Source organism: Streptomyces sp. MZ04, from assembly GCF_004684775.1.
Lineage (GTDB): Bacteria > Actinomycetota > Actinomycetes > Streptomycetales > Streptomycetaceae > Streptomyces.
In genome coordinates this window covers 1-46,073 of sequence record NZ_SRIC01000037.1, presented here as the reverse complement: position 1 = coordinate 46,073, position 46,073 = coordinate 1, and the positions used below count along the sequence as shown (strand labels likewise).

51 protein-coding genes and 1 pseudogene are annotated in these 46,073 nt (G+C 69.4%); 23 read left to right on the top strand and 29 right to left on the bottom strand.

Features of this window, described 5'->3' with window-relative positions:
• Positions 1-526 (bottom strand): annotated as a pseudogene (locus E2651_RS11465) (AAA family ATPase); the annotation flags it as partial.
• Positions 527-733: 207 nt separating this feature from the next.
• Here E2651_RS11465 and E2651_RS11460 point away from each other — a divergent pair.
• Positions 734-1,318: a TetR/AcrR family transcriptional regulator gene (locus E2651_RS11460; RefSeq protein WP_245238745.1), complete on the top strand. Its 585-nt coding sequence runs from the start codon at positions 734-736 to the stop codon at positions 1,316-1,318.
• 31 nt (positions 1,319-1,349) lie between these two features.
• Here the strand turns inward: E2651_RS11460 and E2651_RS11455 are convergent, their stop codons facing one another.
• From E2651_RS11455 to E2651_RS11435, 6 genes are all read right to left on the bottom strand, one after another.
• Positions 1,350-2,228 (bottom strand): hypothetical protein, encoded by an 879-nt coding sequence (locus E2651_RS11455; RefSeq protein WP_245238744.1) that lies wholly within the window; start codon positions 2,226-2,228, stop codon positions 1,350-1,352.
• A gap of 24 nt (positions 2,229-2,252) precedes the next feature.
• The gene (locus E2651_RS11450; RefSeq protein WP_135330972.1) at positions 2,253-4,379 is read right to left on the bottom strand and encodes an aminoglycoside phosphotransferase family protein; all 2,127 of its coding nucleotides are present in this window, start codon (positions 4,377-4,379) and stop codon (positions 2,253-2,255) included.
• Between the two features lie 278 nt (positions 4,380-4,657).
• The gene (locus tag E2651_RS46115) at positions 4,658-4,840 is read right to left on the bottom strand and encodes a hypothetical protein (RefSeq protein ID WP_348541625.1); all 183 of its coding nucleotides are present in this window, start codon (positions 4,838-4,840) and stop codon (positions 4,658-4,660) included.
• Positions 4,806-5,177, bottom strand: coding sequence for a GntR family transcriptional regulator (locus E2651_RS46110; RefSeq protein WP_348541626.1), 372 nt, complete (start codon positions 5,175-5,177; stop codon positions 4,806-4,808). The genes E2651_RS46115 and E2651_RS46110 overlap by 35 nt, the downstream gene beginning before the upstream one ends.
• Positions 5,178-5,325: 148 nt before the next feature.
• Positions 5,326-6,033, bottom strand: coding sequence for an HAD-IA family hydrolase (locus E2651_RS11440; protein WP_135330967.1), 708 nt, complete (start codon positions 6,031-6,033; stop codon positions 5,326-5,328).
• Between the two features lie 26 nt (positions 6,034-6,059).
• Complete coding sequence (locus E2651_RS11435) at positions 6,060-6,986, bottom strand: GntR family transcriptional regulator (protein WP_135330971.1); 927 nt, start codon at positions 6,984-6,986, stop codon at positions 6,060-6,062.
• A gap of 125 nt (positions 6,987-7,111) precedes the next feature.
• Here E2651_RS11435 and E2651_RS11430 point away from each other — a divergent pair, with 125 nt between their 5' ends.
• On the top strand, positions 7,112-7,300 hold the full coding sequence (locus E2651_RS11430) for a hypothetical protein (RefSeq protein WP_135330966.1): 189 nt from the start codon (positions 7,112-7,114) through the stop codon (positions 7,298-7,300).
• 11 nt (positions 7,301-7,311) lie between these two features.
• Here the strand turns inward: E2651_RS11430 and E2651_RS11425 are convergent, their stop codons facing one another.
• Positions 7,312-8,187, bottom strand: a complete 876-nt coding sequence (locus E2651_RS11425; RefSeq protein ID WP_209446116.1) for a GntR family transcriptional regulator — start codon at positions 8,185-8,187, stop codon at positions 7,312-7,314.
• A 240-nt stretch (positions 8,188-8,427) separates the two neighbouring features.
• On the opposite strand from E2651_RS11425, the gene E2651_RS11420 reads away from it, so the two are divergent.
• Entirely contained in the window at positions 8,428-8,613 is a 186-nt protein-coding gene (locus E2651_RS11420) for a hypothetical protein (RefSeq protein ID WP_135330964.1), read from the top strand.
• Between the two features lie 82 nt (positions 8,614-8,695).
• On the opposite strand, the gene E2651_RS11415 is transcribed toward E2651_RS11420, so the two are convergent.
• The 3 genes from E2651_RS11415 to E2651_RS11405 form a co-directional block, all read right to left on the bottom strand.
• Positions 8,696-9,946, bottom strand: coding sequence for a GNAT family N-acetyltransferase (locus E2651_RS11415; RefSeq protein WP_135330963.1), 1,251 nt, complete (start codon positions 9,944-9,946; stop codon positions 8,696-8,698).
• Positions 9,947-10,143: 197 nt separating this feature from the next.
• Positions 10,144-11,106 carry an asparaginase gene (locus E2651_RS11410; protein WP_135330962.1) on the bottom strand — a complete coding sequence of 321 codons (963 nt, stop codon included), beginning with the start codon at positions 11,104-11,106 and terminating at the stop codon, positions 10,144-10,146.
• Positions 11,107-11,167: 61 nt separating this feature from the next.
• A complete protein-coding gene (locus E2651_RS11405) occupies positions 11,168-11,809 on the bottom strand; it encodes a hypothetical protein (RefSeq protein WP_135330961.1) in 642 nt (213 codons plus the stop codon).
• Between the two features lie 188 nt (positions 11,810-11,997).
• Here E2651_RS11405 and dtd point away from each other — a divergent pair, with 188 nt between their 5' ends.
• Positions 11,998-12,423, top strand: coding sequence for a D-aminoacyl-tRNA deacylase (gene dtd / locus E2651_RS11400; protein ID WP_135330970.1), 426 nt, complete (start codon positions 11,998-12,000; stop codon positions 12,421-12,423).
• Between the two features lie 25 nt (positions 12,424-12,448).
• On the opposite strand, the gene E2651_RS11395 is transcribed toward dtd, so the two are convergent.
• Genes E2651_RS11395 through E2651_RS11385 form a run of 3 tightly spaced genes read right to left on the bottom strand, consistent with a single transcriptional unit; the run spans position 12,449 to position 14,491 of the window.
• Entirely contained in the window at positions 12,449-13,414 is a 966-nt protein-coding gene (locus E2651_RS11395) for a folate-binding protein YgfZ (protein WP_135330960.1), read from the bottom strand.
• 34 nt (positions 13,415-13,448) lie between these two features.
• Positions 13,449-13,883 (bottom strand): transcriptional repressor, encoded by a 435-nt coding sequence (locus E2651_RS11390; protein ID WP_135330959.1) that lies wholly within the window; start codon positions 13,881-13,883, stop codon positions 13,449-13,451.
• Positions 13,884-13,918: 35 nt separating this feature from the next.
• Positions 13,919-14,491 (bottom strand): FABP family protein, encoded by a 573-nt coding sequence (locus tag E2651_RS11385; protein WP_135330958.1) that lies wholly within the window; start codon positions 14,489-14,491, stop codon positions 13,919-13,921.
• Positions 14,492-14,772: 281 nt separating this feature from the next.
• On the opposite strand from E2651_RS11385, the gene E2651_RS11375 reads away from it, so the two are divergent.
• Positions 14,773-15,135 (top strand): DsrE family protein, encoded by a 363-nt coding sequence (locus E2651_RS11375; protein ID WP_135330956.1) that lies wholly within the window; start codon positions 14,773-14,775, stop codon positions 15,133-15,135.
• Here the strand turns inward: E2651_RS11375 and E2651_RS11370 are convergent.
• From E2651_RS11370 to E2651_RS11340, 7 genes are all read right to left on the bottom strand, one after another.
• Positions 15,129-15,443 (bottom strand): DUF3099 domain-containing protein, encoded by a 315-nt coding sequence (locus E2651_RS11370; RefSeq protein WP_135330955.1) that lies wholly within the window; start codon positions 15,441-15,443, stop codon positions 15,129-15,131. The genes E2651_RS11375 and E2651_RS11370 overlap by 7 nt on opposite strands.
• A 62-nt stretch (positions 15,444-15,505) precedes the next feature.
• The gene (locus tag E2651_RS11365) at positions 15,506-15,793 is read right to left on the bottom strand and encodes a DUF1416 domain-containing protein (protein WP_135330954.1); all 288 of its coding nucleotides are present in this window, start codon (positions 15,791-15,793) and stop codon (positions 15,506-15,508) included.
• Positions 15,794-15,840: 47 nt separating this feature from the next.
• Positions 15,841-16,686: a sulfurtransferase gene (locus tag E2651_RS11360; RefSeq protein WP_135330953.1), complete on the bottom strand. Its 846-nt coding sequence runs from the start codon at positions 16,684-16,686 to the stop codon at positions 15,841-15,843.
• Between the two features lie 417 nt (positions 16,687-17,103).
• The gene (locus E2651_RS11355; RefSeq protein WP_135330952.1) at positions 17,104-17,856 is read right to left on the bottom strand and encodes a DUF2993 domain-containing protein; all 753 of its coding nucleotides are present in this window, start codon (positions 17,854-17,856) and stop codon (positions 17,104-17,106) included.
• A gap of 140 nt (positions 17,857-17,996) precedes the next feature.
• Positions 17,997-19,109, bottom strand: coding sequence for a hypothetical protein (locus E2651_RS11350; RefSeq protein ID WP_135330951.1), 1,113 nt, complete (start codon positions 19,107-19,109; stop codon positions 17,997-17,999).
• Between the two features lie 8 nt (positions 19,110-19,117).
• Positions 19,118-19,372 carry a MoaD/ThiS family protein gene (locus tag E2651_RS11345; RefSeq protein ID WP_135330950.1) on the bottom strand — a complete coding sequence of 85 codons (255 nt, stop codon included), beginning with the start codon at positions 19,370-19,372 and terminating at the stop codon, positions 19,118-19,120.
• Positions 19,373-19,467: 95 nt separating this feature from the next.
• Positions 19,468-20,334 (bottom strand): alpha/beta fold hydrolase, encoded by an 867-nt coding sequence (locus E2651_RS11340; RefSeq protein ID WP_135330949.1) that lies wholly within the window; start codon positions 20,332-20,334, stop codon positions 19,468-19,470.
• Between the two features lie 263 nt (positions 20,335-20,597).
• On the opposite strand from E2651_RS11340, the gene E2651_RS11335 reads away from it, so the two are divergent.
• The 6 genes from E2651_RS11335 (at position 20,598) to E2651_RS11310 (ending at position 26,064) form a co-directional block, all read left to right on the top strand.
• Complete coding sequence (locus E2651_RS11335) at positions 20,598-21,422, top strand: response regulator transcription factor (RefSeq protein WP_135330948.1); 825 nt, start codon at positions 20,598-20,600, stop codon at positions 21,420-21,422.
• A gap of 23 nt (positions 21,423-21,445) precedes the next feature.
• Entirely contained in the window at positions 21,446-22,468 is a 1,023-nt protein-coding gene (locus tag E2651_RS11330; protein WP_135330947.1) for a LacI family DNA-binding transcriptional regulator, read from the top strand.
• A 129-nt stretch (positions 22,469-22,597) separates the two neighbouring features.
• Positions 22,598-23,584 carry a trypsin-like peptidase domain-containing protein gene (locus tag E2651_RS11325; RefSeq protein WP_167828766.1) on the top strand — a complete coding sequence of 329 codons (987 nt, stop codon included), beginning with the start codon at positions 22,598-22,600 and terminating at the stop codon, positions 23,582-23,584.
• 37 nt (positions 23,585-23,621) lie between these two features.
• Positions 23,622-23,849, top strand: a complete 228-nt coding sequence (locus E2651_RS11320) for a hypothetical protein (protein WP_135330945.1) — start codon at positions 23,622-23,624, stop codon at positions 23,847-23,849.
• A 44-nt stretch (positions 23,850-23,893) separates the two neighbouring features.
• Positions 23,894-24,616: a response regulator transcription factor gene (locus E2651_RS11315; protein WP_135330944.1), complete on the top strand. Its 723-nt coding sequence runs from the start codon at positions 23,894-23,896 to the stop codon at positions 24,614-24,616.
• Positions 24,613-26,064: a HAMP domain-containing sensor histidine kinase gene (locus E2651_RS11310; protein WP_135330943.1), complete on the top strand. Its 1,452-nt coding sequence runs from the start codon at positions 24,613-24,615 to the stop codon at positions 26,062-26,064. Before E2651_RS11315 ends, E2651_RS11310 begins: the two co-directional genes overlap by 4 nt.
• On the opposite strand, the gene E2651_RS11305 is transcribed toward E2651_RS11310, so the two are convergent.
• The 3 genes from E2651_RS11305 to E2651_RS11295 all read right to left on the bottom strand — a co-directional run bounded on the left by E2651_RS11305 (position 26,028) and on the right by E2651_RS11295 (position 29,592).
• A complete protein-coding gene (locus E2651_RS11305) occupies positions 26,028-26,234 on the bottom strand; it encodes a DUF5988 family protein (RefSeq protein WP_135330942.1) in 207 nt (68 codons plus the stop codon). The two genes, E2651_RS11310 and E2651_RS11305, sit on opposite strands and share 37 nt — an antisense overlap.
• 65 nt (positions 26,235-26,299) lie before the next feature.
• Positions 26,300-27,574, bottom strand: a complete 1,275-nt coding sequence (locus E2651_RS11300; protein ID WP_135330969.1) for a DUF2993 domain-containing protein — start codon at positions 27,572-27,574, stop codon at positions 26,300-26,302.
• Positions 27,575-27,759: 185 nt separating this feature from the next.
• Positions 27,760-29,592, bottom strand: coding sequence for a bifunctional metallophosphatase/5'-nucleotidase (locus E2651_RS11295; RefSeq protein WP_135330941.1), 1,833 nt, complete (start codon positions 29,590-29,592; stop codon positions 27,760-27,762).
• A 218-nt stretch (positions 29,593-29,810) separates the two neighbouring features.
• Between E2651_RS11295 and mshD the strand changes: the two genes are divergently transcribed.
• Positions 29,811-30,740: a mycothiol synthase gene (gene mshD, locus E2651_RS11290; protein WP_135330940.1), complete on the top strand. Its 930-nt coding sequence runs from the start codon at positions 29,811-29,813 to the stop codon at positions 30,738-30,740.
• A gap of 75 nt (positions 30,741-30,815) precedes the next feature.
• Here the strand turns inward: mshD and E2651_RS11285 are convergent, their stop codons facing one another.
• Positions 30,816-31,382 (bottom strand): hypothetical protein, encoded by a 567-nt coding sequence (locus tag E2651_RS11285; RefSeq protein ID WP_135330939.1) that lies wholly within the window; start codon positions 31,380-31,382, stop codon positions 30,816-30,818.
• Positions 31,383-31,526: 144 nt separating this feature from the next.
• Here E2651_RS11285 and E2651_RS11280 point away from each other — a divergent pair, with 144 nt between their 5' ends.
• From E2651_RS11280 to pstB, 10 genes are all read left to right on the top strand, one after another.
• Entirely contained in the window at positions 31,527-31,952 is a 426-nt protein-coding gene (locus E2651_RS11280; protein ID WP_135330938.1) for a GntR family transcriptional regulator, read from the top strand.
• Positions 31,949-32,854, top strand: a complete 906-nt coding sequence (locus E2651_RS11275) for an ABC transporter ATP-binding protein (RefSeq protein WP_135330937.1) — start codon at positions 31,949-31,951, stop codon at positions 32,852-32,854. The genes E2651_RS11280 and E2651_RS11275 overlap by 4 nt, the downstream gene beginning before the upstream one ends.
• Positions 32,851-33,813 (top strand): ABC transporter permease, encoded by a 963-nt coding sequence (locus E2651_RS11270; protein ID WP_135330936.1) that lies wholly within the window; start codon positions 32,851-32,853, stop codon positions 33,811-33,813. The genes E2651_RS11275 and E2651_RS11270 overlap by 4 nt, the downstream gene beginning before the upstream one ends.
• Positions 33,814-34,038: 225 nt before the next feature.
• Entirely contained in the window at positions 34,039-36,285 is a 2,247-nt protein-coding gene (locus E2651_RS11265; RefSeq protein ID WP_135330935.1) for an RNA degradosome polyphosphate kinase, read from the top strand.
• Positions 36,266-37,384, top strand: coding sequence for a CHAD domain-containing protein (locus E2651_RS11260; protein WP_135330934.1), 1,119 nt, complete (start codon positions 36,266-36,268; stop codon positions 37,382-37,384). Before E2651_RS11265 ends, E2651_RS11260 begins: the two co-directional genes overlap by 20 nt.
• Positions 37,381-37,809 carry an NUDIX hydrolase gene (locus tag E2651_RS11255; RefSeq protein ID WP_245238738.1) on the top strand — a complete coding sequence of 143 codons (429 nt, stop codon included), beginning with the start codon at positions 37,381-37,383 and terminating at the stop codon, positions 37,807-37,809. The genes E2651_RS11260 and E2651_RS11255 overlap by 4 nt, the downstream gene beginning before the upstream one ends.
• A gap of 209 nt (positions 37,810-38,018) precedes the next feature.
• Positions 38,019-39,149, top strand: coding sequence for a phosphate ABC transporter substrate-binding protein PstS (pstS, locus tag E2651_RS11250; RefSeq protein WP_135330932.1), 1,131 nt, complete (start codon positions 38,019-38,021; stop codon positions 39,147-39,149).
• Positions 39,150-39,266: 117 nt separating this feature from the next.
• Positions 39,267-40,289 (top strand): phosphate ABC transporter permease subunit PstC, encoded by a 1,023-nt coding sequence (gene pstC, locus E2651_RS11245; protein ID WP_135330931.1) that lies wholly within the window; start codon positions 39,267-39,269, stop codon positions 40,287-40,289.
• Positions 40,286-41,338 carry a phosphate ABC transporter permease PstA gene (gene pstA / locus E2651_RS11240; RefSeq protein ID WP_135330930.1) on the top strand — a complete coding sequence of 351 codons (1,053 nt, stop codon included), beginning with the start codon at positions 40,286-40,288 and terminating at the stop codon, positions 41,336-41,338. Before pstC ends, pstA begins: the two co-directional genes overlap by 4 nt.
• 50 nt (positions 41,339-41,388) lie before the next feature.
• Positions 41,389-42,165, top strand: a complete 777-nt coding sequence (pstB, locus tag E2651_RS11235) for a phosphate ABC transporter ATP-binding protein PstB (RefSeq protein WP_135330929.1) — start codon at positions 41,389-41,391, stop codon at positions 42,163-42,165.
• A 127-nt stretch (positions 42,166-42,292) separates the two neighbouring features.
• On the opposite strand, the gene E2651_RS11230 is transcribed toward pstB, so the two are convergent.
• Positions 42,293-43,291, bottom strand: a complete 999-nt coding sequence (locus E2651_RS11230) for an inorganic phosphate transporter (protein WP_135330928.1) — start codon at positions 43,289-43,291, stop codon at positions 42,293-42,295.
• Positions 43,292-43,298: 7 nt separating this feature from the next.
• Positions 43,299-43,919 (bottom strand): DUF47 family protein, encoded by a 621-nt coding sequence (locus E2651_RS11225; protein WP_135330927.1) that lies wholly within the window; start codon positions 43,917-43,919, stop codon positions 43,299-43,301.
• Between the two features lie 227 nt (positions 43,920-44,146).
• On the opposite strand from E2651_RS11225, the gene E2651_RS11220 reads away from it, so the two are divergent.
• Positions 44,147-44,473 (top strand): metal-sensitive transcriptional regulator, encoded by a 327-nt coding sequence (locus tag E2651_RS11220; protein WP_209446117.1) that lies wholly within the window; start codon positions 44,147-44,149, stop codon positions 44,471-44,473.
• A gap of 155 nt (positions 44,474-44,628) precedes the next feature.
• On the opposite strand, the gene E2651_RS11215 is transcribed toward E2651_RS11220, so the two are convergent.
• Complete coding sequence (locus E2651_RS11215) at positions 44,629-44,817, bottom strand: hypothetical protein (protein ID WP_135330925.1); 189 nt, start codon at positions 44,815-44,817, stop codon at positions 44,629-44,631.
• 139 nt (positions 44,818-44,956) lie between these two features.
• A complete protein-coding gene (locus E2651_RS11210) occupies positions 44,957-45,775 on the bottom strand; it encodes a hypothetical protein (protein WP_135330924.1) in 819 nt (272 codons plus the stop codon).
• Positions 45,776-46,073: the final 298 nt, after the last annotated feature.

Sequence of the window (46,073 nt, the reverse complement as noted above, 5' to 3'; positions counted from 1 at the left end):
CGGCGGGGGTGTTCGGCGTGTTCGGCGCGCTGCCGGCCAGCGGCTCGTCCTCCAGGCCGGTGAGGTCGGCGGATTCTCCCTTGCTGCCGGGGGCCCAGCCGAAGCGGCGACGGACGGCGACGCCCTGCGGGTCGCGGGCTCCCGCCTGGTAGAAGGCGCGTGAGACGGGGGCGCGCCAGTCGACGACCAGAGGTGGGGCGGAGGGGTGTTCGGTGATGCGGAGACGCCCGATGTGGTAGCTCTGCCCGCGGTGATCACCCGCCTCGTCGGCTGCGGGACCGGCGCCGGCGAAGTCCAGACGCCCGAAGAAGAGGGGCGACTCGGGGAGCTCGCGCATGGCTTTGGCGTGACTGCGGAACTCGTAGCCGAGGACTTCGGCGTCGGCGCCGGACGCGGAGACGTCCGCTCCCCTGATGACCCGCTCCTCCGCGCCGTGGACCATGCCGGTCAGGGCGGCGCGACAGGTGTCGTGGTAGCCGCGTTCTTGGTCGAGGGCTTGATGGAGGGAGGCGTCGCGTGGCGTCATGCCGACGAGAATAATCTAACCGAGTTAAATTTGTCGCGAAGTTAAATTCGTAACCGCGAATCACGCATGCGCTACGCTTCCCCCATGACGGACGAAGAGGCGACCACCGGGACCACCGGGACCACCGGGACCTCCGGAACCCCTGGGACCTCCGGGACCCCTGGGACCCCTGGGACCCCCGGCCTGCGGGAGCGAAAGAAGCAGCGGATGTACCAGGCGGTCTCCGAGGCGGCGATCGCGCTCTTCCTGGAGAAGGGCTTCGAGAAGGTCCCGGTCGCGGAGGTGGCCGCGGCGGCCGACATCTCCAAGCCGACCCTGTTCCGCTACTTCCCCACCAAGGAGGACCTCGTCCTCCACCGTTTCGCCGACCACCAGGACGAGGCGGCCAGAATCGTCACGGCCCGCCCCGACAAGCGCACCCCACTGGACGCCCTGCAACGCCACTTCCTCGACGGCCTGGAACGCCAGGACCCGGTGACGGGCCTGTGCGACCACCCGGCGGTACTCGCCTTCCACCGCCTGCTCTACGGGACACCGTCCCTGGTAGCCCGCCTCTACGAGTACCAGGACCGCTCGGAACAGACCCTGGCCGACGCCCTGGGCGGCGACGCCCCCCTCACCGCACGCCTGGCCGCCGGCCAGATCATCGCCGTACAACGAATCCTCGCCATGGAGAACTGGCGCCGGATCGACGCGGGCGAGAGCGCGGACGAGGTGTGGCCGGACGCGGTGGCGGCGGCGAACCGGGCGTTCGGGCAGTTGCGGTCGGGGCTTTCGGGGGAGCACGGCTGAGGGCTGGCCAAGTGCCCCCCTGTACGCGGGGCTACTGCCGCCAGGAAGGCGTGGCCGCCAGCTTCCACACGCCCTCGAAGTGACTGATCTGCGTCGCGACAGCTGTCTCGGCGGCGGCCGTCCCCTCCTTGCGGGAACGGACGGAGAGGTCGGTGTTGTAGCCCTTGGGGTCGTAGACCTCGCAGTCGGGATTCCGCAGCGGCATGGTGGCGACCACGTTGTAGAGGCCGTGCATCGCCAACTCCTTGTTGAAGATGCAGACCTTGTCCCGCGGATCGCCGTTGTACAGCCGGTACTCGCACTGGACGGTCACCCTGTGCCTCCGGGTCAGCTGGTCCGCCAGCCCGGACAGTATCTGGTCGTACTCACGGCACTTGGATTCGAGCCGGGCCCGGAACTCGGGGTAGTCGACCGGCCTCCCGCCCGGACCGACACGGGACGGAACCGCCATCTCACGGCCGAAGTCCGGGATCAGCATCCTGATCGACACGCGCTTAGTCGGCCCTGGGTCGTCAAGCAGGCTCTCGAGCCGGTGATACAGCTCGTTGTAGAGCGTCTCTCCCGTGTAGCCGAGGAAGCAGATCTCCACCTTCCTCGCGTGGAACGCCTGGCTCACGAAGTCGCCCAGGTCGCTGGATCTGACCAGACCTCGGTCGGGTGGCCGGGAAGAGACGGCGAGATCCTTCACCGCGTCATACAGCACGTAGCCCACCAGGCTGAGCAGCGCACCACCAAGAAACGCCTGGCCCTCCAGAGCGTCGCCGACAGGCTTGACGAACTGGGCCATCAGCCCGGTCACGAAGATGCCGAGCAGCAGGACCCTCGTGGCCGCCGACTCGAATCGCGCCCGATGCTGGCGTAACCATCCGCCCATGCCGTCGCCCGCTGCCCCACCCACTGTGCCCGCCACGCGAGCCCTCCCCCGATAAAACCTCTAGAGCGCTGCCCTCGCCTCTCTATGCTCGCCGCGCGGCAGCGCCCAGACAAGATAGGGGTTGGCCAGCGCTCTCGCGCGCAGCCCCAGGGACGCCTTCGCCGCTTGCAGAGTCATCGCGTACGAGTCCACCGCGCGCTGCACATTGGGCGCGTCCAGGCCCGTGCCCGTGATCAGCCGATCCAGGTCCAAGTACGCGGAGCGGACGATCTCGATCCACCGGTACACCCGCCAGTCGTCCTTCCAGCCGAGGGTGCATGCACTCGGAAGGCGTTTGCTCCAGCGGGCGAACATGCGCTGCCTGATCTCGGCACGCGTCGGGGTCAGGTGCATGTGGCGGACCAAGTCATACAGCGGATCGCCGATCAACGCCATCTCCCAGTCGATGAACGTCAGTCCACGGCCACGGTCCACGCCGTGGCGTACCAGGTTCCACGGATTGAGGTCACCGTGCAGCAGAGCGTTCCGACGTGGCGCCAGCCGGTGGCGGCTGAGAAGTTCCTGCAGGCGGTAGCCGTCCGGCAGCCCGAGCTCGCGAGCGAGCTTCTGTGACTCCTTGGGTAGATCCACCACAAGTCGCACCAGTTCATGGCAGAGCTGAGGGTAGAAGTCCGACTTGGGTGCGGTGGGATCCAGTTGCCTGCTGTCGATACGAGTCAACGCGGCCAGCTGATCCACCAGTTGATCGGCCTCGTTGGGCAACAGGCCGTCCACGGGGTGGTCGGGCGGCAGATCTCCGGCTCGCGGACCCTCGTAGGAATGGATGGCGAACGGGTTCCTCCAGTCGCTCGTCCCCAGGGCCAGAACCCGCGGCGCCCGCACCTCCACCCCAGACTCCTCAATGACCCGCAGCACCGCGTGCTCGCTGAGAATGCTGCGCTCACGGCGGTCGGCCGAGGCCAGCTTTCGGCGTACGACGACCGGGAAGTCGATGCCGTTCACCTTGACCATGGTGTTGAGGTGGGCCGTTCCCTTGAATGCCCGGGAACTCGGGGCGGCCCTCTCTGCAACCAGCGCCTCATGGACGGCCGTCCGGCGGAACTCGGGGTGCTCCGGAACGCGCTCGTTCGGCTCCCAGAAGATCGAGGTCACCTGACGGATCCCCTCGGCGCGCCTCCCGAACCGGGCCGCCTGCCAGCGGGAGAGGACGCGCTGGATCTTCTCGTCCTCCGGCACCGCCGGCAACTGCAGCGGGACGGCCGCGTTCTCCAGTGCTGTGCGCACTGCATGGGTCGCCTTGCCCAGGCCCTGCTGGTCGGTCACTTCCTCCAGGGACCTGGCGGCACGTATCACATCCGAATAGACGGACTGGGCGCGCTCAAAAGCCACATAGTGCCCCAGGTCCTGGTCCAGGCCGATGACCGCACTGGGTCTGAGACGTTGCATAGCGTCCCACCAGGCCCCCACCACCTCATCCCACTGGTGGTCGGGATAGCGCATACGGACCAGGTGGGTGGCGAGATCGTGCAACGGATCGCCATAGGTGGCTAGCTCCCAGTCGACACAGATCAGCGGTGGGTCACCATCGAAGGAGAAGATCACGTTGTCACGGTGCAGGTCCGTGTGGAGCAGGCTGTAGGGGCGCTGAGCCATCTCCGGTACGCGCTCCGCCAACCCGAGAAGGGCGTGCTCGGGAATGCCGAGGTCGCCGAACAGCCCACCGAACTCAGCCCAATTGGGCTGACGGATCTGGCGTTCGGCGAGATACGTGAGATTCCGCAGGAACGACTGCCCGCCCTCATCGGGGTGGGGCCAGTCGGCCGGCAGCGGGGGCAGCGCCTCCCGGCGCACCTGGGTCATCTGCGCCAGCAGGTTGGCCAGCGCGTTGATCAGCAGGGAGTCGACCGGTTTGCCGTTCTGGCAGATGCTGGAGAACGGCACCCCCTCCACATAGCTGTGCACCGCGATGTCGCCGCGTTTGGCCAGACACTCGGGTACGTGGGGCAGTGCACCCTTGACCGCCCGAAGGATCTCGCACTCGTCCTGCCAGGTCCTGATGACAACCGGCAGCGCGTCCCGCATCCGCTGACGCGCCGTCACCCACTCGCCGGGCGTGCGGTCCACCAACTGGGCCATCGGATCCGTCAGCGAGAACGAATAGTTCCGATTGTGATGCCCTCGCATCATGCTCCCGTACCGCAGAGCGTGCTCGATCAATAGGTCGTATGCGTGCGCGTCGTGAACCTCGCGTTCCTCCGCAGACACCAGGAGATGAGTACTGGGCACAGGCAACACGCCCACGGGCCGCTCCTGGATAGTCACGCGAGGAAGCCGAAAGTGATGCACACCCTAGTGGCGCATGAGGGCAGCGACGACTACAGGGCGGTAAACGATGGGCTCAACGAGGCACGCGCCACTCCTTGGGGATGTGACGTTCGAGAAGCTTCCGTTTATGGGCGCTTCGCTTACGGCGCCGCGAGAAGCTCCCAGCAGGAATCGAACCAGGCCTGCATGCTGTCGACGAAGAGAGTTCCCTGCGAATCTGGGCTGTCGTCCCGCACATAGTGCGTGAGCGCCGATCCGAGGCCGAGCACGTCCAGTGCGTCGATCTCCTCACCGTCGTCCAGCTGGACACGGCGCTCGATCACCTTGTAGGGCCCGTGCAGCGCCTCGGTCCGACGTCAGCGTGAACACATCCAGGGCCACATCCAGGCTGGCGAACGCAGCCCCGATTATCGGCCCTGGGGAGACCCGGCCTCTGCCTCCGCTCCCATGCACCCCGCCGGCGCTCGAGTGGGCCAACTGCACCTTCACGACGCGAGATCCGCTCCCCTGCTTGGAGCGGATGAGCCCCTCACTGCTGAGCTCCCTCAGCACCCGCTGAATCGTGTCCCTGGAGACATCGAATTCGCTCGCCAGCTCCCGTTGGGTGGGGAGCCTGCCGCCCAACGGGTACTTGCCGTTGGCGAGCCGAGAGTGCAGCACGTCCGACACGCGCTGGAACTCGCTGCCGCCACCATCACCGGTGCGCTCACTGACCACACGCCGACCGTAACTCTGCCGGACGCCGAGCAAACCACTTCCGGTCAAATTGGACCGAAGGTTGATCGCTTCGCTGGATCCGAGCGACGCCTCACGCCTGCCCCCGCAAAACCTTCAGCACCGGCTCCAGCGAACCGACCACATGCTCTACCCCCGCAGCCCGCAACAGCCTCTCCTTGCGCTTATTACGCGCGTAGCCCAAGAAGCCCACCCCGGCGACCCTGGCCGCCTCGTAATCCGTCGGGGCGTCGCCGATCATCAGGGCCGCCGCCGGCTCCGCGCCCATCGCGTTGAGGGCCCGGTTCAGGCAGTGCGGGTGTGGCTTGAGGAGGTGGAGGTCCTGGGTGCGGCCGTAGATGTGGGGCTGGAAGCAGCGGCTCAAACCCCGGGTGCCGAGGTACCTCGTCACCGCCTTGGGGGAGTTGTTCGTCGTGATGGCCAGGCGCGAGCCCATCGCGTGCCACGTCATGATGAGCGGGTCCGCGTACTGGGTGGGCCAGGCGGAGCTCACCGCCCTGAGTTCCTGCTGGGTGAGACGTTCCTCCAGTTCGGCCACCAGATCGCTGCCGGGATGCCTGCGGTCTACCGCGCGCAGCACGGCGTGCGGATCCGGCTGCTCCCGTTCCTCCTTGGTCAGCAGGCCGCGCAGGCCCCGCTCCTCGAGCCAGCGCACCTGATCACCCGCTATCTGCTCCGCCGAATGCCCGGCGAAGAGCCGGCAGATGGGCCCGTCGAAGTCGAAGAGCACGAAACGGGCGGGAGTGATCAGTTCTCGAAGGTTCTCGGCCTCTTCTGCCATCCACTCAGTCTGCGTCGTATCAGGAGTCACCAAGAGAGTGTCAGGTCAGTCGAGATGGTTTCCCAGAGGGCGGTAAACCATTTCTGCGACTCGTCGACGAATGCCGTGTCCCGATGGGTCGCCCCCTTTTGGAAGGAGAAGAGGGGGGACACGAGGCCTCCGACGTCGTACGCCTCCACCTCCGTGGTGCCGACGTCCAGGGTGTTGCGCCCGATCGTGTAGTAGGCGAGCAGGGCTTCCTCGCCGTTCAGGAGGTAGAGCTTCACGGGAGTGGTGAAGGGCAGCGCGCGGAACGAGACGTCTACGTCGATGCCGTGTGATGAGCGCAGGGCCCGCAGGTTGTGGCGCAGCACCTGGCCCTGGGTGTTGCGCAGTTGGAGCCAGCGCTGGTGGACCCTGCCTCCCTCGTCCTCGCCCTCGATCGGCTTCGGGAAGGCCAGGTCGATGTCGCTGCTGGGCAGCAGGATGCGTACGGAGATGGATTCGGGGCGGAGGCGGCCCTCGTGGATAAGGCGGACCGGCTCGCCCAGCGCGATCATCAGGGTCTCCGCCGTGAAGGAGACGACGTCTATCCGGACGTGTGGTTGCGAGAAGGCCTCCGAGAGGCGGGGCGCGAGCCCGACCATCGAAGGCTGGGGCTTCTCGACCGTGGACACCACAGACTGTGGCGCCGCCGCCACCCTCGGGGGACTTCCCTTGCTCACGTTCGCGAGCAGCCCGTCCCCCTGCAGCGTCCGCAACGCCTGACGCACCGTGCCCCGCTCCACGCCGAACTCCTCCGCGAGCACCGCTTGCGTGGGAAGACGGTCGCCCGGCTTGAGGGCTCCGGAGCGGATGCGGTCGCGGAGTGCGTCGGCGATGTCCTGGGGGGAGAGCTTTCCGCTGCCGCTGCTGCCGCTACTACTGCCACCACTACTGCCGTTCACTGCAACGTTCTCCTGAGTCACGACCAGACGATACAACTCCCCGCCATCTCAGGGCAGTTGTCTTGAAGTTGTTTATGACGTCGGACCAAGTGGGGACAACTTAAGTGAAGTTGGTTGCCAACTCACTCAAGATGGCAGAAGGGGGAACCATCATGACCGTCATAGCCCTCCTCGCAGCCGTGTCCGCCCTCACCTTCGAGCAGTTCGTGCAGTGGCAGTACGGGCCCATGGGCATCGTCGGACTGCTGCTCCTGACCGTCGGCATCAAGGCGAAGAGCCCCACCTGCAGTTCCATCGGCGCCGTCGTCCTCGCGCTGATGATGACCGGTCCCGCAATCTAAGGGGAGCGGACTCAGCGCCGCGCCAGCTCCAGATCCTGGCTGATCGTCCCCCACAGCGCGTCGAACCACAGATGCGACTGCTCCACGAACGTCGTGTCCCGCAGCCCGTCACCCTGCTGAAAGGGGAAGAGCATCGACTGCGCGCCCTGGGCGTCGTACATCTCCATGTGCTCGTGCTCGATCTCCTCGCTCTGCTTGACGAGGGTGTAGTACGCGAACAGCGCCTCCGAGCCGTTGAGCAGGTACAGCTTCACCGGCGGCGTGAACGGCAGGGCACGGAACGAGACGTCTACGTCGATGCCGTGCGAGGTGCGCAGCGCGAGGAGGTTGTGGCGAAGCACCTGCCCCTGCGCGTTGCGCTGGTCGAGCCAGCGGCGGTGCACCTGGCCACCCTCGTCGTCCCCACTGTCCACCGGCGCCGGGAAGGCGAGGTCGATGCTGCGGCTCGGCAGCAGCACCCTGACGGTGACCTTGGCCGGTTTCCGCTGTCCGGCGTGAATCTGACGGAGGGGTTCCCCGATCGCCATCGTGAGCGAGATGGAGGTCAGACAGAGTGCGTCGATCTCTACGTGCGGGGCCTCGAACGCGGCGGCTATGCGCGGCGCGAGGCCGACCATGGTGGGCTGCGGCTTGACCCCGCCGGGACCGGCGAGCGGCAGTCCACGGGTGTCGGCGACGGTCGCCGGGCTGCCCTTGGACACGTTCGCCAGCAGGTTCTCTCCCTGGAGGATGCGCAGCGCCTCGCGTACGACGCCTCGCTCCACACCGAACTCGTCGGCCAACTCCGCCTGGGTGGGCATGCGTTGACCCGGCCGCAGCGCACCGGACCTGATCCGTTCGCGCAACTCGTCGGCCACGTCGCGGTGCGACGTGTGCGGCCTCTTCATCCCATTGACGGGGGCATGTTCCGGGCTCACAACCAAACAGTACAACTTCGCGCCATCTTTGGGGAGTTGCTCGGAAGGTGGTTATGAGTCGAGCCATCGCGGAGATAACTCAGATGAAGTTGGTAGCCAACTTAGGCAACCTGGCAAGACCCTCCGGGGTTGGCCACCAGCCGTTGGCCGTCGGATGGCTACCAGCCGGATGGGACCGGGTCCCCGCCCGGTCCCGAAAGGGGGAACGTCATGCCGCTCATCGCCATCGTCATAGCCGCCCTCGCCATTGGATTCGAGCAGCTCATCCAGTGGAAGTACGGACCGTTGGGCATCGTCGCCTTCGTCCTGCTGACCGTGGGCATCAAAGCCAAGAACACCAAGATCAGCGGGGTCGGGGCCGTGATCCTCGTCCTGCTGCTTGCCCAGTCGGGCTGATCAGACGGGCTGACCGGGCTCCCATCCGGAGGGGAGCCGGGAGTCCGGTCAGTCGCTCCACTCGAAGAATCATTCGAAGAAATCAGAAGATGTCCGGGCACCACGGGCGCCTCGGTGTACGGAACAGTGAGTCGGCGGCAGCGGCCGCGCCCGCCCGCTCCTGAGTCACCCGCCCCGCCCCGGCCAGCCGCACCGCGGACTCGTCACCGAGCCACAGCGTCCCCAACGCGCCGACATCGAGGGACAGTTCGGCCGGGTCCGCGGTCGGCGTACAGCTCGCACCGTCCGGCCTCGCGTCGAGCCGGTAGCGGCCTGCGGCGAAGCCCGCGGGGTCGGCGATCTCGAGCACCAGGGACCCCGACGTCCCGTACGTACGCGATTCCAGCGCGCGTACGACATCCAGGATCCGCACCCACAGCCAGTCCGTCTGCCTGCTGAGGCGGGCCGCGCGCGGGTCCGGCAGGAACAGCGGAAGCAGGTCGTCGGGGGCCCGGTTGTCCGTCTTGACCGTGGTGACCCAGTCGATCGAGCAGAGGTAGCGCCACAGTGCGCGCTCGGCGGCGGGCGTGGTGGCGATCAGGCCGAGCACGGTCAGGGTGTTGCGCGGCTGGCTCGCGTCGGTCCACTCGTCGTCCGTCTTGTACGCGACGAGGCCCTCGACCTCGCCGGACGGTGCGCGGTAGAGCGCGTAGAAGGGCTCGGTCCATGGATTCTCGGGGGTGATCAGCTGCCCGGTGTTCTGCAGCCACCAGCGCTCGTCGCGGTCGACGACACCGTGCCTGCGGGCCCGCAGCCGCTCGTGCAGTGCGGGACCTTCCTTGCGTACGTCGCCGCCGTCCACGAGGTCGATACGGGCGCCGTCGTCCGGGCCGGCCCCGCGGGCGTCGAGCCCGGCCCGCGGTACGTCGATGGTCCACTCGGTGGCGACCGTGGCGGGCCCGAAGCCGTAGCGCCCGTAGATCGGGTACTCGGCGGAGATGAGCGTGGCGACGACGTCACCGCGCTCCTTCGCCGCGGCGAGGTCGGCGGACATCATGCGGTTGAGCAGGCCGCGGCGGCGGCGGGTCGGGGAGACGGTGACGTTGGAGACGGCGTCGGCGGGGACGGGGGTGCCGCCGGGCGGGGTCAGCTCCTGTGCGAAGGAGCGGAAGGTCGCGACGATGCGGTCGCCGTCGAAGGCGCCGAGGGTGCGGGCGTAGTCGACGCTCGCCCTGCGGTTGGCGACGACCTCGTCGGAGACCGTCGCCAAGGGGCGGAGAAATCCCGCGTTGCAGGCGCGGATCCACTCCGGCAGCTCGTCATCTGCGATGGGCCTGACGGTGATGTCGCTCATGGAGTCACGCTAGGCCGGGGGCCGTCTGCGTGCACCTGGATTCTCCTTCGGCCGCGGGTCCGTCGTGGCTGGTCGCTCCCCCAAGTTCTCGGCTTCGCTCGAGCAGGGGGGACCCCCTTCGCGGCGGAGCCGCACATGTCACAGCCCCGCGCCCCTTCTGGGCGCTGCCGAACCGCAGCGGACTTCGACAAGACCGCTCAGAACGCCGCGCGGATTTCGCCCACCTCGACGGCCCCGCCCAGCAGCGGCACACGCCCCACCCGGGAGAGCACGTCCGCCTCCACGCCCGCCAAGCTCAGCGCCCGCGCAAGCACCGGACCCAGCGCCCGCAGCCCGCCGTCGTCCACCTTGAAGGCGAGCGCGCGGCCGTCCGGCAGGGCGAAGGCCTGGACCGCCTCGGCGCCCATCTTGGAGAGGGCGCCCGGCAGCTCCCGCATGAGCCAGGTGTCGGGGCGGCGCGTCCCGGCGACGTACTCGGGATGGGCCCGCATCGCGTCCGCGACCCGGCGCTCGGCGCTGCCCTCGGGGGCCAGGACGAAGTGGCGGAAGGCGCGGGCGAGGCCGGTGAGGGATATCGCCATCAGCGGCGCCCCGCAGCCGTCCGTGCCGACGGAGGCGACCTTCTCGCCCGCCGCCTCCTCGACCACCGTCAGGATCAGGCGCTGGAGCGGGTGCTCCGGGTCGAGGTACGAATCGGCGTCCCAGCCGTTCAGCTCGCAGACCGCCAGCATCGCCGCGTGCTTGCCGGAGCAGTTCATCGTGACCCGGTCACGAACGGCACCCGCTGCCAAATATGTCTCGGCCTCGACCGGGTCGAGCGGCAGATCCGGCGGGCACTGCAGATCCGCCGCCGTCAGGCCGTTCTCCGCCAGCATCTTCTGCACGAGATCCCGGTGGAAGCCCTCACCGGAGTGGCTCGCGGCGGCCAGCGCGAGGCGCTCGCCGGAGAGGTCGAGCCCCGCCCGCAGAATCGCCGCGGCCTGCATCGGCTTGTTGGCCGAGCGCGGGAAGACGGGAGCCGTCACGTCCCCCATCGCCAGCTCCACGCTGCCGTCGGCCGCCAGCAACACCAGGCTTCCCCTGTGACGGCCCTCGACGAAGCCGGATCGTACGACCTCGGCGAGGACCGGAGGTATGAGAGAGGCAGCGGTGGAGGTCATGTTTCGGCCTTCCGGGGCGGAGGTGGCGTGACGGCCGCCCGCGGAAGCCGGGATCACCGGGTCACGAGAGCAGATCGTCTACTTGTGCTTCGCCTTCACGGTACCTGCGGGCGATCTCCGCACTGCAATCGTCCGCCGTACGCTGCAGCTGCTGGCGGCGGCGGGAAACCTGCTGTTCGCAGCGGACGAGGCGCCCCATGGCGGTGTGCAGCTCGTCGTCCGTACGGGCCTCCAGGTCGGAGAGCTCGACCTCGGCGAGCATCTCCGTGGCAAGGAGGCCGTACTCCGCGCTGTGCGGGGTGCCGAGCGTCACATGGCGGGCCGACGAGCGGTGCCGGGCCGGGGCGTCCCTGAGGATCTCCGAGAGCCGGTCGACGACAGGTCCTACCGGCCCGGCCTTCCCCTCCGGGTCCGGCGCCTGCGGGTCCCTGCGGCGGGCCGCCTCGGCCCGCAGGATGTCGATCCGTCCCTGCAGCAGACGTCGTACGTAACTGAGGTCCGCCTCGTTCTGCTGCGCGTCACGTCGCAGCTCGCGCAGTTCGCGCAGGAGCAGCGCGGACAGGTCGTGCTCCACCTGATCGGGCAGGACGACCGGGCTGCCCGTGCGCTGCGTGGGCGGACGCGGCACGTTCGTACGTCGTGCGGCGCTCATGCGGGTCAGCGACACAGGTCCGGGCGGCTGCCCCGTACTTGGTGTGCTCATGTGGCTCTACCGTCCCCTCGACCGGCGCGGTACACCGCGTGTGAGCATCGTGCCACCCCGGGTGGCCGCTATGTGAGCGAGTGCCCCTAATCGGCCCCAGATGGGGGGTTCAGGAGCACGCCTTGGAGCAAGGCGTCGGGGCCGTACGGGGCACGGCCGGCACGACAGGGCACGGCATGATGGTCGGTATGCGTGCTGTGGTGCAGAGGGTGGACGGGGCGAGCGTCGTCGTCGGCGGCGAGACGGTCGGCGAGATCATCGGCGAAGGGCTCTGTGTCCTCGTGGGGGTCACCCACGAGGACACCAAGGAGAAGGCGGCCCAACTGGCCCGCAAACTCTGGTCCGTTCGGATGCTTGACGACGAGAAGTCCTGCTCGGACATCGACGCGCCGCTGCTGGTCATCAGCCAGTTCACGCTGTACGGCGACGCGCGCAAGGGCCGCAGGCCCACCTGGAACGCCGCCGCGCCCGGCGATGTCGCCGAGCCCCTCGTCGACGAGGTCGTCGCCCAACTGCGGGCGCTGGGCGCGACGGTGGCGACCGGGCGCTTCGGAGCCCAGATGCGGGTCTCGCTGACGAACGACGGCCCCTTCACGGTCCTGCTGGAGATGTGAGCCAGGGTCCGACTGCCCGATTGCCCTACGGCTCGACCACGACCTCCTGCGCCGCCGCCGTCGTGCCCGCGATCAGCTCCGCGTCCACCGGTACGTTCCGCTTGATCAGGCCCAGCGCGATCGGGCCCAGCTCGTGATGGCGTACGGCCGTCGTGATGAAGCCCAGCTTGCGGCCCTCCGCGCCCTCGGAGGCGAGGCGCAGCTCCGTGCCGGCCACCGGCAGGTGGACCTCGCTGCCGTCCAGGTGCAGGAAGACCAGGCGGCGCGGCGGCTTGCCCAGGTTCTGGACGCGGGCGACCGTCTCCTGGCCGCGGTAGCAGCCCTTCTGCAGATGCACCGCCGAGCCGATCCAGCCCAGCTCGTGCGGGATCGTGCGGTGGTCGGTCTCGAAGCCGAGCCGCGGCCGGTGCGCCTCCACGCGCAGCGCCTCGTAGGCGAGGATGCCGATCGCCGGGCCGTTCTCGTCGGCGTACGACTCAAGGGACGTACGCGGCAGGAACAGGTCCCTGCCGTGCGGAATCTCACGTACGACGACACCGTCAGGGACCGGCGCGATCGAACCGGCTGGCAGGTGCACGACCGCGAACTCGTCCGTGCGGTCGGCGACTTCGACCCGGTTGTAGAACTTCATGCTCTCCAGGTACGCGACCAGCGCGTCCTGCGTGCCGGGCTCGACGTGCGCCCACACGGTCTCGCCGTCGTCGACGAGGGCGAGGTGGTGCTCGATGTGGCCGTTCGCGGAGAGGATCAGCGCTTCGGTGGCCCGGCCGACGGGCAGCTCGCTCACATGCTGGGTGAGCAGCAGATGCAGCCAGCTCAGCCGGTCGGGGCCGGAGACGGTGACGACGCCGCGGTGCGAGAGGTCCACGAGACCGGTGCCGTCGGCGAGGGCGCGCTGCTCACGGAACAGATCGCCGTAGTGGGCGGCGACGCCTTCGTCCACGCCCTCGGCGGGGACGGCGCCGGGCAGGGACAGGAGGGGGCTCTTCATGTTCACCAACACTACGACCCGGTGGGCCGCGCGTTTATTCCTTGGTCTGCCCCTTGGCCGAACAGCTCTCGCAGCGCCCGAAGATCGCGAAGTGCTTCAGATCCGTGTCGAAGCCGAAGGTGTCCCGCAGCTTCGCGGTGAACTCCGCCGTGACGGAGACATCGGCCTCGATGACGTTCGTGCAGTCCCGGCAGACCAGGTGAATGTGGTGGTGCCGGTCCGCGAGGTGGTACGTCGGCGCCCCGTGCCCCAGGTGCGCGTGACTGACCAGGCCGAGCTCCTCCAGGAGCTCCAGGGTCCGGTACACCGTGGAAATGTTGATCCCCGACGCCGTCTTCCGCACTTCGCAGAGGATGTCGTCGGGGGTCGCGTGCTCAAGGGTGTCGACGGCTTCGAGAACAAGCTGGCGCTGCGGCGTCAGCCGGTAGCCGCGCTGCCGCAGGTCGCTCTTCCAGTCGGTGCTCACCACACCTCGGAGTGTAGGCCCACTTGAAGATTGCGGGCCTACTTGAAGAAAGCGATGCCGTCGTCCGGCAGGTCACCCAGGCCGCGGGCCATCTCGGCGACCTCCTCGGGCGAGACGACCTTCTTCAGCTGCGCCGACATGTACGGCCGCAGCGGCACCTCGGGGGTCTGCTTCTCGCCGACCCACATCAGGTCGCTCTTCACATAGCCGTAGAGCCGCTTGCCGCCTGTGTACGGGCCGGAGGCGGCCGTGCGCGCGACGGCGTCCGTGACCAGGTCGATCTGCGGCTTCTGGTCGGCGAGCTCGCCGTACCAGATCTCGACGACGCCCGTGTCGCGGACCATCACGACCTCGACCTTGCGGTCCTTGCCGATGCGCCAGTAGCCCGACTCGGACTCGAGCGGCTTGACCTTGTTGCCCTCGGCATCGAGGACCCAGGTGTTCGAGCGGTACTCGATGAAGTCGCGCCCGTCATGACTGAAGGAGACTTCCTGGCCGAAATTCGCCTTCTCGGAGCCGGGGAAGTCGGTGACGCCCGCGCCGGCCCAGTTGCCGAGAAGCCAAACGAGGGGCACGAGGTCGGGGTGCAGGTCGGACGGAATCTCGATCATGGGATGCTCAGGCGTTCTGCTAGACGGCGTACGGGTGCAAAGAGTCGTACGGGCTCAGCGCTGACCCTGGTACAGCTTCTTCAAGGTGAGACCGGCAAAGGCGATCACGCCGACGCAGACCAGAACCAGCAGGGCGGAGAAGAAGGCCTCAAGCACGGGGTGCTCCTCAGTGAGCTATCGGGGCAGGTATCAGAGCCGCTCCCACTCTAGTAGGGCGCGGCCGGACTCTCCCGGCGAGGTGGCCTTACGGGTGGCTTCGGCCGTGGCCTTACGATGCGGCCATGGCGAAGAAGCTCGTGATCAAGGTGACCGCGGGGGCCGATGCCCCCGAGCGCTGCTCGCAGGCCTTCACGGTGGCGGCCGTGGCCGTGGCCAGCGGGGTGGAGGTCTCGCTCTGGCTGACCGGCGAGTCGTCGTGGTTCGCACTGCCGGGCCGGGCCGCGGAGTTCGAGCTTCCGCACGCGGCGCCGCTGCCGGACCTGATCGACTCGATCCTGGCCGCCGGTCGGATCACGCTCTGCACGCAGTGCGCGGCGCGCCGCGAGATCACGGAGAAGGACGTGCTGGACGGCGTACGGATCGCGGGCGCGCAGGTCTTCGTCCAGGAGGCCATGACGGACGGCACGCAGGCGCTCGTCTACTGACGGGGCCGGCGCTTCCCGTCGAGCTCGTCCCACCACTCGTCGGACTTGGAGTCCCCCGAGGGGTCGTCCCACCAGCGGTCATCAGGACCACGCCGGTTGGCGACCATGGCGGCGACCGGCGGGATCACCATCGCCACCACGCACATCCCGACGGCGACCGGGATGGACCAGAGCCGCACGACGCCCCAGGCCAGGACGAAGAGGGCGATGCACGTGCCCATCATGGCGAAGTAGGCGTGCCGCCTTCGCGCGTACATACGTCCAGCGTAAGCCGACGTAATGAGCCGAGGTAAGCCGAAGGGCCGCACCCCGTTCCAGTGGCGTCCAACCCCTGGGGTGCGGCCCTTCAGCCGTCAGTGATCCGCTGCCGTCAGACGGCGATCGCGACCTCCGAGAGGCCGCCCGTCTGGGCGACGACCGTGCGGTCGGCCGTGCCGCCCGGGATGAGGGCGCGCAGCGTCCACGTGCCCTCGGCCGCGTAGAAGCGGAACTGGCCGGTCGCCGAGGTGGGGACCTCGGCGGTGAACTCGCCGGTCGAGTCGAGCAGGCGCACGTAGCCGCTGACGGGCTCGCCGTCGCGGGTCACCTGGCCCTGGATGGTGGTCTCGCCGGGCTTGATCGTCGAGGCGTCGGGGCCGCCGGCCTTCGCTCCACACATATGCGTTGTCCTAACTGATCACTGCTGCTGGCTGCGGTTCGGGAGGGTTACTTGTTGGCGCCGAGCTCGATCGGCACGCCGACGAGGGAGCCGTACTCGGTCCACGAGCCGTCGTAGTTCTTGACGTTCTCGACGCCGAGGAGCTCGTGCAGCACGAACCAGGTGAGCGCCGAGCGCTCACCGATGCGGCAGTACGCGATGGTGTCCTTGGCCAGGTCGACCTGCTCGTCGGCGTAGAGCTCCTTGAGCTCGTCGTCCGACTTGAAGGTGCCGTCGTCCTTGGCGTTCTTCGACCACGGGATGTTGCGCGCGGACGGGACGTGGCCCGGACGCTGCGACTGCTCCTGCGGAAGGTGCGCCGGGGCGAGCAGCTTGCCGCTGAACTCGTCGGGCGAACGGACGTCGACCAGGTTCTGCGAGCCGATGGCCTTCACGACGTCGTCGCGGAAGGCGCGGATCGAGGTGTCCTGGGGCTTGGCCTTGTACGAGGTGGCGGCGCGCTGCGGCACCTGGTCGCCGTCGACCAGGTCGCGGGAGTCGAGCTCCCACTTCTTGCGGCCGCCGTCGAGGAGCTTCACGTCCTGGTGGCCGTAGAGCTTGAAGTACCAGAAGGCGTAGGACGCGAACCAGTTGTTGTTGCCGCCGTAGAGGACGACGGTCGTGTCGTTCGCGATGCCCTTGCCGGACAGGAGCTTCTCGAAGCCCTCCTGGTCGACGAAGTCGCGGCGGACCGGGTCCTGGAGGTCGTCGGTCCAGTCGATGCGGATCGCGTTCTTGATGTGGTTCTTGTCGTACGCGGAGGTGTCTTCGTCGACCTCGACGATGGCAACCTTCGGGTCGTCGATGTGGGCCTCGACCCAGTCAGCGTCTACCAGGACGTCGCTGCGGCTCATACTTCTTCTCCTCCGGGGCAGTTGCGGCGGGGCTGCGGTGCTGTGCGAGGGGATGCCGGGTACGGGCGGTGATGACGCGGTGGCGCGGCGTACACGGCACGGGGTGGCCCTGACGGGGGTCAACGGGCCTGGGGGATACGGGAGTCGGAGCTCCCGCTCAGAAGGTGCGACAGAGCATGGCGGCGACGCGGCACAGGTCTACTGCCCGCCGCTTCGTGAGGTCCGCCTGTCGTTGCATGCGTCCGATCGTAGGTACGCAGGGGCGGCCGTGTCACCGGCGTGTCGGATGATGAGACGCGATCATCCGCATAGTGGGATTAGTTGAACGCAAAAGCCGCCCGCGCGGGGGCGGGGTCCGGTGTCGGCCCCTACCGCATCCATCGCGCGGACGGCTCTGTCTCGTACTGCGGACCGGCCTCAGCCTGCCAGCTTCACGTTCGCGCCCTTGACCGAGATGTCCACGCCGTCCTGCGCAGCCCTCACCTGGTCGATCTTGATGCCGCCCGGCAGCCCGCCGACCCTCTCCTCGAAGTCGGTGACATCGCGGACGAGGCCCTCGGGGAGCGGGATCGTCACGCCCATGACCTCGAGGTTCTTCGGGATCTCATCGGCGTGCACCTTGATCGTGTCGTCCTCGACCCGGACCGAGCTCAGCACGTGCACCGGCTTCGGCAGCTTCACGCCGCCCTTGCTCACCTCGACCTCGACCTTGATCTTGCCGTCGCCGCCGTCGGAGAGGCCGACCACCTTGCCGGTGGCGCCGAGCGGCAGGTCGACCGGCTCGCCCTGGGACTCCTTGAGCAGCTCGTCGTAGGAGATACGCGCCGTTCCGGTGGCCTTCTCGGCGGTCGCGGAGCTGTAGTCGCCGGAGAACTCGACACCCTGCATCCGGGCGTTCAGATCGGCGATGCGGATCTTGTCGGAGCCGGAGGTGGCGTCGTAGTCCTGGATGCCGATCTCGACGTCGTCGAGCGTGCCGCCGACGACCTGGGTCAGGAAGGGGAAGCCCTTGATCGAGACGTCCGGCGTCTCGCTGAGCCCCTCGCTGGTACGCAGCTTGTCCGCGACCTCGTCCTCGGCGAATCCCACCGCGAGACGGTCGGCGCCCACGAACAGGCCGCCCAGGATCACGACGACGATCAGAAGTATTCGCACTGCGCGCTTGCTCATGTCCGGTGTTCCCCCACCTTGTCCCCCGCGCCGGCTGTCGCCGCCACGAGCCTGTTGCCGCGAGCCTAAAGGACAGGTCCCCGGCCGGAGAGCCCGGCGGGGACCTGTCGATCAGCTGTGACGATCAGTTGTACGCCGATTCAGCCGATCACACGGCCGAGTACGTAGACCGCCGGGGCGGCGGCCGCGAGCGGCAGGGCGACGCCCGCCGTCATGTGCACGAAGCGGGACGGGTAGTCGTAACTGGCCACCCGGTGGCCGATCAGCGCGCAGACACCGGCGCCGAGGCCGAGCAGGGCCCCCTTGCTGCCGCCCGCGGCGGAGCCGCTGTCAGACAGCGCGGTCATGCCGCCGACGGCGATGCCCGCCCCGGCGGCGGCGAGCAGCGCGACGACCACGGAGGCGGCCGTCGGCAGCGGAAGGGCGCGGGCCAGGACCGCCACGGCCACGGCGATGGCCCCCACGGTCACGGCGTCGTCCGCGGCCGCGAGGTGTCCGGCCGCGATGATCGCGAGCGCGGCGGAGGCGACGGTGGCCATGAGCCCGTACATCCGCTCATCGGCGGAGGCACGGCTGCGCAGCTGCAGCACGAGCACAAGCAGTACCCACACGCCCAGGGTGCCCAGGATCGCGGCGGGCGCGTTCTCCTTGCCGGTGGCGAGCAGCGCGACGTCGGCGACGACACCGCCGAGGAAGGCGAGCGCGATGCCCTGCCGGGCGGGCCACATCCCGTTCAGCCGGAACCACCCGGCGGCGGTGACGGCCTGCAGCACGATCAGCGGTACGAGAAGGGCGTACTGCCCGATGGCGGCACCCCCGGCGAGCAGCAGACCGAGCACGGCGGTGATCCCCGCGGGCTGGATCCCCGGCTCGATGATCGGCGACCGTCCCTCGGCACGGGCGCGCTGGGCGTCGGTGACGCGGGCGTTGCCGGTGGTGGTGGCGGGGCCGTAGCTGTCGGTTTCCTCGGCCACCGCCGGTTCCGCGTAGACGGGCGGAGGGGCGTCGTACGACGGAGGGGCCTCCGCCGGCAACGGCTGCCCGTAAGCCTGCGGCGGCAGATACGCCGTATCCGTCACGTCCGCCACAGGCGAAGGCTGGACCTGCGTGTCCCAGGTCTGCCCCTCCCACTGCTGGGTGTAAGCGTCCTGGGCGTACCCCTGCTGGGGATACTGCTGCTCAGGGGGATACCCCTGCCCCTGCTGCTGATACGGGTCGTACCCGTCGTACCCCTGATACGGCTGATCGCTCATAGCGCGCCTCACCCTCCTGCGAACGGCGGGAGCACCTCGACCGTGCCGCCCTCGGCCAGCCGTACCGTCTCATGCCCACGGGTCCCGACGGGGTGACCGTCGACGAGGAACGAGCATCGCTGCAGCACACGGACCAGTTCACCGGGGTGCCGCTGCCGCGCCGCCTCCAGCGCCTCGGCGAGCGTCGCCGCCGCGTACGGCTCCTCGGCGATCCCCGCGGCCGCCTTGGCCGCGGCCCAGTAACGAATGGTGCCGTTCACCATGCCGCGCACCCTCCTTTGCGGCTAGACCGCCGCCGCTCTCGCGGACGTGGCCACTCGCCGTCGTGGTTCCTCAATCGATGGTTCGGTCCACAAGGCTAGCCCGCTGGTGAAACGACCCACTTCGCGATCCGGTCCAGCAAGTCCTGCGTCGCCGCGTGCTCGGCGTGCCCCATGCCCGCCTCGAGCCACAGTTCCGCCCCGCCCTCCGCGGCGGCGGCCAGCATCCGCGGGTGGTCGACGGGGAAGTACGGGTCCCGGTCCCCGTGCACGATGAGCAGCGGCGTCGGCGCGATCCGCGGGACCGACTCGACCGGCGAGAGCGGGACCGGGTCCCACTCGTCCGGATGGATACGGGTCCGCAGGCCAAGGCGTCCCACGGCCCGCCCCGCCGGCCGCGTCACCAGCCAGTGCAGCCGCCGCATCGGCGCCGTCCCCCGGTAGTACCAACGGGCCGGAGCGCTCACCGCGACCACCGCGTCAACCCGCGCGTCCATCTCCGCGTCAACCCACGCTTCCGTGCGCCCCTCGTGCGCGGGACCGCTGAGTGCCGCGTGCCGCAGGACCACGGAGCCGCCCATCGAGAAGCCCACGGTCACCACCCGCGCATGCCCGAGCGACCGCGCCCACTCCACGGCGGCCGCCAGATCGAGCACCTCGCGGTCGCCGACCGTGGAGCGCCCGCCGGACGCCCCGTGCCCCCGGAAGGAGAAGGTGATCACGGCCGCACGCTGCGCGAAGACACCCGCCGCGCGGCGCACGTGGGGCCGCTCCAGATCGCCCGTGAAGCCGTGCGCGAGCACGATCGCGAGGTCGCCCGCGGGGTCGGGTCCGGGGTCGTACGCGGCGTCGATGTCGACTCCGTCCCGTGTACGGAGCGTTGCGCGCCGTTGAACGCGGGAGGGATCGCGAGTGATCGGCGGCACAGAAGATCCCGCCGCTTGGCCTGCCGGACCGGAAGTCATGTGGGCTATTCTCCTTGGCAGAGGATCCGGGCAGCGAAGCCCCCGGGTCCTTTCGTGCTTTCTGAGGCGCTGTATACGAACGACCCGTTCGGTCGTTACGGAGCCGGGGAAACCGCACGTGGGGCTCCCAGGGCGCGGGACCCCGCCGGCAGGAACAGTACGAAGCAGTGCCGTAAACGTCCTCGCAGGGACCGAGGAGGAACCGACGTTATGGGCGAGCGAAACGTGCACGACCGTAAGACGACCCAGGCAGGTGTGCGGCGATGAGTTCTCTGCTGCTCCTCACCAATGCCCTTCAGCCGTCGACGGAGGTGCTTCCCGCCCTCGGCCTGCTGCTGCACAACGTGCGGGTGGCCCCCGCCGAAGGCCCGGCCCTCGTCGACACCCCTGGTGCCGACGTCATCCTGATCGACGGCCGCCGTGACCTCCCGCAGGTCCGCAGCCTCTGCCAGCTCCTCCGCTCCACGGGACCGGGCTGTCCGCTCGTCCTCGTCGTCACGGAGGGCGGCCTCGCGGCTGTCACCGCCGACTGGGGGATCGACGACGTACTTCTCGACACGGCGGGGCCCGCCGAGGTCGAGGCGCGCCTGCGCCTCGCGATGGGCCGGCAGCAGATCGTCGCCGACGACTCCCCGATGGAGATCCGCAACGGCCCTCTCTCCGTGGACGAGGCGACGTACAGCGCGAAGCTGAAGGGCCGGGTCCTGGACCTGACCTTCAAGGAGTTCGAGCTGCTCAAGTACCTGGCGCAGCACCCGGGCCGCGTCTTCACGCGCGCCCAGCTCCTCCAGGAGGTCTGGGGCTACGACTACTTCGGCGGTACGCGGACGGTCGACGTACATGTACGACGGCTGCGCGCGAAGCTCGGCGTCGAACACGAGTCGCTCATCGGCACCGTCCGGAATGTCGGCTATCGCTTCGTCACGCCGGAGAAGGTCGACCGTGCGGCCGACGGGGAGAAGGCGAAGGCGGCGAGGCCCCGGGCGGAGGGCGAGCGCGAGGAGGCCGAGGGGAAAGCGGCACCCGCCGCGGCACCCGCCCCGGTGTCCCCGCCGAAGGAAGCTGCCGTACGCCCTGCCCAGCGGTAGTTCCATCCGCGTAGACTCCGCGCGTGGCCAAGGTGACTCGGGATGACGTGGCGCGACTTGCGGGTACTTCCACCGCCGTCGTCAGCTATGTCATCAACAACGGACCCCGGCCGGTCGCCCCGGCCACGCGCGAGCGTGTCCTCGCCGCCATCAAGGAGCTGGGGTACCGGCCCGACCGGGTCGCCCAGGCCATGGCGTCGCGGCGGACCGACCTCATAGGCATGATCGTGCCGGACGCGCGACAGCCGTTCTTCGCGGAGATGACCCACGCGGTGGAACAGGCGGCGTCCGAGCGCGGAAAGATGGTGCTCGTCGGGAACACGGACTACGTGGCCGAGCGCGAGACCCACTATCTGCGGGCCTTCCTCGGCATGCGGGTCTCCGGGCTGATCCTCGTCAGCCACGCCCTGACGGATTCGGCCGCCGCCGAGATCGACGCGTGGGACGCGCGGGTCGTGCTGCTCCACGAGCGGCCCGAGGGGATCGACGACGTGGCCGTGGTGACGGATGACCTGGGCGGCGGCCAGCTCGCCACCCGGCACCTGCTCGAGCATGGCCATGAGTACGTCGCCTGCGTCGGCGGCACGGCCGAGACCCCGACCGTCGGCGACCCCGTCTCCGACCACGTCGAGGGCTGGCGGCGGGCCATGCGGGAGGCCGGCCTTTCGGTGGAGGGGCGTCTTTTCGAGGCGCCGTACAACCGCTACGACGCCTACCAGATGGCCCTGGAGCTGCTGGCGCGTCCCGATCGCCCGACCGCGATCTTCTGCTCGACCGACGACCAGGCGATCGGCGTCCTGCGGGCGGCGCGGGAGCTGCGCATCGACGTCCCCGGGCAGCTGGCGGTCGCCGGCTTCGACGACGTGAAGGAGGCGGGCCTGACGGACCCGCCCCTGACGACGGTGGCGTCCGACCGCCCCGCGATGGCCCGCGCGGCGGTGGACCTGGTCCTGGACGACGGCCTCCGCGTGGCGGGCTCCCGCCGGGAGCGCCTGAAACTGTTCCCCTCGCGTCTTGTCGTGCGCCAGTCCTGCGGCTGCAACTGACGTCTGCCCCAGGCAGGGCGGCCAGGGGCTCGATGACCCCGGGGCCTTTACAACGGGCATACGCGGTTCTCTTGGGGTTCTCAGGGCGTCCTCAGGCCGCTCTCATCAAGGCCCCGCAGCCTGGATCCCATGACCGAAACCTTCCGCCACAGCGGCGAGTACCCTCAGCAACCGCAGGGCGCGTACCCACCTCCGCCCGCTTACGCACCGGAAGAGCCCCCGAAGCCGCCGCGCCGGCGGGCGAAGGGCCCCCTCGCGCTTCTCGCCGCCGTGGCCATCGCGGCAGCGGCCATCGGCGGCGGCACCGCCTACGCCTTCCAGGAGCTGACCGGCGGCGACGGCTCGTCGAGCTCCAGCGCCACCGGCACCGACGTCGTGCCCACCAGCCAGAAGGGCACCGTCTCCGGCGTCGCCGAGGCCGTCAGCCCCAGCATCGTCGAGATCAGCGCCAAGTCCAGCGCGGGCTCCGCCACCGGCTCCGGCGTGATCATCACGGACGACGGCGAGATCATCACCAACAACCACGTGATCTCCGGCGCCTCGTCGGTCAAGGTGACGACGAGTGACGGCAAGTCGTACACCGCCAAGGTCGTCGGCACCGACAGCAAGAAGGATCTGGCGCTGATCAAGGTGCAGGGTGCCTCCGGGCTGAAGGCCGCGAGCCTCGGGAATTCCGACAACGTCAAGATCGGCGACGACGTCGTGGCGATCGGCTCCCCCGAGGGCCTGACCGGCACCGTCACCAGCGGCATCATCTCCGCCCTCGACCGCGACGTCACCGTCTCGACGGACGAGGGACAGCAGCAGCCGGGCGGCGGCGACGGCGGCTGGCCGTTCGAGTACGGCGGCGAGCAGTTCAACGGCGACACCGGCTCGTCGAAGACCACGTACAAGGCCCTGCAGACCGACGCCTCGCTCAACCCCGGCAACTCCGGCGGCGCCCTCATCGACATGAACGGCAACATCATCGGCATCAACTCCGCGATGTACTCGCCCAGTTCGTCCCAGAGCGGCAGCGGCGACGCCGGCTCGGGCAGCGTCGGCCTCGGCTTCGCCATCCCCGTCAACACGGTCAAGGCCGACCTCGACACGCTGCGGGCCGGCTCCACCGACTGACCCCGCAGTCCCCCTCGTACGACACAGGAGGCCCCCCATGACCGCCACCCGCACCGGCACCGTCATCACCGTCAACCGCGCCCGGCACGCACTCGCAGTCACCATCGGCTGGGGGCGGCCCGACACCGATCCGGCGGGGCTCGGCCTCCCGCTCGCCGTCGCGCGACAGCTGCACGGCGCGACCACGAAGGAACGCGCCCCCGAAGTGGCGGCTCCCCCGCGACCCGCCGCGCGCCGCAAGCCCCGCGCCCGCGTGCGAGGCTGATGAAGGACCCGTCCGAGACCCACGCACCCGAGGAACCGACACCGATGAGCCCCGCCGAAGGCGAACAGCAGCAGCGCATCCTGATCGTCGACGACGAGCCCGCCGTGCGGGAGGCGCTGCGGCGCAGCCTCGCCTTCGAGGGGTACGGCACGGAGGTCGCCGTCGACGGCGCCGACGCGCTGGAGAAGGCCGCCGCCTACCGGCCCGACCTCGTCGTACTCGACATCCAGATGCCCCGCATGGACGGCCTCACGGCGGCGCGCAGGCTGCGGGCGACGGGCTCCACCACGCCCATCCTGATGCTGACCGCGCGCGACACCGTCGGCGACCGCGTCACCGGGCTCGACGCGGGCGCCGACGACTACCTGGTCAAGCCGTTCGAGCTCGACGAACTCTTCGCCCGCATCCGGGCGCTCCTTCGCCGCAGCTCGTACGCGGCCGCGTCCGGGCAGGCCGAGGAGGGCGACACCCTCGCCTTCGCCGATCTGCGGATGGACCTCGCGACGCGCGAGGTGACGCGGGGCGCGCGGACGGTCGAGCTGACCCGCACCGAGTTCACCCTCCTCGAGATGTTCCTCGCGCACCCCCGGCAGGTCCTCACGCGCGAGCAGATCCTCAAGGCCGTCTGGGGCTTCGACTTCGAGCCGTCCTCCAACTCCCTTGATGTGTACGTGATGTACCTGCGCCGCAAGACGGAGGCGGGCGGTGAGCCGCGGCTCGTGCATACGGTGCGGGGCGTGGGGTACGTGCTGCGGGCGGGCGAGTGAAGGGGCTCGTCCGGCGCTTCCGCTCACTGCCGTTGCGCTCACGGTTGGCGTTGCTGGTGACATCCGCGGTGGCACTGGCCGTCGCGGCCGTCGCGGTGTCGTGCTGGTTGCTGACCCGCGCCCAGCTCCGGGACCAGATGGACGACTCCCTGCGCAGCCTCAACGTGGGCGGCGCGTACCTCGGGGAGACGGTGGCCAACTGCCGCGACACCGGCACGTCCCCCGACGGCGAGACAGCGCCGGGTACTACCACCGTCTTCGTGCAGGTCGTCCAGCCGGACGGCACGCGCTGCGTGGGACTCGGCTCCACACCCGTGGTGGTCGAGGACCCGGACCTGGCAGTGGCTCAGCGTCTACGGGAGCAGACCCTCCACGACGGCAAGACCGACAGCGGCCAGCCGGTGCGCGTTCTGACGCAGACACAGGGCAACGTCACCGTCTCGCTGTCCCGTCCGCTCTCAGAGATCGACACCCCCCTGAACCGGCTCGCCCTGCTGCTCGCCTTCGTCGCCGGAATCGGCGTGATCGGCGCCGGCGCCGCAGGCCTCTGGGTGGCCCGCACCGGTCTCCGCCCCGTCGACGAACTCACCAAGGCCGTCGAACACGTCGCCCGCACCGAAGACCTGAACCTCCGTATCCCCGTCGACGGCGACGACGAGATCGCCCGGCTCTCGGAGTCGTTCAACTCCATGACCGCGTCCCTCGCCTCGTCCCGCGACCTCCAGCAGCAGCTCATCGCCGACGCGGGGCACGAGCTGCGCACCCCCCTCACCTCGCTGCGTACGAACATCGAGCTGCTCGCCCGCAGCGAGGAGACCGGGCGGGCCATTCCGCCCGACGACCGCAAGGCGCTGCTCGCGTCCGTCACGGCGCAGATGACCGAACTCGCCGCGCTGATCGGGGACTTGCAGGAGCTGTCCCGGACGGAGGCGGGCCAGGGCGGCAAGGTGCAGGTGGTCGCCCTGCACGACATCGTGGAGACGGCCCTGGAGCGGGCACGCCTGCGCGGGCCCGAGCTGACGTTCACCGCGGACCTCGCGCCCTGGTTCGTCCGGGCGGAGCCCCCCGCGCTCGAGCGGGCCATCGTGAACATCCTGGACAACGCGGTGAAGTTCGGGCCGCCGGGCTCGACCGTCGAGGTCGCTCTCAGACAGGGCGAGCTGACGGTCCGGGACCACGGCCCCGGCATCCCCCCCGAGGAACTCCCCCACGTCTTCGACCGCTTCTGGCGCTCCCCGTCGGCACGGAGCCTGCCCGGCTCGGGCCTCGGCCTGTCCATCGTGGCCCGCACGGTCCGCCAGGCCGGTGGCGAAGTGGCGCTGCGGCCGGCCACCGGCGGCGGAACGGAGGCGACGGTGCGCCTCCCCGGGGCGGCTGCTCCGCCCCCGAAATCGCTTGGTCCGGCCGGTGCTCAGCCCGGGAGCTCCGTGCGTTCCCACCATTCGTAGACGGGCAAGCTGCCTTCGGGGGTGTCCTGGTGGCGCGCTGTGACCCGGAAATGCTCGTATCCGCCGCGGAACGGGATCTTGAGCTCGATTCCGGGTGGGGTGACGTCGACGATCCGCTGAGGCAGATCGTCGGGGCCGCCCTCGAGGAACGCTTTCGGTGCATTGGTCATGCTGAGAGTTTCCCCCTGGAGAGCGGTCCGGCTCCCCCGTGACGCGCCGAAGGCCCGGCGCCCCCTCACTTGCCGATGCCGAGCCCCGCCCCGATCAGCTGCACCCTGATGCCGTCCTTCTGCACGCTCACGTCCTGGAGCCACACGTTCCCCGACCCCGGCAGCTTCGGCAGGCGGAAGGCGAGGGTGAGGCGGTCGGCGAGCACGGGGCGGGTGAGTTCGGACAGGCCCTTGAGGAGGGCGGGGTCCAGGCCGAGCTTCTTCAGGAGGTCGGGGTGGCCCATCGCGACGTCGATGAGGTTGAGGCCCATCACGTCGTTGACGAAGCGCGGGGAGCCGACCAGCTCGTTCAGCTTGGCGTCGCTCTGCAGGGCGGCGCCGAGGACCGAGTCGGGGACGCCGAGCCGCTTGACGATCGCCGGGACGGAGAGCAGCGCCTTCGCCTTGGACGTCTCCCGGGTGAGGCTGTCCGCGGCGGCCTTGCTCAGGTGCAGGCCCTCGGACTCGCGGGTGCCGGGCCGGTAGGTCGCCAGGTCGCCGATCTGCAGGCTCATCCGGCCGATGTCGGTGGAGATGCCGCGTTCGCCGTTGCGCTGGATGCGGGCGTCGGCGCGCACCTTCAGGTCGTGTCCGGCGACGGGCAGCCTGCCGCGGGCGAGCACCTGGTCACGGCCGTGGCCGGTGAACGTGACCTGGGAGGCGCCCAGTTCGCGGTTGAGGTCCTCGAAGGAGAGCAGCACCTCGCCGTGCATCTCGCGTATGAGGGCGCCCTTGATGTCGGTGGGGCCGTCGCCGCTGATCTGTACGTCGGTGGCGGTGGCGGAGACCTGGGCGAGCGAGATCCGGTCGGCGGCGACGTCGGGGACGGTGACCTTGACCTTGTCCACGCGCTGGTCGAGCACCTGGGTCAGGAAGGGGAAGCCCTCGATCTCGACCTCGGGCGCCGCGCTCAGGTGCATGGACTCCTTGAGCTTCTCCGCGGCCTCGTGCTCGGCGTAGAGCAGGGCCCAGCGGTCGCCGAGCGCGAGGAAGGCGGTGGCGACCAGCAGGGCGACGACGGCCTTCCCGGCGAGCGGGAGCCCGGCGAAGCGGTTGCGGCGGCGGCTGCCGCGGCGGTGGTTCGGGGGCTGCCAGGGGGCGTCTTCGGCGGTGTCGTCGGCCTCTTCGTGGAGGAACTCCTCCAGCGGGTTGGGCGCGAGGGCGCCGAGCTCGTCGTACGGGTTGAGCGGAGCGGTCGTCTCTACGGCCTCTTCCGTCTCCGGGTGCGGGACGGGAACCGATTCGGCGTGCCAACCATCAGACGGGTAGGCCTGGTTGTGATCGGGCGGAAGCGTGGCCATGCGGTGGGGGGAACGCATCAGCTGATTTCACCATACGTTCACACCCCACCCCAAGCCTTACTTACAGTAAGTACCGGTTTCGGCCACTTACTGAGCGTGCTTGTTAACGCGTCATTCACTTCGGGTCGTTCACTTCGGGTCGTTCACTTCGCCCGCTTCACTTCGACCGCTTCACTTCGCCCGATTCACTTCACGATGGTGATCCTGTCCGCCTTGGGCGGCGTGATCGGCTTGTCCGCCGAGGAGTTGGCGGTCAGGTAGTCGTTGAACGCCTTCAGGTCATCGCTGCCGACCAGCGGCTTCGTGCCCTTGCCGAGCTCGGCGAAGCCGTCGCCGCCGCCCGCGAGGAAGGAGTTCATCGCCACACGGTAGGTCGCGGCCGGATCTATCGCCTTGCCGCCCAGCTTGATGGAGTCGGTGACGACACGGTCGGCGCCGGTCTTGGTCATGTCGAGGGTGTACGTCAGACCGTCCGAGACCTGAAGGATCTTCGGGGACGCCTCGTTGGGCCCGCTCACCTGCTGCTTGAGCCCGGTGATGAGCTGCGCCCCGGTCAGGTCGACGAGATTGACCGTGTTGCTGAACGGCTGCACGGTGAAGCCCTCGCCGTACGTCACCACACCGTCGCCCTCGCCGCCGCTCGCCTTGAAGACGAGGTCGGAGCGGATGCCGCCCGGGTTCATCAGGGCCAGATCCGTCTCCGGGTCGAGTGACTTGCCGTGCGCGAGCTGCGCGTCCGCGATCAGGTCGCCGAGCGGCGCCTCGGGCGCGCCCGCGCCGCGCCCCGGGATGTCGGCGGAGATGAAGCCCACGGGCTTGCTGGCGACGGGCTCGGCCAGCTTGTTCCAGCGCCCGATGAGCGAGGTCATGTCCTTGGCCTTGGCCTGCTCACGGCTGACGACGTGGTTCGCCGACTTCACGGACGTACGGACGATGTCCTTCGTCTTGCGGTCGTACGTGAGCGTCGTGTCCGTGTAGAGCTTCCCGTAGGAGGAGGCGGACGTGACCATGCGGGGCTTGCCCGCCGGGTCCGGGATGGTGCAGACGTACGCGGAATGCGTGTGGCCGGTGACCAGCGCGTCGACCTTGGGCGTGATGCCCTTGGCGATGTCGGTGATCGGGCCGGAGATGCCGTCGCCCGCGCCCGGGGAGTCGCAGTCGTAGTTGTAGCTCTGCGAGGCGGGCGAGCCGCCCTCGTGGATGAGCGTGACGATCGACTTCACGCCCTGCTTGTCGAGCTCCTTGGCGTACTTGTTGACCGTCTTGATCTCGTCGTGGAACTTCAGGCCCTTGACGCCGTCGGCGGAGACGATGTCGGGCGTGCCCTCGAGGGTCACACCGATGAAGCCGATCTTGACGCCCTTGTGCTTCCACACCCAGTAGGGCTTGAGGATGGGCTTGTCCGTCTTCTCGTCGGTCACATTGGCCGCGAGATAGGGGTAGTCGGCCCCCTTGAACCTCTTGCCCTCCTCGAAGCAGCCGTCCTTGGGGTGACAGCCGCCGTTCTGCATGCGGGCCAGCTCCTTGGCCCCCTCGTCGAACTCGTGGTTCCCGACGCTGGTGACGTCGAGGTTCAGCTTGTTCATCGCCTCGATCGTCGGCTCGTCGTGGAAGAGGCCGGAGAGGAGCGGGCTCGCGCCTATGAGGTCACCGGCCGCCGCGGTGACGGTGTAGGGCTTGTCCTTGCGGGCCGTACGGAGAGACGTGGCGAGGTACTCGGCACCGCCCGCGTCGATCTTCTTCTCGGTCCCGTCGGGCTGCTTCTCCGTCACCTGGCCCGAGGAGCCGGCCGGCGGCTGCAGATTGCCGTGGAAGTCGTTGAAGGACAGCAGCTGCACATCGACCGTGCGCTTCTTGGCGGCGCCCGCTGCGTCCTGCCCGCCGGAATCCCCGCCGGACTGCCCCGCGTTCGCGGGCAGCGCGGCGGCCATCGCGCCGAGCGTGGCGAGACCGGCGGCGACGGCGAGCACGCGGGCGGTGCGGCGTCTGGGCCGAGGCGGCTGTGGTGTGGCTGACACGTGTCCCCCTGGGGTGGGTGTGAGACGGCTGGAGGCGGTGACACTCCGTGCGCAGCCTAGGGTCAACGCGCGTAGCGCGACAGGGGGTTGCCGGTTACGGGCCGGTTGCCGTCGAGGGCGTTACGGGCGCTTGGGGCAAAGTGCCCGCGGGGTCGATGCGGCATCACGTGGGTCGGGTGAGCCGCTGCGGGAGCGGCCGCCGCCGTACCCTCGACACCATGACTGACGAGCAGCAGCCTCCCGCCACCATGCGGCAGATCGACACCGTCGACGCCCTCACCCCCTCCCAGGCCGAAGCCGTGCTCGGGCTCATCGCGGACGCCGCCCGCGCGGACGGCCAGCAGGCCGTCTCCGAGCAGGGCCGGCTGCAGCTGCGGGGTGGTGCGCGGACGGGGGTGCGGCATCTGCTGCTGACCGTCGACGGCGAGTTCATCGGGTACGCGCAGCTCGAGGACACCGACCCCATCGAGGCACCCGCCGCCGAGCTGGTCGTGCACCCCGCACACCGCGGCCGCGGGCACGGCCGCGCGCTCGGCACGGCGCTGCTCGGCGAGTCGGGCCGCCGGCTGCGGATCTGGGCGCACGGCGGCCACTCCGCCGCCCGGCACCTGGCGCAGGTGCTCGGCCTGACCCTCTTCCGTGAACTGCGGCAGATGCGGCGGACGTTGGGCGATCTCGACCTGCCCGAGCCGGTGCTGCCGGAAGGGGTCTCCGTACGTACCTTCGTCCCCGGCCAGGACGACACGGCCTGGCTCGCGGTGAACGCCGACGCCTTCGCCCACCACCCCGAGCAGGGCTCGCTCACCCAGCGCGACCTGGACGACCGCAAGGCGGAGCCGTGGTTCGACCCGGCGGGGTTCTTCCTCGCCGAGCGCGAGAGCGACGGCGAGTTGGTCGGCTTCCACTGGACCAAGGTGCACGCCGACGAGAACCTCGGTGAGGTGTACGTCGTCGGGGTGCGCTCGGGCGCGCAGGGCGGCGGCCTCGGCAAGGCGCTCACGACGATCGGCCTGAACCACCTGGCGGCGGCGGGCCTGCCGACGGCGATGCTGTACGTGGACGCGGACAACAAGGCCGCGGTGAGCGTCTACGAACGGCTCGGGTTCATCACGCACGAGACGGATCTGATGTACCGGACGGAGTCCTGAGGGACGTAGGAACGCGGGAAGGGCGCGGTGTTCTCACGGGGAACACCGCGCCCTTCGCGCGTCCTGGACATCCCGCTACTTCGGCGTGATCGGCTCCATGCACATGGAGTACTGCACGCGGCCGCGCCGGGTCTGCTGGTACTCGGACTCGCCCGGAGCGCACTCGGACTCGTTCAGGCTCGTGACCTTGTACTGGGCCTCGGCACTCGAGCAGTCGACGGTCTCCATGTCGGGGCTGCTGTCCGACCCCTTGTTCCGCATGCAGTCGCCGACCTCGGTGGCGTCGTCCGCGACCGCGGGCTCGCTGGCGGAGCTGCCGGGCGTATGGCTGCTGGGGCTCGTGGTGTTGCCCCGGCTCGTGTACCACCAGACACCCGCGATGACGCCCGCGATGAGCAGCGTCGCCACCTTCATCAGGGGTGACTGCCGGTTGAAGGAGCCGCCGCCACCGCCGCCGCGCGGGCGCTGCGGCTGCGGCTGCTGGGGCGGGAACTGCTGCTGCCCGTAGGGCGGTTGGGGCTGCTGACCGTACTGGGGCTGCTGGCCCTGATACGGCGGCTGGCCCTGATACGGCGGCTGGCCCTGATACGGCGGCTGCCCGTAGGGCTGCTGCTGGTAGCCGCCCTGTGGCGGCGGAGGCATCGACAAGGTAAGTCCCCCGACTTTCCATACATGTTCACGTCATTGCTGAGCGGCAGACGTTACAAGAGCCCGCACCCCTTGACGGAACGCGCCCCCTTGCACCACCCTTTCACTACTCAACTAGTGAAAGGGTGGTGCAAGGGCATGGTCGAGTTCCGTATCGACCGGCGCAGTGGCGTCGCCACCTATCTCCAGATCGTCCAGCAGACCCGACAGGCCCTGCGCCTGGGCCTGTTGGAGCCGGGGGACAAGCTGCCCACGGCCCGTGAGGTCGTCGAGGCCACGGCCATCAACCCGAACACGGTCCTGAAGGCCTACCGCGAACTGGAACGCGAGGGCCTGGTCGAGGCCCGCCGCGGGCTCGGCACCTTCGTACGGAAGTCGCTGGGCTCCGCGCCCGCCGACTCCCCGCTGCGCGGCGAGCTCGACGCATGGGCCGCCCGCGCCCGCGCCGCCGGCATGGAGAGGGACGACGTCGCCGCGCTGTTCACCGCCGTACTCGAAGAGCACTTCACACAGTCAGAGCAGCCAGAGCAGTCCGAGCACGTATCCGAGGGGGACTCCGCATGACCGACACCGCCATCGAGGCGGCCGCGCTGGCCAAGAGTTACGGGCGGCGGGGCAGGGCCGCCCTCGGCGACTGCTCCTTCCGGCTGCCCGCCGGACGCGTCTGCGCGGTCGTCGGGCCCAACGGAGCGGGCAAGTCGACGCTGCTCGCCCTCGCCGCCGGTCTTTTCCGCCCGACCTCGGGCACCCTCACCGTCCTCGGCACCGACCCGGCCGCCGCCCGCGAGCGCGTCGCGTACGTCGCCCAGGACAAGCCGCTCTATCCGCAGCTCAGCATCGCCGACACCCTGCGGCTCGGCGCCGAGCTGAACCCCGGCCGCTGGGACGCCGGCGTCGCCGAACGTGTCGTATCAGAAGGGGAGTTGGATCCGAAGAACCGCATCCGTTCCCTCTCCGGCGGCCAGCGCACCCGCGTGGCGCTCGCCCTCGCGCTCGGCAAGCGGGCCGAACTGCTGCTCCTGGACGAGCCGATGGCCGACCTCGACCCGCTCGCCCGCCACCAGCTGATGGGGACGCTGATGGCCGAGGCCGCCGAGCACGGCACCACCGTCGTGATGTCCTCGCACATCGTCGGTGAACTCGCCGACGCCTGCGACCACTTGCTGCTCGTCTCCGGCGGCCGGGTGCGGCTCGGCGGCGGCATCGACGACCTCGTCGCCGCGCACACCCTGGTCACCGGGCGCCGCCCGCTCGCCGAACTCGCCCCGCACACCGTCGTCGAGTCCCGCGCCACCGGACGCGGCCTGACCGCGCTGATCCGCCCGGAGGGCTCCGTCGACACCGGCTGGGATGCCGAAGAACCCTCCCTGGAGGAACTGTTGCTCGCCCATCTCCGCTCCCCCGAAGCTCCCGCCCTGCTGACGCCGGGCACGACGGCCCGCGCCGAGCGCGAGGTGACGGCATGAGTTCTCCTCTCCTTCACGGTCCGCGCTGGGCGGACGTCCGGCTGCACCGCACCGCGCTGTGGACGGCGGGCGGCCTCGTCGTCCTGGCGGCGGTGGTGACGGGATACCTGCGGTGGGCGGCCTCGGCCTACCCGGCGTCGACCGCCGACTGCTACGGCCCCTGCGAGGACACCTTCCTCGGGTTCGCCAGCGCCATGGACCTGCTCTCCAGCGCCATGGAACAGGGGGCCGTGGCCCTGCTGCTCCTGCCCGTGCTGATCGGCGCCTTCGTCGCAGGCCCGGTGATCGGCCGCGAGATGGAGTCCGGGGCGTACAAGCTGGCCTGGACCCAGTCGGTCTCCCCCGCGCGCTGGCTTGCGTCGAAGCTGACAACGGCCGCCGCGCTGACCGCGGGCGGCGCGCTCGTGCTCATGGCCGTCTTCCAGCTCGGCGCCTGGAACCTCCTGGGCCGCTGGAATCTCTCCTGGACCGACCGCGGCGTGTACGAGGCGGTCGGCCCCGCGCTCGTCGCGTACTGCCTGTTCGGCGTGGCCGTCGGCGCGCTGGTGGGGCTGCTCGTGCGCCGCACGCTGCTCGCCCTGTCCGTCGCCGGTGTCGTCACCGGCGGCGTCCTGCTCGCCCTGGGCAACATCCGCTGGAACCTGTTCCCGGTGAACACGGTCTCCGGGCCGGCGTCGGGCGCGGGCTACCTGCCGAAGGGCATCCCCGCGGACTCCCTCATCATGGACATAGGCGTCCACAACGCGGCCGGTGAACACTTCATCGCCGGCCAGTGCACCCCCGGCCAAGGGGCCGACTTCCCCTGCCCGGCCGACACCCGCATCACCGGCTGGTACGCGGAATTCCATCCCCATTCCCACTTCTGGTACGTCCAGTTGATCGAAACCGGGATCGTGCTGGTTCTGGCGGCGGCGGCCGGGTATGCGGCCTTCCGGGTGCTGAAGCGGCGTACGCCCTGACGGACCGCCACCCATACGGACAGACCCCCGGCCGTGTAGACGTCCGGGGGTCGTCGGCACATGTCCCGCACGTCATGTCGCCGTAACCAGTGATTCAGACAGGCTTGCGACCCTCACTCAATGCAGCCCGCCGTGCCCGACCCTCCCCCGAAGAACGGGAAGCTCCGCCTCACCCCGGCACTCTCCGACGCGCCCATCGGGGTCCCCGCGCGGAAGAATGGGGCCATGAGCCAGCCCAGCAGGCAAGGACAGGTCCAGCACGCCCAGCCCTCCGTGGGCTCGATCGCCGCGCACCGCCCGCACACGCTGTCGGCGGCGGTGTCCGACCTCGACCCCGACATCGACGCGGATCTCGACGCGTACGACGAGGACGGCCAGGTGGGACACGACGGCCAGGAGCTTCCGCAGGGCCGTTTCCTGGACCGGGAGCGCAGCTGGCTGGCCTTCAACGAGCGGGTTCTGGAGCTGGCCGAGGATCCGAACACCCCGCTCCTCGAGCGGGCCAATTTCCTGGCGATCTTCGCCTCGAACCTGGACGAGTTCTTCATGGTCCGGGTGGCGGGACTCAAGCGCCGCATCGCGACCGGCGTCGCCACCCGTTCGGCCTCAGGCCTGCAGCCCCGCGAGGTCCTCGACCTGATCTGGAACCGCTCCCGCGAGCTCATGGCCCGGCACGCCGCCTGTTACCAGGAAGACGTGGCCCCCGGCCTGGCCGACGAGGGCATCCACCTGGTCCGCTGGAACGAGCTGACCGAGAAGGAGCAGTCCCGCCTCTTCACGCTCTTCCGGCAGCAGATCTTCCCCGTCCTGACCCCCCTCGCGGTCGACCCGGCGCACCCCTTCCCGTACATCTCGGGGCTCTCGCTGAACCTGGCCGTGGTCGTGCGCAACCCGGTCTCGGGCCACACGCACTTCGCACGCGTGAAGGTCCCGCCACTGCTCTCCCGCTTCCTCGAGGCCTCCCCGCAGCGCTACGTCCCCATCGAGGACGTCATCGCCGCTCCCGCGCACCTCGCGGAGCTGTTCCCGGGCATGGAGATCCAGGAGCATCACATGTTCCGGCTCACCCGGAACGAGGACCTGGAGGTCGAGGAGGACGACGCCGAGAACCTCCTCCAGGCCCTGGAGAAGGAGCTCATGCGGCGCCGCTTCGGGCCGCCGGTGCGCCTCGAGGTCGAGGAGTCCATCGACCGGAACGTCCTCGACCTCCTCGTGCGCGAGCTGAAGATCAGCGAGGCGGAGGTCTATCCGCTGCCGGGCCCGCTCGACCTGACCGGCCTCTTCGGCATCGCGGCCCTCGACCGGCCCGAGCTGAAGTACCCGAAGTTCATCGCGGGCACGCACCGCGACCTCGCCGAGGTCGAGTCGGCTTCGGCCCCCGACATCTTCGCGGCCCTTCGCGAACGCGACGTACTGCTCCACCACCCGTACGACTCGTTCTCCACGTCCGTGCAGGCCTTCCTGGAGCAGGCGGCCGCCGACCCGGACGTGCTCGCGATCAAGCAGACGCTGTACCGGACGTCGGGCGACTCCCCCATAGTCGACGCGCTGATCGACGCCGCCGAGTCGGGCAAGCAGGTGCTCGTCCTGGTCGAGATCAAGGCGCGCTTCGACGAGCAGGCCAACATCAAGTGGGCGCGGAAGCTGGAAGAGGCGGGCTGCCACGTCGTCTACGGCCTGGTCGGCCTGAAGACGCACTGCAAGCTGTCGCTCGTCGTCCGCCAGGAGGGCGAGTCGCTGGTCCGCTACTCGCACGTCGGTACGGGCAACTACCACCCCAAGACGGCCCGGCTCTACGAGGACCTGGGGTTGCTCACCGCCAAGCAGGAGGTGGGCGCGGACCTCTCCGACCTCTTCAACCGGCTCTCCGGCTACTCGCGCCGCGAGACCTACCGCAGGCTGCTCGTCGCCCCCAAGTCCCTGCGCGACGGCCTGATCTCCCGCATCAACAAGGAGACACAGCACCACCGCGCGGGCCGCCCCGCCTACGTACGCATCAAGGTCAACTCGATGGTCGACGAGGCGGTGGTGGACTCCCTCTACCGCGCGTCCCAGGCGGGTGTGCCGGTGGACGTGTGGGTGCGCGGGATCTGCGCGGTGCGGCCGGGTGTCACGGGCCTCTCGGAGACGATCCGGGTGCGTTCCGTGCTCGGCCGCTTCCTGGAGCACTCCCGCGTCTTCACCTTCGGCAACGGCGGCGAGCCCGAGGTGTGGATCGGCAGCGCCGACATGATGCACCGCAACCTCGACCGCCGTATCGAAGCACTGGTCAGGGTCACCGACCCGGCACACCGGGCAGCGCTCAACCGGCTCCTGGAGACCGGCATGTCGGACACCACCGCCTCCTGGCACCTGGGCGCGGACGGCAACTGGAACCGGCACGCGCTGGACCCGGAGGGCCAGCCCCTGCGGAACGTACAGGAGATGCTCATAGACGCCCGGAGGCGCCGGCGTGGCACAGCAACACCTTGACGAGTCGACGGCGGGCGAGGTCCTGGCGGCCTATCTCCAGGCCCAGGCCACGGAGTTCCTGCGCTCGCTGCGGCTGCACCGCGAGTCGACGACGGACGCGCAGGGCGCCGAGGAATCCCTCGAGGCGGCCCGCGCCCTGCGCCGCGCGGCCCGCCGCATCGGCGGCACGCTGCACACGTTCCGCCCGCTCCTGGAACAGCAGTGGGCGACGGACCTGCGCCCCGAACTGGCCTGGCTCTCCGGCACGCTGGCCCGCGAACACGCGTACGCGACGCGGCTGGAGCGGTTGCTCGACGCGCTGCATCGGCTGTCGGGGGCGCCGACCGTCCCCTCCCCCAAAGACGCTGTCGAGGCTGCTGTGGGCAGGCGTTCCGCACGGCGAGGGGGGTCCCCCCGCTCGAACGGAGTTGAGAGTGGGGGAGGGTGGGCACAGCCCTCAGCGCAGGGTGCCGATGAGCCGGGCGGTGCGCCACGCGGCCTGACGGTCGGCGCGGCCAAGGCCGCGGCCCTGCTCGAGCGGCAGCTCACCCTCGCAAGGACGCGGGCCCACTCCACCGCCCTCCAGGCCTTCGGCTCCTCCCGCTTCCACGCCGTGGCGGACAACGTGGCGGTACTGGCCAGCGAGGTCCCCCTCAGCACCAGCAGGGAAGCCCTGCACCCCCTGGCGGCCAAAGCGGAGTCGAACCTCGCGGAAGCCGTCGCCGCACTCCCCCTCGGCCAGGCGGGCCACCCGTACAACGCCGAAGCCCTGGTCCACGGCCTCGCGGCAGAGGCGGCGAACGAGGCCCAGGACGCCCCCTGGCTCAAGGCCCGCGCCCTGCTGCGCCTGCACAGGTACGCCCAGGAGGTCCTCCAGGCGAGCACGGCCGCCACCCCCGGCAACGACCTCCGCCTCACGGACGCGGGCCACGCCCTCGACCGCCACAGGGAAGCCGCCGACGCCGCATCGGCAGCCGCGTCGGCGGCCCGGACCCCCCGCATCGCCCCGGCCACCGCGTACGCCCTCGGCGTTCTGCACGCCGACCAGCGCCACGAGGTCGAAGCGGCGAGGTTCGACTTCCACCAGGCATGGCTGCGGGAGGCGGTGCACACCCCATGACCGCCGGCAACGGCACCGAAGGCATCGTCAGGGCCGCCGGCTGCGTCCTGTGGCGCCACTCCCCGCACGACGGCGAGCTGGAGATCTGCCTGGTCCACCGGCCGAAGTACGACGACTGGTCCCACCCGAAGGGCAAGCTGAAGCGCGCCGAAGAACCCCTCGCCGCCGCCCTGCGCGAGGTCGAGGAGGAGACCGGCTTCCGCTGCGTCCCCGGCGCCCGGCTCCCCACGGTCCGCTATCTCGCCCAGGGCCGCCCCAAAGAGGTCAGCTACTGGGCGGCCGAGGCGGCCGACGGTCACTTCGTGCCCAACAACGAGGTCGACCGCGTCCGCTGGCTGGCCCCGCCCGCCGCCCGCAACCGCCTCACGCAACCCCGCGACCAGCGCCTTGTCGACGCTTTGCTCAGCGTCCTCAACCCTGCGTGACCATTCGGCTACTTTCCGTAGAGTCGGACCTAACCAGGCCGACCGCCGAGGTTCACCCGCCGTTCACTCGCGCCCATCGGCCGCTTCACCTGCCCTGCCTAATTTCGGCCTTACAACACGACGTAAGACCGCAAGACCGCAAGAAGCAAAGACGAACGACCTCGCACGCCGCCACCCCAAGGACGGCGGCTCCCGGAAGGAACTCCGAAGTGAAGCTTCAGCGCAAGAACCGGCTCCGCGCCCTCTCGCTCGGCGCCATCGCCGTCTCCGGCGCCCTGGCCCTCACGGCGTGCGGCTCCGACGACACCAGCGGCGGCGACGGTGGCACCGGCAAGGAGACCAACGCCAACGCCAACATCAAGTGTGATGACGCCAAGGGCCAGCTCGCGGCCTCCGGCTCGTCCGCGCAGAAGAACGCGATCGACGCCTGGCGCAAGGTCTACTCGACCACCTGCACGGACGTTCAGCTGAACTACAACCCGACGGGTTCCGGCGCCGGCATCACCGCGTTCATGCAGGGCCAGACCGCCTTCGCGGGCTCCGACTCGGCGCTGAAGCCCGAGGAGATCGCGGCGTCGAAGAAGGTCTGCAAGGACAGCCAGGCCATCGACCTGCCGATGGTCGGCGGCCCGATCGCCGTCGGTTACAACGTGCCCGGTGTGGACAACCTCGTCCTGGACGCCGAGACCCTCGCCAAGATCTTCGACGACAAGATCAAGACCTGGGACGACAAGGCGATCGCGAAGCTGAACCCCGACGCGAAGCTGCCGAAGACCAAGATCCAGGCCTTCCACCGCTCGGACGAGTCCGGCACCACGGACAACTTCACCAAGTACCTCAAGGGCGCCGCTCCCGACGCCTGGTCGTACGAGCCCGGCAAGTCCTGGGAGGCCAAGGGCGGCCAGTCCGCCAACGGCTCCTCCGGTGTCGCGGGCCAGGTCAAGCAGACCGCCGGCGCCATCTCCTACTTCGAGCTCTCCTACGCCGCCGACGGCATCAGCACCGTCGACCTGCAGACCGAGGCCAAGAAGCCGGTGAAGGCCACCGTCGACAACGCCTCCAAGGCCATCTCCGAGGCCAAGGTCGTCGGCAAGGGCAACGACCTCGCCCTCGAGCTGAACTACAAGCCCACCGCCGAGGGCGCCTACCCGATCACCCTGGTGACGTACGAGGTCCTCTGCGAGAAGGGCAACAAGGCCGAGACCCTGGCCGCGACCAAGTCCTTCCTGAGCTACATCGCCAGCGAGGACGGCCAGAACGTCCTCAAGGAGAACGACTACGCGCCGATCCCGGCCGAGATCATCTCCAAGGTCCGCACGACCGTCGCCGGCCTGAAGTAGCTGAACCGAGTGCGGCCGGCCCCGCTGACCAGGGCCGGCCGCACCGTCCGGTGCACCGCCGCCAGGAGCGACTCCCGCTGATACAGCGCTGACGAGCTCCGCAGACCGGAGAATCCCATGGATATACCAAGCAGTACGACGACACCCCCACCCCTCGACCACGTGAAGCCCTCGGCCGTCACGCCCAAGCGTGCCGCCCGCGGAGCCACCCGCCCCGGCGACCGGATCTTCCTCGGTCTCTCGCGCGGCTCCGGCATCACGCTGCTCGTGATCATGGCCGCCATCGCGGCCTTCCTGACCTACCGTTCGGCCCTCGCGCTCGCCGACAACACGGGCAACTTCCTCACCACCTTCGAGTGGGACCCGGCCGGTACGACCACCGGGGGCAAGCCGTTCTTCGGCATCGCGGTCCTGGTCTTCGGCACCGTGGTGAGCTCGGTGATCGCCCTGGCGATCGCCGTCCCCGTGGCCATCGGCATCGCGCTGTTCATCTCGCACTACGCGCCGCGCAAGCTGGCCACCCCCATCGCCTTCGTGATCGACCTGCTGGCCGCCGTGCCGTCGATCGTCTACGGCCTGTGGGGCGCCCTCGTGGTCGCGCCCAATCTGACCGGCCTCTACAGCTGGCTCGACGACTACTTCGGCTGGACCGGGATCTTCGAGTACCAGGGCGGCGCCCCGCGCTCCCTGATGACGGTGGGCATCCTGCTCGCCATCATGATCCTGCCGATCATCACCAACGTCAGCCGCGAGGTCTTCCTGCAGGTCCCGAAGATGCACGAGGAGGCCGCGCTCGCGCTCGGCGCCACGCGCTGGGAGACCATCCGCATGTCGGTGCTCCCCTTCGCACGCTCGGGCGTCATCTCCGCCTCGATGCTGGGCCTGGGCCGTGCGCTCGGCGAGACGATCGCCGTCGCCACCGTGCTCTCCCCGACCTTCCTCATCAGCGCGTCCGTGCTCGACCCCGGCGGCGGCACCTTCGCGCAGAACATCGCCAGCAAGTTCAACGAAGCCAGCGAGTACGGCCGTGACGCGCTCATCGCCTCCGGTCTGGTCCTCTTCGTCATCACGCTGCTGGTCAACGGCGCGGCCCGCCTGATCATCGCGCGCCGCAAGGAGTACTCGGGGGCCAACGCATGAGCGCCACCATCGTCAAGCCCACGAGCAGCCTGCAGGGCGCCCGTCTCCCGCGCTGGACGCCGCTGGTCGTCGCGCTCGGCTCCGCCGCCGCCGGCATCGGCATCGGCGTGGGGGCGAGCCTCGACAGCCGTATCCAGTGGGGTCTGATCGCGGCCATCCTCTTCATCGTCGTCTCGTACGTCGTCGCGGTCGCCGTCGAGGGCGCGCGCCAGGCCAAGGACCGCCTCGCCACCTCGCTGGTGTGGGTCACCTTCCTGCTGGCCGTCGTCCCGCTCGCCTCGCTGATCTACGAGACCGTCGAGCGCGGCACGAAGGTCTTCAACGGCTACTTCCTGACCCACTCCATGGGCGTCGTCGCGGACGACGAGCCCGGCGGCGGCATCTACCACGCGATCATCGGCACCCTGGAGCAGGTGCTCCTGGCCTCGCTGATCGCCGTGCCGATCGGCCTGCTCACCGCGATCTACCTCGTCGAGTACGGGCGCGGGAAGCTCTCCAAGGTCGTCACGTTCTTCGTGGACGTCATGACCGGCATCCCGTCGATCGTCGCGGGCCTGTTCGTCCTGAGCTTCTGGATCCTGATCCTGGGCTTCGACTTCTCCGGCTGGGCCGGCGCCATGGCGCTCGCCATCCTGATGATGCCGGTGATCGTGCGCTCCACGGAGGAGATGCTCAAGCTCGTACCGAACGAGCTGCGGGAGGCGTCACTCGCCCTCGGCATCCCGAAGTGGCGGACCATCCTGAAGGTGGTCCTGCCCACCGCGATCGGCGGCATCACGACGGGCGTCATGCTCGCCGTCGCCCGTATCGCGGGCGAGACCGCGCCGGTCCTGCTCCTGGTCTGGGTCAACCCCATGATCAACACGAATCCGTTCGAAGGCTCGCAGGCCTCGCTGCCGCTGTACGTCTACCAGCAGTACGCGGCGGGCAATCAGGCCGGTTACGACCGCGCCTGGGCCGCGGCACTCGCCCTCATCGGCTTCATCATGATCCTCAACCTGGCGGCCCGCGGCGTAGCCCGCTGGAAGGCCCCCAAGACGGGCCGCTGACCGCGGCCACTCAGCGACCCCCTCGTACCCCCCTGAAAGCAGTGATCCCCATGGCCAAGCGAATCGACGTATCGGGCCTGACCGCGTACTACAGCGCCCACAAGGCCATCGAGGACATCTCGATGACCGTGGAGCCCCGCTCCGTGACCGCCTTCATCGGCCCGTCCGGCTGCGGCAAGTCGACCTTCCTGCGCACCCTGAACCGCATGCACGAGGTCACCCCCGGCGGCCGCGTCGAGGGCAAGGTGCTCCTGGACGACGAGGACCTCTACGGCTCCGGCGTCGACCCGGTCGCGGTGCGCCGCACGGTCGGCATGGTCTTCCAGCGCCCGAACCCGTTCCCGACGATGTCGATCTTCGACAACGTGGCGGCGGGCCTGCGGCTCAACGGCTCGTACAAGAAGAGCGAGCTGAGCGCCATCGTCGAGAAGTCCCTCAAGGGCGCCAACCTCTGGAACGAGGTCAAGGACCGCCTGAACAAGCCCGGCTCCGGCCTCTCCGGCGGTCAGCAGCAGCGTCTGTGCATCGCCCGCGCGATCGCGGTCGAGCCGCAGGTCCTGCTCATGGACGAGCCCTGCTCGGCCCTGGACCCGATCTCGACCCTCGCCATCGAGGACCTGATCGGCGAGCTGAAGGAGCGCTTCACGATCGTCATCGTGACGCACAACATGCAGCAGGCGGCGCGCGTCTCGGACCGTACGGCCTTCTTCAACCTCTCGGCGGTCGGCCAGCCCGGCAAGCTCGTCGAGATCGACGAGACGGAGCGGATCTTCTCCAACCCGTCCGTGCAGGCGACCGAGGACTACATCTCGGGCCGCTTCGGATAAGCCCCACCGATAAGCCCCACCAACTCCTTGCGGTGCTGCATGGCGGTGCCACCGCAGGGGCAACAAGAAAGGCCCGCCCCCTGGCTCCCGGGGGGCGGGCCTTTCCGTTGCTCTCTTTCCGGCATTCCTACAGGATCGCGAGATTCACGATCCAGAAGCTCGCCGCGGCGACCAGCGCCGCGGCAGGCATCGTGATGAACCAGCCCAAGATGATGTTCTTGGCGACACCCCACCGCACCGCGTTTACGCGCTTCGTCGCACCCACACCCATGATCGCGGAGGTGATGACATGCGTCGTGGAGATCGGCGCGTGGAACATGAAAGCGGTGGTGAACATGATGCCCGCGCCGGTGGTCTCGGCGGCGAATCCCTGCGGCGGGTCCAGTTCGATGATCTTGCGGCCGAGGGTCCGCATGATGCGCCAGCCGCCCGCGTACGTTCCCGCGGAGAGCATCAGCGCACAGGCGATCTTGACCCAGATCGGAATCGGCGCGTCGGCGCTCTGCACATCGGAGATGACCAGGGCCATCACCACGATGCCCATCGTCTTCTGCGCGTCCTGCAGACCGTGACCGAGGGCCATTCCGGCCGCCGAAACGGTCTGCGCGATACGGAATCCGCGCTTGGCCTTGTGCGGATTCGACTTGCGGAACATCCACATGATCGCGCACATCACCAGATAGCCGGCGACGAGGCCGACCAGCGGCGACAGGAACATCGGGATCACGATCTTGTCGAGGACCCCGGACCAGATCACACCGATGCCGCCCGCGAGCGCCGCTCCGACCATGCCGCCGAAGAGCGCGTGCGACGAGGACGACGGAAGACCGAAGTACCAGGTGATCAGGTTCCAGACGATCGCGCCGACGAGGGCCGCGAAGAGAATCCACATCCCCTTGTCGCCGTGCGGGGTCTCGATGATCCCCTCGCTCACGGTCTTGGCGACCCCGCTGCCCATGAAGGCACCGGCGAGGTTCATCACCGCGGCCATCGCGAGCGCGGCGCGCGGCGTCAGCGCACGCGTGGAAACGGATGTGGCAATGGCGTTCGCCGAGTCGTGAAAGCCATTCGTGTACGTGAATCCGAGCGCGACGCCAATGGTCACGATCAAAGCGAAGGTGTCCATGGAGAGGTCAGGACTCCTTGACCGCGATGGTCTCCACAGTGTTCGCCACGTGCTCGAAGGCGTCGGCGGCCTCTTCCAGCACATCCACGATCTGCTTCAGCTTCAGCACCTCGATGGCGTCGTACTTGCCGTTGAAGAGCTGGGCGAGGAGCTTCCGGTGAATCTGGTCGGCCTGGTTCTCCAGACGGTTGACCTCGATCCAGAACTCGGTGAGGTTGTCCATCGTCCGCAGATTCGGCATGGCCTCGGCCGTGAGCTCGGCGGCTCGCGAAAGGACCTCGATCTGCTGCTCGACTCCCTTGGGGAGTTCCTCGACCTGATAAAGGACGACCAGGTCGACGGCCTCCTCCATGAAGTCCATGATGTCGTCGAGGGACGAGGCCAGGTTGTAGATGTCCTCGCGGTCGAAGGGCGTGATGAAGGAGGAGTTCAGCTGGTGGAAGATCGCATGGGTCGCGTCATCTCCAGCGTGCTCCGCGGCCCGCATACGCTCTGCGATCTCGGCTCGGGCGGAGGCATCGGCCCCGAGCAGTTCCATCAGGAGCTTCGAGCCCGTGACAATGTTGTCCGCGGATGCGGCGAACATGTCGTAGAAGCTCGTCTCCCTGGGGGTCAGACGAAAGCGCACGTGGGGTCCTCGGGGTGCTTTGGATTCGGTCAGGCTGATGCTAGGCGCATCATCCGGCCACGGCTAACCGGCCAGGACCCAGTGTCGCCCATCAGGCACAGTGATCAGCACACCCCCCGAGGAATCGAGTATCCTATACCCACCCGGGGTATAGGAAAGCCAGTGACTGTCCAAGGACTGTCCAGCAGGAGGACGCGATGACGACCACCGAGGCGGCCGACGCGGCCATGACCACCGAAGCGCCCTCCGAGCACGGCGGCCACGACCAGGGTGTGCACGGCTACCACAAGCAGAAGGACGAGCACCTCAAGCGCCTGCGGCGCATCGAGGGCCAGATCCGGGGCCTGCAGCGGATGGTCGAGGAAGACACCTACTGCATCGACATACTCACGCAGGTCTCGGCGAGCACGAAGGCCCTGCAGTCCTTCGCCCTGCAGCTCCTGGAGGAGCACCTGCGCCACTGCGTCGCGGACGCGGCGGTCAAGGGCGGCACGGAGATCGACGCGAAGGTCGAAGAGGCGACGAAGGCGATCGCCCGCATGCTCCGCACCTGACGCGGCGGGCCCGGCCACGCCCCGTCCGGGCCCCGGGCCAGGGCCTGTCCGGTGGGTCAGGCCGGCCTTCGCGCCGGGCGCCGATTCACCAGGGCCGGCGGGCCCTGGTGCGCGTGCCAGGGGTCGCGACCCCGGCAGGACCCATCGGACAGGCCCTAGTCCCAGTCGTCGGACGACCGCTGCTCCACGACGGTGGAGACGTTCAGGACCTCGTCGATGCGGTCGGCGCTGAGCCGCTCCTCGCCGGAGGCGGACGCCGCGATGATGAGTTCGCCGCACAGCTCGATCTCGGCGAGGGCGACGTGGTCCTGAACTGTCGTACCGCGCACCAGAGCCACGTTCATCACCTCTTCCTGACCTTGCTTCCCGCGCCCGTACCGACTTCCTAGAGTAGGGAGCGGCCTACACACCGCGCATGGCACGGACGGACCATTTCCACACGGCCGGACGCGACTAGCCGCGCATGCCTCGCCACTGCGGCCCCTACTGCTCGGCGATCTTCCCCGCGAAGATGTCCTCACTCGCCGGAAGCCGCACATCGACCTTCACCCCGAAGTCGTAGAGCAGCGTGGTCGACGCCACTTCGGCGTTCGAGACGCTGAACTCCTGTCGCAGCTTCCGCAGCCGTCCCTGATCGTCGAGGTACGCGTCGAACGGCACCCCGCCCTTGCTGAACCCTTTCGCCGCCGCCCCCAGGGCCTCGCGCTGCCCCTGCGAAGCGGACCTCGCGGCGCGCGGCAGGTCGGCGCTCCCGCGGAAGTGCCGCACCTTCACCCCGGCCACCTCGGTCTCCCCGACGTACGTCGCCTTGCTCACACCCCGCAGCAGCTCGGCCGCCGCGAGCGGGTCGGTCGCACCCCCGGTGACCAGATTCCCGTCCGACAGCGACGCCGTGTCGATCCGCACCCACTTGTCGGCGGGCACCCCGGCCCCCCGGTTCTTCATGTAGAGCGCGCCGCCGGCCATCAGCTCGGTGATGGGCCGGTGCTCCTCCGTCCCTGCGGGGTCCTTCGGCAGCACCACCACGAACCGCCCCAGCTGCCGCTCGAAGTCGTACGAGCCCTGCCCCCGGATGGTCACGCGGGTCCCGCCGCTGGCCATCTCCATGGACGTACGGGCCTTGGAGCTCCCGGCCCGCACCAGGGAGTCCGCGGAGCCGCGCACCGCGTCGACGGAGTCCTCGGCGCCCGGTCTTTCGTCGGCGGCGGCCCCGCTCCCCGAACAGCCCGTGGCGACGGCCATGAGACCCACCGCGGCGGCCGTGACCACCGCCCCGCCTGTGCGCCTGTGCAGCTGACCCATCGCCTGCCTACCCCCAAGCCTTCCCGTGCGGAGCCCAGTCCCCCTGTCGTCCCGTGTAACGACCGGTACGTTGACCCGTCACGCGTAAGAGCACCGGCCGGCATCGGTACGGTGGAGCGGTGGCCGAGCAACAAGGACAGGAACCGCACCACCGCACGACAACGGTCGAACAGGGCCGCTTCTGCGCCGCGAGGTGCAGTTGCGGCTGGCGCGGACCCGCGCGCAGAGCGCGCAGCAAGGCGAGGACGGACGCGGCGTCGCACATGACGGAGGCGTAACCCTCCGCCCCCTCCCGCCT

What these genes read in the sequence shown, in the direction of transcription:
- E2651_RS11270 (WP_135330936.1), top strand. Translation starts at nt 32,851, where the DNA reads ATGAGTTCTCCTCTCCTTCACGGTCCGCGCTGGGCGGACGTCCGGCTG.
- E2651_RS11230 (WP_135330928.1), bottom strand. Translation starts at nt 43,291, where the DNA reads ATGGACACCTTCGCTTTGATCGTGACCATTGGCGTCGCGCTCGGATTC.
- E2651_RS11315 (WP_135330944.1), top strand. Translation starts at nt 23,894, where the DNA reads ATGAGCCCCGCCGAAGGCGAACAGCAGCAGCGCATCCTGATCGTCGAC.
- E2651_RS11450 (WP_135330972.1), bottom strand. Translation starts at nt 4,379, where the DNA reads ATGATGCGAGGGCATCACAATCGGAACTATTCGTTCTCGCTGACGGAT.
- E2651_RS11255 (WP_245238738.1), top strand. Translation starts at nt 37,381, where the DNA reads ATGACCGCCGGCAACGGCACCGAAGGCATCGTCAGGGCCGCCGGCTGC.
- E2651_RS11335 (WP_135330948.1), top strand. Translation starts at nt 20,598, where the DNA reads ATGAGTTCTCTGCTGCTCCTCACCAATGCCCTTCAGCCGTCGACGGAG.
- E2651_RS11440 (WP_135330967.1), bottom strand. Translation starts at nt 6,033, where the DNA reads ATGGCAGAAGAGGCCGAGAACCTTCGAGAACTGATCACTCCCGCCCGT.
- E2651_RS11285 (WP_135330939.1), bottom strand. Translation starts at nt 31,382, where the DNA reads ATGCCTCCGCCGCCACAGGGCGGCTACCAGCAGCAGCCCTACGGGCAG.
- dtd (WP_135330970.1), top strand. Translation starts at nt 11,998, where the DNA reads ATGCGTGCTGTGGTGCAGAGGGTGGACGGGGCGAGCGTCGTCGTCGGC.
- E2651_RS11325 (WP_167828766.1), top strand. Translation starts at nt 22,598, where the DNA reads ATGACCGAAACCTTCCGCCACAGCGGCGAGTACCCTCAGCAACCGCAG.
- E2651_RS11345 (WP_135330950.1), bottom strand. Translation starts at nt 19,372, where the DNA reads ATGGTGAACGGCACCATTCGTTACTGGGCCGCGGCCAAGGCGGCCGCG.
- E2651_RS11215 (WP_135330925.1), bottom strand. Translation starts at nt 44,817, where the DNA reads ATGAACGTGGCTCTGGTGCGCGGTACGACAGTTCAGGACCACGTCGCC.
- pstA (WP_135330930.1), top strand. Translation starts at nt 40,286, where the DNA reads ATGAGCGCCACCATCGTCAAGCCCACGAGCAGCCTGCAGGGCGCCCGT.
- E2651_RS11305 (WP_135330942.1), bottom strand. Translation starts at nt 26,234, where the DNA reads ATGACCAATGCACCGAAAGCGTTCCTCGAGGGCGGCCCCGACGATCTG.
- E2651_RS11395 (WP_135330960.1), bottom strand. Translation starts at nt 13,414, where the DNA reads ATGAAGAGCCCCCTCCTGTCCCTGCCCGGCGCCGTCCCCGCCGAGGGC.
- pstB (WP_135330929.1), top strand. Translation starts at nt 41,389, where the DNA reads ATGGCCAAGCGAATCGACGTATCGGGCCTGACCGCGTACTACAGCGCC.
- E2651_RS11420 (WP_135330964.1), top strand. Translation starts at nt 8,428, where the DNA reads ATGCCGCTCATCGCCATCGTCATAGCCGCCCTCGCCATTGGATTCGAG.
- E2651_RS11355 (WP_135330952.1), bottom strand. Translation starts at nt 17,856, where the DNA reads ATGAGCAAGCGCGCAGTGCGAATACTTCTGATCGTCGTCGTGATCCTG.
- E2651_RS11375 (WP_135330956.1), top strand. Translation starts at nt 14,773, where the DNA reads ATGGCGAAGAAGCTCGTGATCAAGGTGACCGCGGGGGCCGATGCCCCC.
- E2651_RS11405 (WP_135330961.1), bottom strand. Translation starts at nt 11,809, where the DNA reads ATGAGCACACCAAGTACGGGGCAGCCGCCCGGACCTGTGTCGCTGACC.
- E2651_RS11365 (WP_135330954.1), bottom strand. Translation starts at nt 15,793, where the DNA reads ATGTGTGGAGCGAAGGCCGGCGGCCCCGACGCCTCGACGATCAAGCCC.
- E2651_RS11210 (WP_135330924.1), bottom strand. Translation starts at nt 45,775, where the DNA reads ATGGGTCAGCTGCACAGGCGCACAGGCGGGGCGGTGGTCACGGCCGCC.
- E2651_RS11415 (WP_135330963.1), bottom strand. Translation starts at nt 9,946, where the DNA reads ATGAGCGACATCACCGTCAGGCCCATCGCAGATGACGAGCTGCCGGAG.
- E2651_RS11280 (WP_135330938.1), top strand. Translation starts at nt 31,527, where the DNA reads ATGGTCGAGTTCCGTATCGACCGGCGCAGTGGCGTCGCCACCTATCTC.
- E2651_RS11220 (WP_209446117.1), top strand. Translation starts at nt 44,147, where the DNA reads ATGACCACCGAAGCGCCCTCCGAGCACGGCGGCCACGACCAGGGTGTG.
- E2651_RS11300 (WP_135330969.1), bottom strand. Translation starts at nt 27,574, where the DNA reads ATGGCCACGCTTCCGCCCGATCACAACCAGGCCTACCCGTCTGATGGT.
- E2651_RS11410 (WP_135330962.1), bottom strand. Translation starts at nt 11,106, where the DNA reads ATGACCTCCACCGCTGCCTCTCTCATACCTCCGGTCCTCGCCGAGGTC.
- pstC (WP_135330931.1), top strand. Translation starts at nt 39,267, where the DNA reads ATGGATATACCAAGCAGTACGACGACACCCCCACCCCTCGACCACGTG.
- E2651_RS11320 (WP_135330945.1), top strand. Translation starts at nt 23,622, where the DNA reads ATGACCGCCACCCGCACCGGCACCGTCATCACCGTCAACCGCGCCCGG.
- E2651_RS11360 (WP_135330953.1), bottom strand. Translation starts at nt 16,686, where the DNA reads ATGAGCCGCAGCGACGTCCTGGTAGACGCTGACTGGGTCGAGGCCCAC.
- E2651_RS11340 (WP_135330949.1), bottom strand. Translation starts at nt 20,334, where the DNA reads ATGACTTCCGGTCCGGCAGGCCAAGCGGCGGGATCTTCTGTGCCGCCG.
- E2651_RS11265 (WP_135330935.1), top strand. Translation starts at nt 34,039, where the DNA reads ATGAGCCAGCCCAGCAGGCAAGGACAGGTCCAGCACGCCCAGCCCTCC.
- E2651_RS11275 (WP_135330937.1), top strand. Translation starts at nt 31,949, where the DNA reads ATGACCGACACCGCCATCGAGGCGGCCGCGCTGGCCAAGAGTTACGGG.
- E2651_RS11425 (WP_209446116.1), bottom strand. Translation starts at nt 8,187, where the DNA reads ATGAAGAGGCCGCACACGTCGCACCGCGACGTGGCCGACGAGTTGCGC.
- E2651_RS11350 (WP_135330951.1), bottom strand. Translation starts at nt 19,109, where the DNA reads ATGAGCGATCAGCCGTATCAGGGGTACGACGGGTACGACCCGTATCAG.
- mshD (WP_135330940.1), top strand. Translation starts at nt 29,811, where the DNA reads ATGACTGACGAGCAGCAGCCTCCCGCCACCATGCGGCAGATCGACACC.
- E2651_RS11385 (WP_135330958.1), bottom strand. Translation starts at nt 14,491, where the DNA reads ATGATCGAGATTCCGTCCGACCTGCACCCCGACCTCGTGCCCCTCGTT.
- E2651_RS11460 (WP_245238745.1), top strand. Translation starts at nt 734, where the DNA reads ATGTACCAGGCGGTCTCCGAGGCGGCGATCGCGCTCTTCCTGGAGAAG.
- E2651_RS11430 (WP_135330966.1), top strand. Translation starts at nt 7,112, where the DNA reads ATGACCGTCATAGCCCTCCTCGCAGCCGTGTCCGCCCTCACCTTCGAG.